The organism is Pseudomonas sp. GV105 (assembly GCF_003058185.1).
In the GTDB taxonomy this organism is placed as follows: Bacteria; Pseudomonadota; Gammaproteobacteria; order Pseudomonadales; family Pseudomonadaceae; genus Aquipseudomonas; species Aquipseudomonas veronii.
Genome location: NZ_QBUF01000006.1, coordinates 341,357 through 399,027, shown reverse-complemented (window position 1 = coordinate 399,027; position 57,671 = coordinate 341,357). Strand labels below are relative to the sequence as shown.

At 63.7% G+C, this 57,671-nt stretch carries 46 protein-coding genes and 1 pseudogene (1 of these 47 cut by a window edge); 12 read left to right on the top strand and 35 right to left on the bottom strand.

Annotated features, from left to right (window positions below):
• Positions 1-1,055 carry the 3' portion of a cytochrome D1 domain-containing protein gene (locus tag C8K66_RS14520; protein ID WP_057004357.1) on the top strand. 400 nt of this gene lie to the left of the window's left edge, so 1,055 of the gene's 1,455 nt are visible here — the last part of the coding sequence; the start codon falls outside the window, past its left edge; its stop codon occupies positions 1,053-1,055.
• A gap of 809 nt (positions 1,056-1,864) precedes the next feature.
• Here the strand turns inward: C8K66_RS14520 and C8K66_RS14515 are convergent.
• Positions 1,865-2,638, bottom strand: a complete 774-nt coding sequence (locus C8K66_RS14515; protein WP_108525171.1) for an L-iditol 2-dehydrogenase — start codon at positions 2,636-2,638, stop codon at positions 1,865-1,867.
• Positions 2,639-2,906: 268 nt separating this feature from the next.
• On the opposite strand from C8K66_RS14515, the gene C8K66_RS14510 reads away from it, so the two are divergent.
• From C8K66_RS14510 to C8K66_RS14500, 3 genes are all read left to right on the top strand, one after another.
• On the top strand, positions 2,907-3,845 hold the full coding sequence (locus tag C8K66_RS14510) for an AraC family transcriptional regulator (protein WP_108525169.1): 939 nt from the start codon (positions 2,907-2,909) through the stop codon (positions 3,843-3,845).
• Between the two features lie 155 nt (positions 3,846-4,000).
• Positions 4,001-4,948: a nucleoside-specific channel-forming protein Tsx gene (locus C8K66_RS14505; protein WP_057004359.1), complete on the top strand. Its 948-nt coding sequence runs from the start codon at positions 4,001-4,003 to the stop codon at positions 4,946-4,948.
• A 14-nt stretch (positions 4,949-4,962) separates the two neighbouring features.
• Entirely contained in the window at positions 4,963-5,991 is a 1,029-nt protein-coding gene (locus C8K66_RS14500) for a purine nucleoside permease (protein WP_108525167.1), read from the top strand.
• 48 nt (positions 5,992-6,039) lie between these two features.
• On the opposite strand, the gene C8K66_RS14495 is transcribed toward C8K66_RS14500, so the two are convergent.
• The 5 genes and pseudogenes from C8K66_RS14495 to C8K66_RS14475 all read right to left on the bottom strand — a co-directional run.
• The gene (locus C8K66_RS14495) at positions 6,040-6,999 is read right to left on the bottom strand and encodes a zinc-binding alcohol dehydrogenase family protein (protein ID WP_108525165.1); all 960 of its coding nucleotides are present in this window, start codon (positions 6,997-6,999) and stop codon (positions 6,040-6,042) included.
• Between the two features lie 30 nt (positions 7,000-7,029).
• Positions 7,030-7,203, bottom strand: coding sequence for a DUF1427 family protein (locus C8K66_RS14490; RefSeq protein ID WP_017849167.1), 174 nt, complete (start codon positions 7,201-7,203; stop codon positions 7,030-7,032).
• Between the two features lie 90 nt (positions 7,204-7,293).
• Entirely contained in the window at positions 7,294-8,058 is a 765-nt protein-coding gene (locus tag C8K66_RS14485; protein ID WP_104902994.1) for a helix-turn-helix transcriptional regulator, read from the bottom strand.
• Between the two features lie 76 nt (positions 8,059-8,134).
• Positions 8,135-8,305 (bottom strand): metallothionein, encoded by a 171-nt coding sequence (locus C8K66_RS14480; protein WP_079444133.1) that lies wholly within the window; start codon positions 8,303-8,305, stop codon positions 8,135-8,137.
• A gap of 89 nt (positions 8,306-8,394) precedes the next feature.
• A pseudogene (locus tag C8K66_RS14475) lies at positions 8,395-8,529 on the bottom strand (DMT family transporter); the annotation flags it as partial.
• A gap of 111 nt (positions 8,530-8,640) precedes the next feature.
• On the opposite strand from C8K66_RS14475, the gene C8K66_RS14470 reads away from it, so the two are divergent.
• Positions 8,641-9,000, top strand: a complete 360-nt coding sequence (locus C8K66_RS14470) for a type II toxin-antitoxin system Phd/YefM family antitoxin (protein ID WP_227778671.1) — start codon at positions 8,641-8,643, stop codon at positions 8,998-9,000.
• A complete protein-coding gene (locus tag C8K66_RS14465) occupies positions 8,997-9,374 on the top strand; it encodes a type II toxin-antitoxin system VapC family toxin (protein WP_026140307.1) in 378 nt (125 codons plus the stop codon). Before C8K66_RS14470 ends, C8K66_RS14465 begins: the two co-directional genes overlap by 4 nt.
• Before the next feature lie 26 nt (positions 9,375-9,400).
• Here the strand turns inward: C8K66_RS14465 and C8K66_RS14460 are convergent, their stop codons facing one another.
• From C8K66_RS14460 to C8K66_RS14450, 3 genes are all read right to left on the bottom strand, one after another.
• Complete coding sequence (locus C8K66_RS14460; RefSeq protein ID WP_046383062.1) at positions 9,401-10,720, bottom strand: Nramp family divalent metal transporter; 1,320 nt, start codon at positions 10,718-10,720, stop codon at positions 9,401-9,403.
• Positions 10,721-10,761: 41 nt separating this feature from the next.
• Entirely contained in the window at positions 10,762-12,315 is a 1,554-nt protein-coding gene (locus tag C8K66_RS14455; protein WP_057004362.1) for a DUF726 domain-containing protein, read from the bottom strand.
• A 94-nt stretch (positions 12,316-12,409) separates the two neighbouring features.
• On the bottom strand, positions 12,410-13,192 hold the full coding sequence (locus C8K66_RS14450; protein ID WP_079444134.1) for a helix-turn-helix domain-containing protein: 783 nt from the start codon (positions 13,190-13,192) through the stop codon (positions 12,410-12,412).
• Positions 13,193-13,295: 103 nt separating this feature from the next.
• Between C8K66_RS14450 and C8K66_RS14445 the strand changes: the two genes are divergently transcribed.
• The 3 genes from C8K66_RS14445 to C8K66_RS14435 all read left to right on the top strand — a co-directional run bounded on the left by C8K66_RS14445 (position 13,296) and on the right by C8K66_RS14435 (position 16,763).
• Complete coding sequence (locus tag C8K66_RS14445) at positions 13,296-14,180, top strand: EamA family transporter (protein ID WP_079444135.1); 885 nt, start codon at positions 13,296-13,298, stop codon at positions 14,178-14,180.
• 143 nt (positions 14,181-14,323) lie between these two features.
• Positions 14,324-16,132, top strand: coding sequence for a monovalent cation:proton antiporter-2 (CPA2) family protein (locus C8K66_RS14440; RefSeq protein ID WP_046383058.1), 1,809 nt, complete (start codon positions 14,324-14,326; stop codon positions 16,130-16,132).
• 76 nt (positions 16,133-16,208) lie between these two features.
• A complete protein-coding gene (locus C8K66_RS14435) occupies positions 16,209-16,763 on the top strand; it encodes a hypothetical protein (protein WP_017849157.1) in 555 nt (184 codons plus the stop codon).
• A 130-nt stretch (positions 16,764-16,893) separates the two neighbouring features.
• Here the strand turns inward: C8K66_RS14435 and C8K66_RS14430 are convergent, their stop codons facing one another.
• The 22 genes from C8K66_RS14430 to gspG form a co-directional block, all read right to left on the bottom strand.
• Positions 16,894-17,613, bottom strand: coding sequence for an alpha/beta hydrolase (locus tag C8K66_RS14430; protein ID WP_108525163.1), 720 nt, complete (start codon positions 17,611-17,613; stop codon positions 16,894-16,896).
• Positions 17,614-17,624: 11 nt separating this feature from the next.
• Positions 17,625-18,380 carry a precorrin-6A synthase (deacetylating) gene (gene cobF, locus C8K66_RS14425; RefSeq protein ID WP_108525161.1) on the bottom strand — a complete coding sequence of 252 codons (756 nt, stop codon included), beginning with the start codon at positions 18,378-18,380 and terminating at the stop codon, positions 17,625-17,627.
• 45 nt (positions 18,381-18,425) lie between these two features.
• The gene (locus C8K66_RS14420) at positions 18,426-18,980 is read right to left on the bottom strand and encodes a histidine phosphatase family protein (RefSeq protein ID WP_046383055.1); all 555 of its coding nucleotides are present in this window, start codon (positions 18,978-18,980) and stop codon (positions 18,426-18,428) included.
• Positions 18,981-19,065: 85 nt separating this feature from the next.
• A complete protein-coding gene (locus C8K66_RS14415; protein WP_046383054.1) occupies positions 19,066-20,043 on the bottom strand; it encodes a LysR family transcriptional regulator in 978 nt (325 codons plus the stop codon).
• Positions 20,044-20,094: 51 nt separating this feature from the next.
• The gene (locus C8K66_RS14410) at positions 20,095-21,045 is read right to left on the bottom strand and encodes a peptidylprolyl isomerase (protein WP_108525159.1); all 951 of its coding nucleotides are present in this window, start codon (positions 21,043-21,045) and stop codon (positions 20,095-20,097) included.
• Positions 21,042-21,515: a YbjN domain-containing protein gene (locus C8K66_RS14405; protein ID WP_046383052.1), complete on the bottom strand. Its 474-nt coding sequence runs from the start codon at positions 21,513-21,515 to the stop codon at positions 21,042-21,044. The genes C8K66_RS14410 and C8K66_RS14405 overlap by 4 nt, the downstream gene beginning before the upstream one ends.
• 20 nt (positions 21,516-21,535) lie before the next feature.
• Complete coding sequence (locus C8K66_RS14400) at positions 21,536-22,162, bottom strand: hypothetical protein (RefSeq protein WP_017849150.1); 627 nt, start codon at positions 22,160-22,162, stop codon at positions 21,536-21,538.
• Positions 22,163-22,180: 18 nt separating this feature from the next.
• The gene (locus C8K66_RS14395) at positions 22,181-23,881 is read right to left on the bottom strand and encodes a putative porin (RefSeq protein WP_057004369.1); all 1,701 of its coding nucleotides are present in this window, start codon (positions 23,879-23,881) and stop codon (positions 22,181-22,183) included.
• A 42-nt stretch (positions 23,882-23,923) separates the two neighbouring features.
• Positions 23,924-24,628, bottom strand: coding sequence for an energy transducer TonB (locus tag C8K66_RS14390; RefSeq protein WP_057004370.1), 705 nt, complete (start codon positions 24,626-24,628; stop codon positions 23,924-23,926).
• A gap of 3 nt (positions 24,629-24,631) precedes the next feature.
• Positions 24,632-25,057, bottom strand: a complete 426-nt coding sequence (locus C8K66_RS14385; RefSeq protein ID WP_017849147.1) for a biopolymer transporter ExbD — start codon at positions 25,055-25,057, stop codon at positions 24,632-24,634.
• 11 nt (positions 25,058-25,068) lie between these two features.
• Positions 25,069-26,868 (bottom strand): DUF2341 domain-containing protein, encoded by a 1,800-nt coding sequence (locus C8K66_RS14380; protein ID WP_057004371.1) that lies wholly within the window; start codon positions 26,866-26,868, stop codon positions 25,069-25,071.
• Positions 26,869-26,892: 24 nt separating this feature from the next.
• On the bottom strand, positions 26,893-28,479 hold the full coding sequence (locus C8K66_RS14375) for a ShlB/FhaC/HecB family hemolysin secretion/activation protein (protein WP_108525157.1): 1,587 nt from the start codon (positions 28,477-28,479) through the stop codon (positions 26,893-26,895).
• A gap of 59 nt (positions 28,480-28,538) precedes the next feature.
• Positions 28,539-29,132 (bottom strand): transposase, encoded by a 594-nt coding sequence (locus tag C8K66_RS14370; RefSeq protein ID WP_017849144.1) that lies wholly within the window; start codon positions 29,130-29,132, stop codon positions 28,539-28,541.
• Between the two features lie 451 nt (positions 29,133-29,583).
• The gene (locus tag C8K66_RS14365) at positions 29,584-42,204 is read right to left on the bottom strand and encodes a filamentous haemagglutinin family protein (RefSeq protein ID WP_108525155.1); all 12,621 of its coding nucleotides are present in this window, start codon (positions 42,202-42,204) and stop codon (positions 29,584-29,586) included.
• 228 nt (positions 42,205-42,432) lie between these two features.
• Positions 42,433-43,605 carry a substrate-binding domain-containing protein gene (locus tag C8K66_RS14360; RefSeq protein WP_046383046.1) on the bottom strand — a complete coding sequence of 391 codons (1,173 nt, stop codon included), beginning with the start codon at positions 43,603-43,605 and terminating at the stop codon, positions 42,433-42,435.
• 459 nt (positions 43,606-44,064) lie between these two features.
• A complete protein-coding gene (gene gspF / locus C8K66_RS14355; RefSeq protein ID WP_017849141.1) occupies positions 44,065-45,276 on the bottom strand; it encodes a type II secretion system inner membrane protein GspF in 1,212 nt (403 codons plus the stop codon).
• Positions 45,276-46,694: a type II secretion system ATPase GspE gene (gene gspE / locus C8K66_RS14350; RefSeq protein WP_108525153.1), complete on the bottom strand. Its 1,419-nt coding sequence runs from the start codon at positions 46,692-46,694 to the stop codon at positions 45,276-45,278. Before gspE ends, gspF begins: the two co-directional genes overlap by 1 nt.
• Positions 46,695-47,195: 501 nt before the next feature.
• The gene (gene gspD, locus C8K66_RS14345) at positions 47,196-49,499 is read right to left on the bottom strand and encodes a type II secretion system secretin GspD (RefSeq protein ID WP_108525151.1); all 2,304 of its coding nucleotides are present in this window, start codon (positions 49,497-49,499) and stop codon (positions 47,196-47,198) included.
• Positions 49,496-50,008 (bottom strand): type II secretion system protein GspM, encoded by a 513-nt coding sequence (gspM, locus tag C8K66_RS14340; protein WP_017849138.1) that lies wholly within the window; start codon positions 50,006-50,008, stop codon positions 49,496-49,498. The genes gspD and gspM overlap by 4 nt, the downstream gene beginning before the upstream one ends.
• Entirely contained in the window at positions 50,001-51,083 is a 1,083-nt protein-coding gene (gene gspL / locus C8K66_RS14335; protein WP_046383042.1) for a type II secretion system protein GspL, read from the bottom strand. The genes gspM and gspL overlap by 8 nt, the downstream gene beginning before the upstream one ends.
• On the bottom strand, positions 51,080-51,970 hold the full coding sequence (gene gspK / locus C8K66_RS14330) for a type II secretion system minor pseudopilin GspK (protein WP_017849136.1): 891 nt from the start codon (positions 51,968-51,970) through the stop codon (positions 51,080-51,082). Before gspK ends, gspL begins: the two co-directional genes overlap by 4 nt.
• Before the next feature lie 8 nt (positions 51,971-51,978).
• Positions 51,979-52,428 (bottom strand): type II secretion system major pseudopilin GspG, encoded by a 450-nt coding sequence (gspG, locus tag C8K66_RS14325; protein WP_108525149.1) that lies wholly within the window; start codon positions 52,426-52,428, stop codon positions 51,979-51,981.
• A 148-nt stretch (positions 52,429-52,576) separates the two neighbouring features.
• Here gspG and gspI point away from each other — a divergent pair, with 148 nt between their 5' ends.
• A complete protein-coding gene (gene gspI / locus C8K66_RS14320; protein WP_017849134.1) occupies positions 52,577-52,963 on the top strand; it encodes a type II secretion system minor pseudopilin GspI in 387 nt (128 codons plus the stop codon).
• On the opposite strand, the gene C8K66_RS14315 is transcribed toward gspI, so the two are convergent.
• Complete coding sequence (locus tag C8K66_RS14315; RefSeq protein WP_108525147.1) at positions 52,950-53,381, bottom strand: type II secretion system protein N; 432 nt, start codon at positions 53,379-53,381, stop codon at positions 52,950-52,952. The genes gspI and C8K66_RS14315 overlap by 14 nt on opposite strands.
• A 92-nt stretch (positions 53,382-53,473) precedes the next feature.
• On the opposite strand from C8K66_RS14315, the gene gspH reads away from it, so the two are divergent.
• Both gspH and C8K66_RS14305 read left to right on the top strand, forming a co-directional pair.
• Entirely contained in the window at positions 53,474-53,926 is a 453-nt protein-coding gene (gene gspH, locus C8K66_RS14310; RefSeq protein WP_046383040.1) for a type II secretion system minor pseudopilin GspH, read from the top strand.
• Positions 53,923-54,534, top strand: a complete 612-nt coding sequence (locus C8K66_RS14305) for a type II secretion system protein GspJ (RefSeq protein ID WP_046383039.1) — start codon at positions 53,923-53,925, stop codon at positions 54,532-54,534. Before gspH ends, C8K66_RS14305 begins: the two co-directional genes overlap by 4 nt.
• A 945-nt stretch (positions 54,535-55,479) precedes the next feature.
• On the opposite strand, the gene C8K66_RS14300 is transcribed toward C8K66_RS14305, so the two are convergent.
• From C8K66_RS14300 to C8K66_RS14290, 3 genes are read right to left on the bottom strand one after another with little or no spacing between them, the layout of a single operon-like run.
• Positions 55,480-56,406 (bottom strand): FecR domain-containing protein, encoded by a 927-nt coding sequence (locus C8K66_RS14300; protein ID WP_017846681.1) that lies wholly within the window; start codon positions 56,404-56,406, stop codon positions 55,480-55,482.
• 37 nt (positions 56,407-56,443) lie between these two features.
• Positions 56,444-56,989, bottom strand: coding sequence for an RNA polymerase sigma factor (locus C8K66_RS14295; RefSeq protein ID WP_017846682.1), 546 nt, complete (start codon positions 56,987-56,989; stop codon positions 56,444-56,446).
• Positions 56,986-57,630 (bottom strand): secretin and TonB N-terminal domain-containing protein, encoded by a 645-nt coding sequence (locus C8K66_RS14290; protein WP_046385246.1) that lies wholly within the window; start codon positions 57,628-57,630, stop codon positions 56,986-56,988. Before C8K66_RS14290 ends, C8K66_RS14295 begins: the two co-directional genes overlap by 4 nt.
• Between the last annotated feature and the right edge of the window lie 41 nt (positions 57,631-57,671).

Here is a 57,671-nt window from a genome sequence, read left to right as displayed (position 1 = left end):
AGTCCGGCGACCATCACATCGACATTCTCGACGGTGACACCTTTGCCGTGCTGGACCGCTTCCCGACCCATTTCGCGGTCCACGGCGGGCCGAAATTTTCCCCCGATGGGCGCTTTGTGTACTTCGCCTCGCGCGACGGCTGGATCAGCCTGTACGACCTGCACAACCTCAAGCTGATCGCCGAAACCCGCGTGGCGCTCAACACCCGCAACCTCGCGGTGAGCAAGGACGGGCGCTGGGTGCTGGTGGGCAATTACCTGCCGGGCAACCTGGTGGTGCTGGATGCCCGCGACCTGTCGCTGGTCAAGACCCTCGACACCGCGTCGCGGGTCAGCGCGGTGTACACCGCTCCGCCGCGCAACAGCTTTATCGTGGCACTCAAGGACGTGAATGAAGTCTGGGAACTGTCCTATGCCGCCGCCCGGCCCAGCTTCGAACCCCGGCGCATCCAGGCCCAGGACGTGCTCGATGACTTTTCGTTTTCCCCGGATTATCGCCAACTGGTCGCCACCTCACGCAAGGCCGGCGGCGGCCAGGTAATCGATCTGGACACCGGCCACGTGGTCACCGACATCCCACTGTCCGGCATGCCGCACCTGGGCTCGGGGACGTATTGGCAGCGCAACGGTGAGTGGGTGTTTGCCACGCCCAATATCAGCAAGGGGCAAATCTCGGTGATCGACCTCAAGACCTGGAAGCTGATCAAGCAGATCCCCACCCTCGGCCCGGGCTTTTTCATGCGCAGCCATGCCAATTCGCGCTATGTGTGGAGCGATGTGTTTTTCGGGCCGGACAACGATGCGATTCACCTGATCGACAAACAGACCCTGGAAATCGCCCACACCCTACGCCCAATGCCGGGCAAGACCGCCGCCCACGTGGAATTCACCCGCGACGGCCGCTACCTGTTGCTGAGCATCTGGGCCAACGATGGGGCGTTGATCGTCTATGACAGCCAGACACTCAAGGAGATCAAGCGCATCCCGATGAACAAACCGTCGGGCAAGTACAACGTGGGCAACAAAGTCGAATTTGCCGAAGGCACATCACACTGAACCTCGCGCCGGGCACCTGCTCGCCAGCGAGGAAACCCCGGCATGGGTTGAAATGGAAATCGACAACTCCCACAAAGAGACCGCGCTGCGGGCGGACATGGCGATCTACTGTGGGAGGTGTCGAGCCCCGGCGAGGCTGCGATGGGGCCGGTACTGCTGACAGTTTTGCTGCCTGACAGCCCGCTATCGCAGCCTCGCTGAAGCTCGACAGCTCCCACAAGGAGACCGCGCTGCGGGCGGACATGGCGATCTACTGTGGGAGGTGTCGAGCCCCGGCGAGGCTGCGACGGGGCCGGTACTGCTGACTTTTTTGCTGCCTGACAGCCCGCTATCGCAGCCTCGCTGAAGCTCGACAGCTCCCACAAGGAGACCGCGGTGCGGGCGGACATGGCGATCTACTGTGGGAGGTGTCGAGCCCTGGCGAGGCTGCGATGGGGCCGGTACTGCTGACAGTTTTGCTGCCTGACCGTCCGCTATCGCAGCCTCGCTGAAGCTCGACAGCTCCCACAAGGAGACCGCGCTGCGGGCTGACATGGCGATCTACTGTGGGAGGTGTCGAGCCCTGGCGAGGCTGCGACGGGGCCGGTACTGCTGACATTTTTGGCGCCTGACCGTCCGCTATCGCAGCCTCGCTGAAGCTCGACAGCTCCCACAAGGAGACCGCGCTGCGGGCGGACATGGCGATCTACTGTGGGAGGTGTCGAGCCCCGGCGAGGCTGCGACGGGGCCGGTACTGCTGACAGTTTTGCTGGCTGACAGCCCGCTATCGCAGCCTCATGCTCGTTCCCACATGTTGATCGGTGTATGACCTAACTCATCCAGTTCCCGCCATCGACGTTGTAGGTCTGGGCGACGACATAGTCGGCGTCCTTCGACGCGAGGAAGATCGCCATACCGGTGAGGTCTTCAGCGGTGCCCATGCGTCCGAACGGCACCTCGTCGCCTACTCGCTGCTTCTTCTCGCCCGGCGCCAGGCCTTCGTGCTTGGCGAACAGTGCGTCCACCCCGTCCCAATGCTCGCCGTCGACCACGCCCGGGGCGATGGCGTTGACGTTGATGCCCTGCTTGATCAGGTTCAGCCCCGCCGATTGGGTGAGGCTGATCACCGCCGCCTTGCTCGCGCAGTACACCGCGACCAGCGGCTCGCCACGCCGCCCCGCCTGGCTGGCCATGTTGATGATCTTGCCGCCGTGGCCCTGGCGGATCATCTGCCGGGCCGCGGCCTGCAGGGTGAACAGGGTGCCGGCGACGTTGATCGAGAACAGCCGCTCGACACTCTCGCGGGTGATGTCGACAATCGGCGCCAGATCGAACAGCGCCGCGTTGTTGATCAGAATATCCAGCTGGCCGGCATGGGCCACCACGGCGGCAATCGCGGCGTCGATCGACGCCTGGTCGGTGACGTCCATTGCCACCGCGTAAGCCTGCGGGCCCAGTTCGGCTGCTGTGGCCTGGGCCCGCTGCAGGTCGATATCGGCGATGGCAACCGTGGCGCCTTCATGGATATAGGCCAGGGCAAAGGCGCGACCGATGCCTCGCGCCGATCCGGTGATCAGCGCGCTCTTACCTTCCAGTCGTTTCATGGGGTGCGTGTCCCTCGGGCATTGATGGGGGATAACCGGCGCGTTTGATCTCGTGCTCGGCGGTGTCCACCGCTTGTTTTTATGGTCGAGGGCCGATTACAGCAGCTTGGCCGGGCCCTCACAAACCCGTGGCGAATGCCCGACCGATACTTTTTTAACCGCAGGCCCGGAATCAAAAAAGTATCAGTACCGGGCGAAAGCTTCGGTAGCGCGGCTGTCGCCAACACGCGTATTTTGGCGCAATTCCCCAAGTACAAGAGGCATCACCATGCCCATCAGCCGCGCCGAGTTGTTCGAACACCGCCCCGCCGAACTCGAAGTGATCCTGCCCGAGCCGGAACACTGTTTTCGCTGGTTCGAACATGACTACCCCTACGAACTGGCGCGCTGGAATCACCACCCGGAATTCGAGATCCACCTGATCCGCCAAGGCAGCGGCAAGTTGGTGGCGGGCGATTACATCGGCGCATTCGGTGCCGGGCATGTTGCGCTGATCGGCCCGGACCTGCCCCACGACTGGATCGGCGACCTGGCCCCCGGCGAACACCTGAACGGCCGCGATGTGGTGCTGCAATTCGATGGCAGCGCCCTCCTCGCCCTGCGCAAGACCCTGCCGGAACTCGGCGACGTGCAGCCGTTGTTCGAACAGGCCCGGCGCGGCCTGGCATTCAGCGGCGAAACCGCTGTGCAAGCGGCCCGCCTGCTGGAAGACATCGGCAGCGCCCACGGCCTGCAACGCCTGATCCTGTTCCTGCAACTGCTCGACACCCTCAAGAACGCCCCGCCGCCGCAGGTGCAGGCCCTGGCCAGCCCGTGCTATGCGCCGACCCTGGACGCGCGCAGCGCCGAGCGCATCAACAAGGCGTTCGACTACCTGATGCGCGAATTGACCGGCGATGTGCGCCTGTCGGTAATCGCCCGGCAACTGGAGATGAGCGAAGCGGGCTTCTCACGCTTCTTCAAGCGCAACACCGGTCACGGTTTTATCGACCTGATGCGCAAGTTCCGCATACAGCGGGCGTGCCGGCTGTTGCTGCAAAGCGAGCTGTCCGTGGCGGCGATCTGCTTTGAAGTGGGCTACGCCAACCTGTCCAATTTCAACCGGCACTTTCGCATCGAAATGCACCAGACGCCCAGCGAATATCGGCGCGAAACGGCCATGCACCTGTTCCAGCGCAGCGAAAAAATGACACCGCGTCAATACTGACCAAATGGTCGATTAATTAGGATTTTTCCCAAGCTATTCAGCCCATTGAGTAAAGTTGGTACAGCTTGTGCAAACGTTTGCGGAACGAACTTGGCCGCCAAGTTCACCTCAACCCGAAGAATCGGGTCTAAACCGCAACTGAATAGGGATTTTCAATGCACTCCACCTCAAGGCATTCCGCTTCCTTTGGTGTTTCCCTGCTATTGAGCGCCGTTACGGGAGTACTCAGCCCGCCCATTCTGGCGCAGGAACAACCCGTCGATGACTCAGCACAGGGCGAAACCCTGAGCCCTGAAGCCAGCCCGGCGAAAAAAGGCGTGTACCTGTCGGACTGGTTCAACCAGGACCTGACATTGATCGGCAGCAAAGACATCAGCTTCGGCCCCAAGCCGGCCGATGACGTCTACCTGGAATACGAGTACTTCGGCCGCAAGGGTCCCTTCGAGCTGTACGGTTATATCGACGTGCCGAAGATTCTCGGCATCGGTAACAGTAATGACAAAGGCGCATGGGATCATGGCTCGCCGCTGTTCATGGAGCACGAGCCACGGATCTCCATCGACTACCTGGCGGGGCGCAGCCTGGCCATCGGCCCGTTCAAGGAATGGTACGTGGCCTTTGACTGGATCTACGACCACGGCAGTAACACCGCCAACCGTGCCAACACGCTATACAGCGGCCTCGGCACCGACATCGACACCCACTCGCGGGTCAACCTGTCGGCGAACTTTTATGGGCGTTACCAATGGGAAAACTATGGCGCCAGCAATGAATACGCATGGGACGGCTACCGCGCGCAGATGAAGTACATTGTGCCCATCGACACGTTCGACAACGGCGCCTCGCTGACCTATATCGGCTTCACCAACTACGATTTCGGCTCGGACCTGCACAAGGACAACCCGGCGCGCACCGCCAACGCGCTGGTGGCGACCAACGTGCTGCTGTACTCGTTCACCCACCTGCGCTTCACTCTGGTCGGTCGTTACTTTCACAACGGCGGTAACTGGGAGGATGGCAGCGAGCTGAATTTCGGCGACGGTAACTTCCGCGCCCGCTCCAACGGCTGGGGATACTACGCCGGCGTAGGCTACCAATTCTGATCAAGGAGTTTTAGATGAGTCTGTTTACCCGTGTCTCGCTGGCCGTCGGCCTGGCGCTGCTGCCCCACCTGGTACTGGCGCAGCCGCCTGCGCCGATCAAGCCCAAGGTGATGCTGATCACCATGTTCGCCCCCGAGGCGCAAACCTGGATCGATCGCCTGGCGCTCAAGCAGGAAGTCCGCGTGCCGGGCTTGTCTGCCGAATACCCGGTGATTCGTTGCAATACCGAAGACGTCTGCCTGCTGGTGACCGGCATGGGCCAGACCAACGCCGCCGCCTCCACCCTGGCGTTGGCGCTGTCACCCAAATTCGACTTGCGCCAGAGCTACTTTCTGATCGCCGGGATTGCTGGCATCAGCCCCAAGCACGGCACCCTCGGCACCACCGCCTGGGCGCATTACCTGGTGGAGTTCGGCACCCAGTGGGAAATCGATTCGCGGGACGCGCCCAAAGACTGGCCGACCGGCTACATCGGTATCAACACCAAGGGTCCGAACGAAAAACCGCCGCTGGACTACAAGACCGAAGTGTTCGAGCTGAACCCGAAACTGCAGGCCAAGGCGTTTGCCCTGTCGCAGAAGGTTGAGCTGACGGAAAGCCCGGAATCCAGCGCCTGGCGCAAACACTACCCTGCGGCACCGGCCAACCAACCGCCGCAAGTCACCCGCTGCGACACGCTGGCGGGCAACACCTGGTTCTCCGGCACGCGCCTGAGCGAGCGCGCCGAAGTCTGGACGCGGTTGCTCACCGACAACCAAGGCGAATACTGCACCACCCAGCAGGAAGACAACTCCACCTATGAAGCCCTGCTGCGCGCCAGTCGCGAAGGGCTGGTGGATATCCAGCGCCTGGCGGTGGTGCGCGCCGGGTCGGATTTCGACCGACCTTATCCGGGCTACAGCGAGGTGGATAACCTGCTCAAATATGCGGACCAGGGCGGCTTCGTGCCGGCGCTGGAGAACCTGTACCGCACGGGCAACCCGTTGGTCCAGGCGATCCTGAAGCACTGGTCGGCGTGGGAAAAAGGCGTGCCCGACGCCTAGTCAAAAACCACCGGTGGGAGCGGGTTTGCTCCCACCTGTTCAAGCGCGTCAGGGCAGCAAGACGATCTTATCGGCGCTGCCCACATTCACCTCCTCGAAGCATTTCACACCCTCGGCCAACGCCACTTCGCGCAGGCCGCTCGGCAGCGGCAGCAACCCTTCGTCAAAGAAGTGCCCGAACTGCTCCAGCATCACCGCACATTGTTCGCAGTTGTAGAGCAACGAATTGATCCCCACCACCGAACCGCCCTTGCGATACAGGGCCAGGGCAGGCAGTTGCACCTGACCGTCGACCGGCGCGGCGATGATCGCGATGCGCCCGAACGGCGCCAGCCCCGCCACGGCGGCTGGCAACCAGAACCCCGTGGTGTCGAAGATCACATCGGCGCCGCCCTTGAACACGGCATTGACCTGCGCGCCCAAATCCTCCGGCTGGCCCAGGGTAATCGCGGCGATACCTTGCGCCTGCAACACTTCGGCCTGCTCAGGGCGTCGCACCGCCGCCAGTACCTGCGCCCCAAGGATTTTCGCCAAGGCCAACGCCGCACTGCCGACGGCCCCGTTCGCACCGATGACCAGCACCCGCGTGCCCTCGCCGACCGCGCTGCGCTGCAGGGCGTCCCACGCGGTGGTGTACGGCACACCGAGGCTGGCGGCCTGGGCAAAACTCAGGTGGTTGGGTTTGTGCGCCACGCCCTTGGCCGACACAGTGAGGTACTGGGCGTGGGAACCGTCGGCGAAGAAACCGAGGTCACGTCCGGTGCCCCAGACCGCCTGCCCGACCCATTCCTGCGGGCCTTCGACCACCACGCCGGCGAAGTCGCGACCGGGAATGCGCGGCAGCGTGGTGTAGGGAAAGCGACCGAGCACATTCTTCACGTCGCTGGGGTTGAGACCGGCAGCCTTGATCTGTACCAGCACGTCCCCGGCGGCGGGCACCGGGGTGGCGACGTCGACGAAACGCAGGGTGGAGAGGTCGCCGGTGGCGGAAAATTGCAGCGCTTTCATGAGCGGCATCCATCAAAGGGGAAAGGACATTCAGGACAACCAACCACTGACCAACTGACGCCCCATCGGCCACAGTTTTTCGCCGAGCAACATGCCCATCAGGCCTACCAGCGCGATGGCCGGCGGCGCGGGCGAGCGGAAATCCAGCGCACCGTAGATCACGCCGACGAAGAGGCCAATGGCAAGGGAGATCAAGTAACTCATGGGGGCAGCGCCTGGTGGTTGGATGGCGCTTAGTGTAGGAAGCCGCCGCCCACCTCATCGGCCAAGTGCTTCAGGATTTCGGCCAAACCTTCAACCGCGGTACTGCGACGGTGCCACACCGAGTTCACGACGGAACATGTCGCTGAAACTGCTGGGCGAGTAACCCAGGGACCGTGCGATCGCGCTGACTGACTGGCCTTGGATCAACTCAGCCACCGCCGTGGCCAGTTGCACCTGGCGGCGCCATTCGGCGAAGCCCATGCCAAGGTGGTTCTGGAACAGCCGCGCCAAGGTCCGCACACTGGCACCGGCGGCCTCGGCGTGATGCTCGAAGGGAATCGCCAGGGATGGCGCCGCCATCACCGCCTGGCAGGCATTGACCAGGCGGCGGTCGGCCTCCGGCGGCATGGCGATGCGGATTGACGCGCGGCGTGCGCGCTGCAGCTCCAGCAGGGCCAGGCCGACCACCGCGTCGTAATAGCCGGCATCGCCACTGTCGCCCTGCTCCACCAGGGTGACGATCAACTCGCGCAGCAGCCCGCCGACTTCAATCACCTGCACCTGGCTGTCCAGCGTCGCGGCCAACGCCGGGCGCAGGTAGATATTGCGCATCTGCAAATCCGAGACCACGCGTATCCCGTGTTCCACGCCCGGCGGCAGCCAGACGGCGCGCTGGGGCGGCACCACCAGCGCTTCGCGTGGCGTCTCGACCCACATCACCCCGCTCATGGCATAGAGCAACTGGCCCCAGTCATGCCGATGGGGCTCTACATACCAACCACGCGGGTAGGTCCGCGCCAGCGGTTGCACGGGCACGGCGTGATCACTGAGGTCGGGGGGCGTGGCCAGGGCCATGGGGAACACATCCGGCAAGGGTGAGCGGCCATGGTAATGACCAGCGCCCGACAAGCCGAGCGAATTTTTACCGCGCTCAGCCTTTAGCCGACTTGGCGCATTCGCAGCCCGTCGGCGCCACACACGGCTCACCATGGGCATGGTGTTCGGCACAGCCCTGGCAGCAATAGCCCTTACCGTCTTTCATCACCGCCTCCACTCCCAGCACACATTTGCAGTGTGGGCAGGCACAGGTTGTATCTGGCATGGTCAGACTCCTTCGTTATGGTCGTCCCGGTGCGGCGGGCGCCGACACCTTTAGCAGTGACTGCGGGCCGGCGCGGATGGTTCCTCCCATCAGTCGGTGCGGGCGTTGCTGCGGTACATGAACACCAGCGCTAGCGCCAGGCAGGCCATTGCCACGATCCGGCTGCCCGACAGCTCGATGTCCGGGTGGCCCAGCCAGCCGAAATGGTCGATCAGCACGCTCATGGGGAAAACGCCTCGCGGTTAAAGTAGGTCCATTCCGATTTTTCGGGCCACTATTCCTAAGCCCGGCACGCTGCGACAGACTTCGACGAAATCCTTGTTTGGAGCAATGCCATGGATGTCATATACCGCAACCCGTCGCGCTCAAAACGGTTGGCGTCAACCAGCGGTCAGGCTGTCTTTGATAGCGCCAGCAGTTCTGGCTATATTTGGCCAAAATATGCGGAGAGCCCCATGATTACAGTGCCGTTGGGCGAAGCCAAAAACACGCTGTCAAAACTGGTTGATGAGGCAGCTGCCGGCAAAATCATCACCATCGCCAAGCATGGGCGAGCGATGGCGCAGCTTGTCCCTGTTGGAAAATCCAAAGGCCGGCGAATTGGCGCCATGCAAGGCAAGCTGGTGATTCCGGATGACTTCGACGCGCCTTTGTCCGACGACCTCATCGCGGCGTTCCAGGGCACTCATTCATGAGAGTGCTGCTGGATACCCACATCCTATTGTGGACGTTGAACGATGACCCCAAGCTCTCCAGCAAAGCCCGAAAGCTGATTGAACATGCCGCAGAGATCTATGTCAGTGCCGCCACATTCTGGGAACTGGCGATCAAGGTCGGCCTGGGGAAACTCACTGTCGATCTGGATGAAGTCCGTGAGTGCTGCCTGCAAAGCGGTTTCGTCGAACTCCCCATCACGTCAGAACACGCCATTGCGGTCAAGGATCTCAAGCCTCATCACAAAGACCCTTTCGATCGGCTCATCGCTGCAACCGCCCTGAGCGAACCGATGAAGCTATTGACGGCCGATCCGCAGGTTGCCCAATACACATCGCTGGCGGTCCTGGTGTAGAGCGCCCCAGCACCGCGGGCCTTGGATCAAAACAACCACTGCCCGATCAACCACGCATTCGCGCCACTGATCAGCGCAAACAGAAACCACGCGAGCAAGCGCGTCGGCAGGCGATTGACGAACGGGCCCATCAGTCGCGCGTCGCCGGTCATGCGAATCAGCGGATACAACGCAAACGGCAACTGCAGGCTGAGCACCACCTGGCTGAGAATCAGCAATTTGCCAATGGCCGCGTCGCCCATCAGCCACACGCCCACGAACGCCGGGATCAGCGCCAGCCCACGGGTGATCAGGCGTCGCTGCCAGCAAGGAATGCGCAGGTCGAGGTAGCCCTCCATGATCACTTGCCCGGCGATGGTGCCGGTGAACGTGGAACTCTGCCCGGAAGCCAGCAAGGCGATGCCGAACAGGATGCTGGCGAAGGCGCCGCCGACCAGAGGATCGAGCAAATGGTAGGCGTCCTGGATCTCGACCACATCCGTATGCCCGGTTTTATGGAACGCAGCGGCGGCAAGTACCAGGATCGCGGCGTTGACCAGCAAGGCCAGGGCCAGGGAGCCGATGGTGTCGATACGCGCCAGCTTGACCGCGTCCTGCTTGCTGGCGAGGTCTTTGCCGATCAGCCGGGTTTGCACGATCGAGCTGTGCAGGTAGAGGTTATGCGGCATCACGGTGGCACCGAGGATACCAATCGCCAGGTACAACGGCGCGGCATCGCTGATGGCCGACAACGACGGCGCAAAGCCGCTGAACACGTCCGGCCAATAGGGCTTGATCAGCACCAGTTCGATGAAGAAACACACGCCGATGGTGGCGACCAGCGCCAGCATGATTGCTTCCAGGCGACGGAAACCACGATTTTGCAGGGCCAGCACCAAGAGCGTGTCAAACGCGGTGATGACAATGCCGGTGGTCAACGAAACACCGAGCAGCAGGTGAAACGCCAGGGCGCAGCCGAGCACTTCGGCGAGGTCGGTGGCGATGATGGAAATTTCCGCCAGCACCCACTGGGTGCGGGCCGAGCGTTGGCTGTAGCGTTCGCGGCACAGTTGCGCCAGGTCCTTGCCGGTGGCGATGCCCAGCCGCGAGCACAGGCACTGCACCACCATGCCCGCCAGGCTGGCCAGCAGCACCACAAACAGCAGGTTGTAGCCGTAGCGCGAGCCGGCCTCGATCGCCGTGGCCCAGTTGCCCGGGTCCATGTAGCCGATGGAAATCAGCAAGCCGGGGCCGGCAAACATCAGCATTCGTTTGAAAAACGACGCCTTGGGGTCGACGATGACAGAGCCAGCCACTTCCGGCGGGCAAAACGGAGCGGTAGCGATTTTCGGCAGGCTGAATTTCACGCAGTATCCCAGGCAAACACTCTAGACAAGCCCGTAGCTTATCAGTCGGATGCAACCGTTCGCATCACCGTGTCCCGCGGCAGGTCAAACGCTTCGACCACTTGCACCACCAGGTCCATTTCCTGGTTCAACGCTTCGCGCTCCATGCGCTGGCGGATCACCCCGATCACCAGTACCGCCAAGGTCGTGATCGAATAAGCCGGGCCGGAAAATGCACGCACCCCGCTCACCAGCAACATCGCCGCCGCCAGCGCCTGGCCCACCAGCGGAATCGCCGTGGCCGCGCCGCGCCGCAGGATGAACCCGGTCAGCCCCGCCAACGCCGTACCGCTCAACGCCGTGGCGGCCGAACGGCCGACATCGATGCGATGGAACAGGCCCTGCTCCTTTTGCGCCGCCGCCTGAAGCTCGGCGTCGAACGCCTGGCGGTCGGCGTGGCTGAGTTTGTCCTTGTATTGTTCGATGAGTTTTTCCGCGACCTGCGCTTCGATGTCCGCCAGCACGACGGTCTCCATCGGTTCATCGAACCTGATCCCCAGCCGCTGCGCCACATCCTCGGCGATCTGGCGATACCCCACGCCGTGCCCCCGGGCGAGGTTCATGAAGCTGTCGCCGCCCATGCGCTGCAACTCGATGGCCAACTTCAGCGGCTCGCGCACCGTGGCATCAATCGAGGCACTGCGCTTTTGCGCGATCAATTCGGCGAGGAACTTCAGCTCGTCCGGGCGCGCCCGCACCAGCACCGGGAACAGTTCGTCATCTTCTTCGGCAAAGCGCACCTCGCTACTGCGCTGGTCGGCGCGGATCATGCCGCGTCGCTCCTGCAGCAGGTCGGTGTACTGCACCACCGTCTGCAACTGCGGCCAATAGGCCGCGTGATCGAAGCTGGCCAGGTGAACGTTGGTCACCTTGGCCTTGAGCGCGGGCGTGATCGGGATGGCGTAGCGACCGATGCAACGCTCGGTATCCGGTTTCATCGCCAGGGCCCAATCCTTACTGGAGTGACAGTTGATCACCCGCCCCGAAAGCGCTGCGCACACTTCATCCCAAGGGCTCGACGTACAGATCGCCCCGCCCATCAACAGCAAATGGTTCAACGGCAGTTCGCGCGCAGTGTCGGGGTTGGCCAACACGCTCTTGACCAGGATGCGCGCGCCGAGGGAATGCCCGATCAGGTTGATGCGCCGCACCTGCAGCGACTCGCCGTGGAGGAATTCGGCCAATTCCGGCAACAGGCTGCGGGCCACTTCATCCACCCGCGCCTCGACACTTTTGTAATGGTCGAGAAAATACCCGATCGCCTTGCCCACCCCTACCGTCGCCGCTCCCAGGCCGCCGCCGCCGAGCATCGCGGTGATCACGTCCTTGAACGGTGCGAACAGGTTTTCCAGAAAATGCCCGGCCGGCCAAAACAGCATCAGGTTGGTCGAACCTTCGATACTTGCCAGTTGCGCCGTGAAGTTGCCCAGTTGCTGCCGGTTGAAGAACGCCGAGTAACCGTGAACATAGAGATTGAGCACGTCCCCCTGAGGCTCGCCGCACAGTACGAACGTAGGCTTGCGGGTACGGTGCATTTCATCCCACTGGTGCTGCATGGGCCGGTGACTCCTGGTGACGAAGGACGCCGATAGTAACAAAGGGCGAGCCGCAGGAAGGTGAATCCTGACGGGCGCGGACGCCACAACCCCCTCAGAACAACGACGCGGCCTTTGATTTAGTCAGATAACGCGCCGGGGTATCGCCCAGGTTGCGCCGAAACAGCGCGGTGAAGGCGCTGGCACTGCTGAAGCCCAACTCAAACGCCACCTCGGTGACGGACACGCCGTGGCTGAGCCGGGCAGTGGCTTCCAGCAGGCAGACTTGCTGGCGCCAGGCGACGAACGTCATGCCCGTGCTCTCAAGGAAATGGCGGGTAAAGGTGCGCCGGCTCATGCTCGACCACGCGGCCATTTCGTCAATCGAAGTGTGTTGCGTAGGGGCCTCCAGAAAACGCTGGCAGGCGCTCGCCAGCCGTGGCTCGCGGGGCAACGGCGCGCTGAGGGGCAACTCGGGCATCGCTCCGATCTCATCGATCAGCAGCGTCAGCACGCAGGCCTGCCTGGCATTGGGTAAGGTCGAGGGCTCGATGGCCAGCGCCGCCTGCAACAAATGCCTGAGCAGGGGCGACACTTCAAACACCTGGCAGCGTGCCTGCAACCCCGCCCGTGCGGCGGCGCCGGCGTCCAGGTAGGTATTGAGCATCACCACATCGCCGCGCATCTGCATTTCATGGGGCACGCCGCCGGGCACCCAGATCGCCCGCTGCGGCGGCACCACCCAGTTGCCCAGGTCGGTAAACATTTTCAGTGCACCGGTGGAAGCGTAGGCGAACTGACCTCGCGGGTGCGTGTGCCGCGCAAACACGGTGCCAGAGGGGTATTCGCGCAGCGTCACCAGCGCGTCGGGGCTGTCGGCATCAAAAGTCGGCATCATGGCCCGATTCTGTCAAAAGTTGACCTGACATAGCAAGCGGGCCACTGCCCTGCCGCCTAACATCGACGCCTTTGAAGCTGCACTCTGCCTAAAAGGAAACCCCATGCAGAAAAAACACCTGGTGCTTGCTGTGCTGGTTACGTTGGTCTGGGGGGTGAACTTCCCCCTGACAAAATTGGGCCTGCGTGCAATCGACCCCTTTGTCCTCACCGGCATACGCTTTGCCCTCGCCGCCCTGCCGCTGGTGTTTTTCATCAAGCGCCCCGCCGTGGGCTTCCACTATGTGGCGGCTTACGGGCTTATCTTCGGGCTGGGGATGTGGGGCGTGATCAACTACGGCATTCAGGTCGGCGTCAGCCCGGGAATCGCCTCGCTGATCATCCAACTCAGCGTGTTTTTCAGCATGGGTTGGGGCTATGTGCTGTTCCAGGAAAAAATCCGCAGGGCCCAAGTGCTCGGCGCCGTGCTCGCGGTGACCGGCCTGGCGGGGATTATCGCGACGCAACACGGCGACCACGCGCTGCTGGGTATTCTGTTGATCGTCTTCAGCGCGCTGGCCTGGAGTGTCGGCAACGTGATCATCAAGCAATCGGGCGTGAAAGAGATCTTCTCGTTCATGGTGTGGGCCAGTCTGTTCCCACCGATTCCGCTGTGGCTCATGGCCTGGTGGCTGCACGGCAGCGCAGCGTTCGCCAACGTGGGCGCCAACCTCGACCTGACGGCGGCGGGTTCCATCCTGTTCCAGGTCTACCTGGCCACGCACTTTGCCTACTGGGGCTGGAACTCACTGCTCAAGGCATACCCGGTATCCACCGTAGCGCCGCTGTCCCTGCTGATTCCGGTGTTCGGCATGACCAGTTCGATGCTGATCATCGGCGAGCGCATATCCACGCCCAACCTGCTCTCGATTGCGCTCATCATCACCGGGCTGGCCGTGGGGTTGTACCGCGCGCCCGCCAGTGCGCCTGGAAAAACACTCAGCCAGTGAAAGACACGCCCGCGAGAACGCGGTCGCCCAGCAAAAAAACACCTGCCCAGCACGATCCCACACTGCAAAAACACAATTATCGACATGTAAAAAGCGCTCTAATAGCCGCCTGTTGATTGGCTTTAAAGATTTTGGAGTTCGCAATGCCCCATGAAGGCAACCTGTTACAAGCAGCCGTGGTGTTCCTGCTCGCCGCCGTGCTGACCGTGCCCCTGGCCAAGCGCTTGCAGTTGGGCGCGGTGCTGGGCTATCTGTTCGCCGGTGTGATCATCGGCCCGTCGGTGCTGGGCCTGATCGGCAACCCGCAAAGCGTCGCGCAGTTCTCGGAGTTGGGCGTGGTGCTGCTGCTGTTCATCATCGGCCTGGAGCTGTCGCCGAAACGTTTATGGGTGATGCGCAAGGCGGTATTCGGTGTCGGCCTGGCCCAGGTGCTGCTCACCGGCCTGGTGATGGGCGGGGTCGCGCTGTGGCTGTTCGGCCAGTCGTGGAACAGCGCAATCGTGCTGGGCCTGGGCCTGGCGCTGTCGTCCACCGCCTTTGGCCTGCAAAGCCTGGCCGAGCGCAAGGAGCTGAACCAGCCCCACGGGCGCCTGGCTTTTGCGATTCTGCTGTTCCAGGACATTGCGGCGATCCCGCTGATTGCCATGGTGCCGTTGCTGGCCGGGGGCGATCACCCAAGCACCCAGGCCCAGGGCGTGCAGCACGTGTTGCAGATCCTCGGCAGCATCGCCGTGGTGATCATCGGCGGGCGCTATCTGTTGCGCCCGGTGTTTCGCGTCGTCGCCAAGACCGGCCTGCGCGAAGTGTCCACGGCCACCGCGTTGCTGGTAGTGATCGGCACCGCCTGGCTGATGGAGTTGGTCGGCGTGTCCATGGCCCTGGGCGCGTTCCTCGCCGGCCTGCTGCTGGCGGACTCGGAATACCGCCACGAACTGGAATCCCAGATCGAACCGTTCAAGGGCCTGCTGCTCGGCCTGTTTTTCATCAGCGTGGGCATGGGCGCCAACCTCAGCCTGCTGCTCAGCTCGCCGCTGGTGGTGATCGGCCTGACCCTGCTGTTGATCGGTTTGAAACTGCCGCTGCTGTATGCCGTCGGCCGGCTGGTGGGCGATCTCAACCGCGAGAGCGCCTTGCGCCTGGGCGTGGTGCTGGCGGCAGGCGGTGAATTCGCCTTCGTGGTGTTCAAGATCGGCCGCGACCAAGGCCTGTTCGAACCGCACCTGTACGACATCCTGGTGCTGACCATCACCCTGTCGATGGCCGTGACGCCGCTGCTGTTGCTGGTCTGCCCGAAGCTGTTCAAGCCCAAGGTCAAACCCGTGGAAGTCCCCGAGGAATACCGCACCATCGAAAGCGATGCGCCGCGCGTGGTCATCGCCGGCATGGGCCGCATGGGGCAGATCGTTGCGCGAATCCTGCGCGCGCAGAACATTTCGTTTATCGCCCTGGACACCTCGGTCGAAACCATCGAGCTGACCCGCAGTTTCGGCGGCATGCCGGTGTTCTACGGCGACCCGCAACGTCCGGAGATCCTGCACGCGGCCAAGGTCGACCGGGCGGAGTTCTTCGTCATCGCGATGGATGACCCGGAGATCAACATCAAAACCGCCGAACTGGTGCGCAGCCTCTATCCGCACATGAAGATCATCGCCCGCGCCCGTAACCGCCAGCACGTCCACCGTTTGGTGGACCTCGACGCGTCACCGGTGCGCGAAACCTTCTATTCCAGCCTGGAAATGAGCCGCCGCACCCTGGTGGGTCTCGGCCTGAGCCAAGCCCAGGCCGACGCGCGCATCACCCGGTTCAAGAACCACGACCTGCAGGTCCTCGCCGCCCAGCACGCGGTGTACGACGACGCGGCCAAGGTCATGCAGACCGCCCAGGAAGCCCGTGCGGAACTGGCGCGGTTGTTTGAAATGGACCGTCTTGAGGAAGAGTCCGACAAGGTGTGATGGTGCGGATGAACGATCTTGCGAATTTTCTGACAGAATACGGCGCAATTTCGTTCATCTACCGGAGCGTTTCTTCATGGCCACTTTCACCAAGACCGCCGTCCTGCTGGCCCTGGCGCTTAGCGCCGGCAGCGTATTCGCCGCGGCCAAGCCGGCGGATCAGACCATCTCCACCTTGGGCGGCAAGTTCAGCTTCGACCTGCCCAAGGCCTATGTCGCCGACACCCTGCCAGCCGGCAAGGCAGCAGACGGCACCGGGGATACCCAAGGTACGATGTACGCGAACCAAACCACGAAAAGTGTGGTCATCGTCGCCGAAACCGTGCGCAACGACGGGGTGACCATTAAAGATAATGACCCGCAGTTTCTCGACGGCGCAGTCGCCGGCTTCGTCAAGGACCAGAGCGCCGCCCTGCCCGACTTCAAGAAACAGAACGAAAAGAAACTGACCTTCAAAGGCCTCGGCCTGCGCCAGGTGGACAGCACGGCCACCCAAGGCGGCGGCAAAACCTTGAACTCCACCTTCCTCGGCGGTTCCGGCAATCACTTACTGGTGATCCAGGCGATTTCGCGGGCGGATGATGTGAAGGGGCATGCGCAGTTGGTGAAACTGATCACCGGCGGCAAGTAAACCGACCGTTAAAACCACACCGATCAACTGTGGGAGGGGGCTTGCTCCCGATGGCGGTGCATCAGTCATGCATGTGTTGGCTGACACACTGCTATCGGGAGCAAGCTCCCTCCCACATTTTTAGCGGTGTTCACTTCACATTGGTTTCCAGCCAGGCCTTCAAGTCCTGCACTTCCGCTGCGCTGATGGTGTGGTTCATGCCCGGATAAGTATGAAACTGCGGCTTGAGCCCCACCCCCGACAACACCTCGTTCGCCCGCGTCGCCGAGGCATACGGCAGCGCTTGGTCCAACGTGCCGTGGCCGATGAAAATCGCCAGCTGGCCCAATCGCTCATCCGGCTTGAGCTGCGCCTTGAGCACCGGCAACACGCTGCCACTGAGCGCCGCAATCCCGCGCACCAACTCAGGGTCACGTAACGCCACCTCGTAAGACATGATCGCGCCCTGGCTGAACCCCACCAGGAACACCCGGTCAGGCTGGGTGTGGTATTTGACGGTAGCCTTGGCGACAAACGCCTTGATCAGCGTGGCGCTGCTCTGCAGGTCGTCGGTCATCCCATCGTAATCGCCGTCACCCGGCGTCTTGGTGAACCAGCGGAACCCTTGGGCGTCCACCGGCATCGGCGCGCGCGCCGACAGGTAGGTCCAGGTGGACGGCAGCGCATCCTTGATGCCGAACAGGTCTTCCTCGTTGCTACCAAAACCGTGCAGGAAAATCACCAGCGGCTGGTTGCGCGCATCGCTCTGGGTCTGTTCCAGGTACAACAACGGCAAGTCGGTGTGCAGGTCGGAATCGGCGTGGGCGGCACCGGCCACCAGGGTCAGCACCAGCGCGAACAGTTTGAACATGGAGATCGACCTCAGGGTTTGCGCAGCAAATAAGTGTCCATGATCCAGCCGTTGGCCAGACGCGCAGCCTTGCGCACCCGTTGGATGTCTTCAGCGACTTCACTCACCTTGCCGCTGATGAGGATTTCATCCGGCGTGCCGAGGTAGGCCCCCCAATAAATGTCCAGATCCTGATCGGCCACGGTGCGGTAGGAGTCTTCGGCGTCGAGCATCACCACCAGGGTGTCGGCATCGCTCGCCTGCCCCGCCGCCAAGCGGCGCCCGGTGGTGATCTCGATGGAGCGGCCGATGCGGTTCAGCGGCACTTTGTGCTGGGCCGCCAGGGCCTGCACGCTGGTGATGCCGGGGATCACTTCGAATTCAAAGACGCAGCGGCCACTGGCCAGGATCGCCTGCAGAATGCGGATGGTGCTGTCGTACAACGCCGGATCGCCCCAAGCCAGAAAAGCCCCCACTTCGCCGTCGGCCATTTCTTCGTTGATCATGCGCTCGAAGGTCTGCTGCTTATCGCGGTTGAGGTCCTGCACGGCGCGGGTGTAGTCGATGTCCCCGCGCACCCGCTCGGGGCAATCGGCCTCGACGAAGCGGTAGCCGGGCTCGGTGATGTAGGTCGCGCAGATCTCACGGCGCAGGTCGATCAGTTTGTCTTTGCTCTGGCCCTTGTCCATCAGGAAAAACACGTCGGTGCGGTTCAGCGCCTTCACGGCCTGCATCGTGATGTAGTCAGGGTTGCCGGCGCCAATGCCGATGATCAGGATGCGTTTCATGGGTTGCTCTCATTGCGGGGCGTGGATTTTGCCATGTTCACGCACTCAGGCGTGAGTTTCCAGGCGCAGGCGCCAGACGCCGTTGAAACGCAGCTCAGTGCAAGACAGCGGCTCCACATCGATGCGATAAAACATCGCGACGGGAAACTGCATGACGTAGAGCAACGCGGCGCGGATGACAAACGGGTGGGTGATGGCCACGACATGGCCGGATTCGGTTTGCAGCGACTGCATCCACTGCGCGACGCGCGCGCAGAGCCGATCCACCGACTCGCCACCGTGGGGTGCGCTCGCGCTGTCGGTGAGCCAGGTCGTCAGTTCGGCGCTGTCGAGCGCGGCGATGTCCTGGCCTTTCCAGTGCCCGACATCGCCATCGCGCAAGGCCTCTTCGATCTGCGCCCGATCGCCGAACAAGCTCGCTGTCTGACGGGTTCGCGCCTCGGGCCCACAGCGCAGCCGCACGTTTTTCTTGAAGCGACCGGCCAGGGATAACGCCGCGTTTTGCCAATCCATCACCAACGATTCGTCATCGGCAAAGCAGCCGCGCTTTTGCAACGGCGTGACGGCATGGCAGATCAGAGTCAAACGGGTGGCTTGCATCGCGGATCGCAACTACAGGAAGGATGAGGCCGCCAAGACTGGCGCAGTTGGGGCGATCACGCAACGTCCGGGGCCGGATCCTGCACTAATCAAACCACTCCCGCCGCCCCTCGAACGTACTGGTGATCAACTCGACGATCATCTGCACCGCCTCGGCATGCTGCACCTGCGCTTTCACCGCCAGCCACACCTGGCGCTGCATGGGCTCGGCGAGCAATCCCGGCAAGGCCACCAGGCCACGGTCGAAGCTGCCCATGTAGCGCGGCAGCAAACCGATGCAGGCGCCGCAGCGGATCATCTCGAGCATCAACGAATAGGCATGCACCTGCACGACCGCGGCCAGGCGCTGTGCCACCACCGTGTTCCATGGCTGTAAGGCGTTCACCTGCCCATCCGGCTGCCACTGCACCAGCATGTAGTCATCCAGGTCTTCGACACTGTCGGGGCGGGTTGTCAGCCGCGAGTAACGCTTGGCGATGTGCGGCAGGTACTCCAAGCGCGCCAGCACTTGAGGCGGCGCAGTGGGGAAACTCGGGCCGGGCGTGGGGCCATCGGCGTCGGAGAGCCACAGCACCACGTCAACGTCCACCGCTTGCAGGGACAATTGGCTGTCGATGGAGATGATTTCCAGGCGCACGCTGGCGTTGCGGCGCAGCAAGGCGATCAGGTCGCGCCCGAGGATGTCGTGCAGGATCGGCTCGGCCACGGCCAGGCGAATCAGCGGTTGCTCCACCACCGGCAGGCGCCGCGCATGGGCCAGGGCAATCAATTGCGCCTGCAGCAGTTGACCATCGCGGCTGAGTACCAGGCCGTTGCCCTGAAAACTGAACAACACATGGCGCAACTGTTCCTCCAGTTGCGCCAGGCGTTTGCGCAGCAGCGTCGCCTTGATATTCAGGCTGCGCGCCGCCTGCATGAAACAGCCGCAGCGCGCACTCACCAGAAAGTAGCGCGCGACCTCCGGCTCGATGTCGTTGGCCAGGGCCAACCAGGCGCTGCGGGACTGACTCGGCTCGCGATAGGGTGCAGGCCCCTGGGGGCCAGACGGTTCTAGAAATGCCATGGGAGACTCCCTGTCTTGTAGGTCTTGTGCATCCAATGCGGTTGACGCGGGTTACTCCAGCACCTGGTTCAACTGCGCGCCGTCGATGCTCAAGGTCGCGGTATTGAGCATGCCTTCCAGATACGCCTTGGCGATCTGTTCCTGGCGTTGCGCGCGCAGGGCCTGGGTCAGGCGCTCGCGCAGTTCGTCGAGGGTCGCGGTGCGCGCCGGTTGCTGGGCGGTGAGTTTGAGCACATGGAACCCCGCCGGGCTTTGCACCACCTCCGAGACCGCACCGACCTTGAGCCGCGACACCGCTTCGCGCACCGCTGGCACCAGTTGCTGCAACGGCTGCAAGCCCGAGTCGCCACCGCGCTGGGCGGTGTCCGGGTCTTGCGAGTATTGCGTGGCCAGGGCGGCAAAATCCCCCGGCGCGGCCTGGGCCTTGCGGCTCAGTTCCTGGGCCTGGCGACGTACCGCGTCGACACCTTGCGGGTCATTCAGCGCCAGGAAGATCTGGCTGACCCGGTACATCGGCGGCGTCATCCATTGTGCTTTGCCAGCGTCGTAGGCCTGCTGCAATTCAGCGGCGCTGGGGTAGTCGGCCGGCACCTGGCTGACCGAGAGCATGTAGTCGCGAAACACGATCTGTTCGGTGGCGGCGCGGGTCTGTTGCTCCACCTCCGGGCGTTGGCGCCAGCCCTGGGCGTCGGCCTGTTCGAGCACGGCCTTTTGCGCCAGGCGCGAACGCAGCCAGCTCTCCAGGGCGCCACGGTTGCCGCGCAGTTGCTCACGGGATTCGGCCGGCAGGCTCGCCAGCACGCTTTTCAGTTCAGGCACGTCGATCTGCTGGTTGCCCAGGCGTGCCACCGCCGGCGCGCCACGCTCGTTGGGCGAGGACGTGACGACAGGCGCCGGTTGCTGAGCGGCGACCGGGTCGCTGCCCGGTCGCAAGCTCAACCCCACCGCCACCACCAGCAACGTCAGCGCCCCCGCGCCGACAACCACGGTTCGCTTCTTCACAGCACCGGTACCTCTTCAGCCACAGGTTCAGCCGCCGCCTGGGCCTGCAACTGCGCGGCGTGCTGGCTGTACTCACGCAGGTAGACGATAAATTCCTGCAGCAGGCGGTCCCACAGTTCCAACTGGCTGCGCAGGTGCGTGGCGCCGACACCGGCCACCACCACGTCCATTTCCATCAGCAGAAATTCACCCTGCACCGACAGCCGCGCAAAACGGCGCGAGGCGTTCCACACCTGGGCCAGGCCTTCGGGCAGGTCGCCCTGCACGCGCAGCGCGCAGCTGTAGGTGAAATCCACGTAGCTGCCCGGCTCCGTCGCCGGGTTGCCGAAACGCACGGCAAAGCCAATGCCCTGGCTCGCGCTGAGCAGTTGCACGATGCCGTTCTGCTCGCTCTGGTTGACCCGGTAGCCGGCCTCTTGCAGCAACTCGGTGAGGCTCTGGGCGGTGACGCTGGTGATCAATTCGTTCATGGTCTGCTCTTCCTTGTGGATCAATGATTGACGCCCGCCTGGGGCGCATCGAAGCGGGTCTTGTACAGATCGTCGCCAAACCCCTGGGCCAGTTCCTCGAACTTGACCCGCGCACCGCTGGCGAAGGGTTGGCGAATACTCATCACCTCGGCCACGTCGATTTTTTCGTAGGCCGCAAGCAACTGCTGAGCCACGCCGTACATCTGCTGATTCTTGGCTGAACATTGCTGCACTTGTGTGTCACGTTCGCTCAGTTGCGCCTGCAGGCGTGCGCGCTCGGTTTCTTTGCCCTTGGCCAACACCAGCAGTTCGTCATAAGCCTTCTTGAACTTGCCGATCTGCTCGTTGCTCGCCGCCGCCTGGGCTTGCGCCTGGCTGTGCAGGTTCTGTTGCTGGCCGGCGAGTTGCTCGGCCACGCCACGGGCCTTTTCCAGCTCGGCGGTCAATTGCTTGATTTGCGCCTGGGCCTGCTTGGCCTGGTTTTCCGCCGCCAGGCGCGCGGCACTGGCCTGGGCCTGCTCGCTTTGCAGCGCCTGCAACTGCTGGGTGGTGCTGCGCAGTTGCGTGCGCAGGCGCTCTTCCATGCCTTCGGCCGAAGCACCGGTGGTAACCAGCAGCAACAGCAGCGCGCATATTCGCGTGTTCATGGGGCATCTCCCTGCGCATCAGAAGCGCGTGTTGAGTTCCAGTTGCATCACATCGACTTCGAACGGCGCGCCATACACTTCCGACGCGCTCAACCAACGCGCACTGGCGTAGATGTTCTTGTCGATGCCGTAGTTGCCGCCAATGAAGTAGCCCTTGGCGTTGGTGCCGCCGAGGTGATACGAGGAGTCGTTGAAACCGTCGGGCAAGGCGTCAGGCTGGATGTACTTGTAGCCGGCCAGCACGTTCCAATCGCCACGTTTGCGCATCTCCAGCGCACTGCCGAGGGTGAACTGCACCATCATGGCGTTGCCGCCACTTTCAAACTGGCCCTTGCTATTGATGTTGTTGACGATCTGGCCTTCGCTGCGCTTGAGCATTTCGCCTTTGTCGTAGGCCAGGTTGCGGATGTAGTTGCCTTGGGTGCGCAACTTGAAGTCGCTGGGCAGTTCGCTGTCCCAGACCAGGTTGAGGTCCAGCACGTCGAACTTGGACGCCAGGCCTACGTACTGCGGGTCTGGCGTTCTGACAGGGTCCGCCGGGTTGGTGGTGTTGTTACGCAGCAGGAACACACTGTTGCCTTTTTGCATAAAGGCCACACGCGTGCCGTCGGTGTCGCAACCGGGGGCGCCGGCCCACGGCGAACAAGGGCTGGAGCGCTCGCCCTGGATGTCCTGGAACTGGTAGTAGGCCGCGGCGAGCTTAAGGCTGTTGCCGCGGTTGATCTTCCAATCGGCGCCGATTTGCCCGCCGAACAGCCATTTGGTCTGACTGTCTTCCTTGTCCTTGCCGTTGCTGCTGGCGGCATCCGCGGTGTATTCGACCGGGAATGCACCGAGGGTGCCGAACAGACCCCACTCGTTGTTGAGCTTGTGGTTGAAGATCGCAGCCACGCCGTCGAAATTGAGCTCGTTGGAATACATCATGTCGGTGGCGTAGAACGGATTGGCGATTCGCCCGCCGGTCAAGGTCATGTAGTCGGTGGTCTTCCACCTCAGGTAACCCTGGTCGAGCCAGATGTCCTTCTTGCCGAAGCCACCGCCCAGGGTCTGGGTAGTGGACACCGGGTTATTGTCAGAGCCGGTGCCCAGGCGAATGCCGGCGGTCCATTCCGGCGAAATCACCGCTTTCATGCCCAGGCGCGCACGCAGGCGGAACAGGCTTTCGCGGTCTTCACGGGTGTTGAGCAGCGGCGGCAACTTGGTGTTGGAGTTGCGGTTGACGTCGTAAGGCCCGTTCTCATTGAGCTTGGCGTAATCGAGGATTTCATTGCTGTTGTTACCCGAGAAATAGCGCGACTCGTCACGCAGGCGGATATCGCCATCAAAGCTGATGCGCGAGACCCAATCCGGGAAGGTATTGGGCTGGGCCCAGTTTTCCTGCTTGGCGGTGGCCATGACTTCGGCCTTGACCTGATCGCGGATCTGGTCGCGCACCGCTTGCGGCACGTACTGCACGCGCACGTCGCCAGGCGCCGCCGTCGGGCCGCTGGCGACCACCGGCGCGGCATTGGCCTGGCGTGCCTGTTGGGCTTCTTTTTCTGCCTGGGCGATCAACCCATTGGCGGTGTCCTGGGTGAGCACACCTTGCTGTACCAGCAGGCGGATCAGGTTGATCGTGACGTTTTCCGAAGGGGCGACCGGGGCGGCCGTCGCCTGGCCGACCAGGGTCGCGATGACCATGCCGACCGCCAGGGTCAGGCGATTCACGGGGGAAATCATTCGTAAGCAACTCCTGTAAAAAACTGCAAAAAATGGGTTCGATCAATCCGGACGCCGACCCTTGAGGGACAGGCGCACCGGCATGCTCACCGAGGCTGGAACGCGTTGCGCGGCATGCGGTACACGCAACGCCGCCAGCACCTGGGCGTCGGTCTCGCGGTCGCCGCTGGACTTGGCCAGCTCCACACGCGTGACCTGGCCCTCGGCGCTCAACCACACATCCGCCTGTACCGCGTAGGCCTTTTTGCGTAACTCCGGGTCTTCCCTCAGCAGGCGTTGAAACACCCCCGCCAGGTATTGCTTGTACGTGCCGGTACCCAGGCCACCACCGCCGGAACCGGCCATGCCGCCGCCCTTGCCCGCGCCGATGTTGAAGCCGTCGTTACCGGACTGCGCATCGCCATCGATCTGCATCGGGTTGGCCAAGTCGTCGGCCGGCGAAGGCGGTGCTTCTTCCGCCGGTTTCACCTCTTCGGGCTCCGGCGTGGGCACCGGTTCGGGTACTTTTTCTTCCACCTGGGGCTCGGGTTCCTTGGGTTTTTCCGGCGGCGGTGGCGGCGGTGGCGGCAACGGGATAATGGTCGGCACCTTGGGTGCTTCGCGGCGTACCCCACTCATGTCATTGGCCCATTGCCAGAGAAACCAGGCGGCCACGGCGCCCAGCAGCAGGCCGGCGCCCCACTTCAGCGGGCGCAGCGGCGGCTTGTTCTTCACGGGCAACGGCGGCATCGGGATCTGTGCGGTCATGACTCAGCCCTGGCTCGGTTTGCCGGTGACCAGCCCGACCTGGGACAGCTCCAACCGCCGCAGCAGGTCGAGCACCTCGATCACCTTCTGGTACTGCACCGTGGCGTCGCCGCGCACGATCACCGGGAAATCCGGGTTCAGCGCTTTCTCGATGCGCAGGCGCTCCTCCAGCTCGCCGAGGGTGACCGGGTAGGCATCGAGGAACACCTGGCCGCCGTCGTTGACGGAGATGGCCTTGGTCTTGGCCTCCGACAGCGACACCGAGGCGCTGGCCTTGGGCAGATGAATCTGGATGCCCGAGACCTGGGCGGTGGCGGTGAGGATGAACATCACCAGCACCACCATCAGCACGTCCACCAGGGGCGTGATGTTGATGCTGTCGACGGCGGCATCGTCGTCATCGTCGTGGGAGGCATTTACGGAAGCCATGGCGATTCTCCTCAGGCCGAAACCGGCGCGTGGTGCGGCACGCGGTGCGCCGTTTCACTGAACTGGCTCTCGCCGTGCATCTCCGCCAGGCGTGTGATGAACTCGTCGACGAACACGCGCATGTCGGCGCTGACTTCCTTGTTGCGCGTGATCAGGCGGTTGTAGCCGAACAGCGCGGGGATCGCGACGAACAGGCCCATGGCCGTGGCCAGCAAGGCCGCCGCCATGCCCGGGGCGATCGCATTGATGTTCACGTCGCCGGCCATGGCCGTGCCGAGGAACACCACCATGATGCCCAGCACCGTACCCAGCAGGCCGATGTACGGGCCGCCGGCGATGGCGTTGGACAGCGTCGACAGTTTGGAACTGAGCGCCTGGTTTTCGCGGGTACGCACGCCGTCCATGGAGCAACGGATGGCTTCGATGGTGGCCGCCGACACCGACGAGGTGTCGGCGCCCTGGGCGCGGCGGGTGCGGATCTCCTTGACCGCCACGCAGTACAGGCGCCACAGCGAAGAGTGGGTCAGGCGTTCGGCGAGTACGTTGTCGTCGTAGAACATTTCCAGGCGGGTGCCGATCTGCGCGAACTGCTCGCGAAACGCCTCGTTGGCACTGCTCACACGGCTGACCATACGGTTCTTGCGAATCATGATGACCCACGACTGGAACATCATCGCCACTAGCACCAGGATGATCACCCAGGCATCCATCGGCACCGCGTTGAGCAGAAAGCCCAGGCTGCCGAAACCGTAGCCCGACTGTTCTTCATCCACGCCGTAAGCGACCAGTTTCGACTCGGCGCCCTGGGCACTCGCATCGGCCAGCAACACGGTCGCCGGGCGGGCCACCTTGGACAGGCGCAGCTCATCCATCGCCCCGGCAAACGGCAAGTGCGGGCCGGCTGCTTCCGGCAGATCGGCGCCGATCGCCAGTTGTGTATTGAACGCCGGCATCGCCACCGCCAGGCTCGCGGTTTCGCGGCCGTTGACATACAGCGTGACTTTTTCACCCTCGGCGGTGAACGCCAGGTGCTGCCATTGACCGGGGTTCAGCGGCTGGGTCGAGACGGCGCGCTGGCCGTCGATTTCCACGAACGGCATGCCTTGGTTCAACCCGAGCAACAGGCTATGCGGAGCCTCACGCCGGGCGAGGACGATCTGTTCGCCGCTGGCCTGGTCCAGGCGCAGCCAGGCGCTGAACGTGAAGGCACCACCGGCGGCATGTTGCAGCGACGGGCTGGCCGGCAACAGCAAGGGCTGGCCACTGAACTGCAAGGCCCGCCCGACCACACCGTCGATGCTGCTGCCGGTGGCATTCAGCGCGGTGTTGGCGTAGGCGGTGGTGTCCCGTGGCGGTGTGCCGCTGGCCCCGTCAAAGTGATACAGCGCGGTGTAATTCGGGTCGAAGGTCAGCTGGCCGTTGGCGGTGGCCGGGGCCTTCTGGTTGCCGTAGTACATCCACAGGTCCTGGCGCTGAGCGCCTTCGACCTTGGGCACATCGACCCAGATCAGCGCCATGCCCATCAGCGGGTCGAAGCTTTCGATCTGGTGGTTGAACACGGTCTTGTCATCGGCACCGACAAAGCGCAGGTCGCTGCCATCATCCTTGACCCCGTCAAAGGTGAAGTTGCCGGTGTGCAGGCGCACCAGCAGCGCGGTGCGGCCCAGGGCCTGGTTGATCGCGGCGCCTTGGGCGGTGGTGTCCACGCTGATCTGTTTGCGATAGTGCCAATCGTCCTGCCACCAGGCATGGGCGGTGGCCGGGAGCGCGAAGCCCAGGCAGATCAACAGGCTCAGGAATAGGCGTTGCATGGGAAGAATCTCCGGGAAAAAGGGTCAGAAGGTCGCCTGCACACTGAAGTGCAGTCGCGAGTCCTGTTTCTGGGTGTTTGGTCCGTCGAGCAGCGGGTAGCCCCAATCCAGGCTGCCGGACAACCATTTGCTCAAACTGGCGCGGGTGCCAAGGCCGACACTGGCCAGGCTGTATTCGTCTTCCTGCTCGGGCAGCGGGTCGTGCAGACGCAGGCGCGCGCCTTCGGCGAACGCGTAGAAGCGCCACTCCTGCACATAACTGCCGAGGAACTTGGCCAAAGACGGTGTGCGCAGCTCCTGGGAGAGCAGCAACCCCTCATCCCCCGTGCGCTCCGCCGCCAGGTAACCGCGCACCGAGGTGGCGCCGCCAGCGGAATACTGCTCGTTGGACACCAGCGGTCCCGAGGCCAACTGGAAGCCGGCCTTGGACGCCGACTGCCAGTCGTTGGCGAAGGTGTAGGTGTAATTGGCATCGCCCTTGAGCACGGCGAAACTCGGGCTGGAGTCCCAGCGCTTGGCACGGAATTCTTCGGCGTCGCTGCCATAGCCAAAGAATGCGCGGGTGCCGACGACCAGGTTCAAGCCCAGGCCCAGCTGGGATTTTTCGCTGTAGCGGTAGCCGTTGTAGCCAAAGGTGAACGGGGCATACTTGAGCGGCACCTGGTCGCTGCTGGCGCCGAATTTCAGCTGTTCGTCGAAGTCCTTGAAGTCGATGCCGAAGGAGAATGAGTTGGCCCAGTTCCCGTTCAGCGGCAGGTTGTAGATCGCCGACACCCCGTAGGAATGGCCCTTGCCCAACACGTTGCTGCCGCCGATAGTGGCGATGTTGCTGTCGGACTGATAACCGGAAAACTGCAAGGTCCAGCGCTCATCCAGCGGCGCGCTGTAGGAACCCGACCAGACCTTGGCATTCGAGCTGTCCTGGGGCGCGGTGAAATACGTCAGCGAGATGCTGTGGCCCAGTTGCCAGAGGTTGTCGTAGCCCAGGGTCGCGACCGAGCGCAGCTTCTCGGTGTCGGCGCTGTAGTCGTTGTTCAGGCCGATACTGGCGTGCCATGGGTTCTGGTCCTCCACCTGCAAGTCGACGTCCATCGTGCCGGGGCGCTGGCCCTCGCGGACCAGCGGCGTGACCTGGCGCCCGGCACTGCGGTTGAGCCCGGCCAGCTGGGTTTGCACGCTGGCGAAATCCGGCACGGCACCTTCCTTGAGCGCCGGTACTTCCTCGCGGATTTCCACCGGCGAATAATGCTTGGCCCCCACCACCCGCACGCGGCCGACCTTGGTTTCGCTGACTTGCAGGTAGACGATGCCGTCATCGACCTTCTGCTCCGGCAGCTCCACAAACACCGACTGGTAGCCACGCGCCTGGTAGATCTTCTGCAGCGCGTCGCGGGCGCCTTCGATATCGTTCAGGGTCTTTTGCGGGCCGAGAAACGGGTACACCGCCTCTTCGATCGTTGCCGCGTCGAGCACGGTATTGCCGCGCACGAAGTACTCGTTGACGTCCACCCGGCGCGCCGGGGCATCGCCCTCTTCGGCCAGCGCCGGCTGCACCAAGGTGCCCAGCGCCAGGCAACACAGCGCCAGCGTTGACTTGAACAGATGCTCCACACAGCCCCCTAAATATCTAAAATGTTGCGCCCTCGCCAATTGCACGGCGTTTGGCCTGCTCAATTGCGGGTTGTCGAAAGTTGGCTGTGCCGTGCCAGCCAGGTGTGCAACAAGGCGAAGTTCAACGAGAACTCCGGCATGTGCAGCAAGGCACCACAAAACACTTCACCGATGACGGTCTGGATCAATTGCACCGCCCGCGGGTTGCTCAACAGGGTGGCGATATCGCGCTGCAGCACCTGGATGCCCCACACCTTCTGGTGCAGGTCGAGGCCGACGAACCAGCGGAACAGCAGGTTGTAATTGAGTTGTTCGTGCAGTTGCTGTTCGCTGGGCACGGAGTACAGCAATTGCAGCAGCAGGATCTGCAACACGGTGCGCGGCGCGATCTGCATCCCGGGTGCGGGCTGCAGCAGGTCGTGGTGCCGGTCGAACACCGCATCGATCTGCGGGCGCAACAACACCAGCGAATGGCCGGCGGGGATGTAGCTGGAGACTTCCTTCAAAGCGCCCTGCCAATCGTCCTGCGAAACGATCCACACCCAGGGCGCGCCGTAGCGGTACACCGAAACCGGCTTCTTGCGCGCGGCTTCGACGATCTTCGACAGGCGCTGATCGAGCTCCTGCATGCCGACTTTCGAGTAACGTTCCATAGTTCCCATGTGCCCCACTCCTGGCGTCCTGCTGACGGCTGGGGAGACGACTTGTGGCCGCCTCCAGCGCGTTACATAGGCAAGACGGGCGTGGCCGGGCACTACCGAACTTTTGTCACGAAAGCTTCATTTTGGATTGAGTGGGGGGCATTTTTTGGGGAGGGGGGTGATCGGCTACATGTCCGGTTCTTTGGGTTCTGATCCATGGAGATATCTGATCTATGGAGATCAAAATGTGGGAGGGGCGGTGCGACGATTCGACTTGCCCCCGATGGCAGTGTGTCAGTCACTACATGCATGACTGATCCACCGCCATCGGGGGCAAGCCCCCTCCCACCTTCCAGCCGAGTTAGCCATGAAACACCAGCCTGCTATTAGGCCGCCGCGCCAACAGCAAAAAAAACGGGGCAATCACTGATTGCCCCAAACGTACATCGAGAGGTCCTTCCACCTACAACGTGATCTGCTTGCGCTCCTCATCCGTCAACCGCGCACGCGCCTGTTCGCTCAACGGCCCCGCGCCCAGTACCTGCACCGGGCTGTTGGGGTTGTACTCCGAGGTCTTCGGCTGTTCCTGCGGCTCGCGCTGCACCGGCTCGGAGCCAAAGCTCAACACTTCCACCGTCACGATCGACGCCCTGCCCTGCTTGGCCGCCGCCTGCTGGCTGCGCGCCGCGTCTTCCGCCGCCTGGGACGCCGCCGCCCCCGCGGCGCTGGCCGAGGTCATGGCGCCGGTGTTGACGGTGGCCGTCACCGGCACCCCGGACGACTTGCCCTGGGTCTGGATGTTCGCCGCGTTGACCACATGCAAGGCGGCGATGTTGACGTTGCCCGAGACCCGAATGCCCGCCTCGCCCGCGTCGATGGTGCCGGCCGGAGCCAGCAGGTCGATGTCACCGGCCGGCACTTCGGCAATCGGTGCCAGGGTGGCAATACCGGCACCGGCGCTTGGCACACTGGGTGACAAGGTCACGTTGCCCCAGGTGTCATAGAGCCGCTTGGGCGGTGTGTACAGCACGGTGGTTTTCGAGCCACGGCCGGCGTTGATGTCGCCTTCGTTGGACCAGGCGAGAATCGCCCCGCCAAAGGTGGTCATGATCCGGCTCTGGCCTAGCAGGATGCTGCCCCGGGAATACAATTGAATATCCCCGGCACCCTGCGTGAGGACCCCGGCACTGGCTGGCGGCACGTTGCCTTCAATCCCGAACACCTGCTGCCCGCCAGGGCTGAGCATCTGGATATTGCCGCCAAACAGGGTATGCACCCCGGCACCGCCGTACAGGGTGATGTCGCCGTTGTACACGATCGGGTTACCCGCCACGTCCTTGCTCGGCAACAGTGCGTTGATGGCCGCGCGGCTGCGGACAAAGCTACCGGAACGCGGGCCAGCGGCCAGGTTGTATTCGCGACCACCTTCGCGCACTTCGGCGAAGTACACCGAACGGGCGAAGATGCGTTGCTGCTCGGGGCCCAAGCCTGCAAAGTACGCCCGCGCCTGCTCAGCATCGCCGCTGAAGGCGTAGCGCTCGTTGAGCCATTGCAACAGTTCGGCCTCGTAGGTTTTCGCCACCTTGCCGGCTTGCGCGGCCAGCGCGACACCCTCGACCGCCTGATTGGCGCGGTCCAGGTAGGGCGTGACGAACTTCAGGTAATCCAGGCCGTTGAGCCCGACCCCGGCTTCCAGCACGATGGATGCCCCCGGACGGGAGTCGCCCACCGCCACCGGTCCCAGGCTGGTGATGGATGCTTTGTCGGCCATCAACAGGTTGCGCCCGGCACTGACTTCCAGGGTGCCGGGGCCGGCGACGTTGAAGCTGCTGTAGAGAATGTCGCGCCCGGCGGAAACCACTGACACGTCCTCAGGGCGGCTGTGAACGAACAGGTTGCCGCGGCTTTCACCCAAGTAATCGCCGTTGTAACCCAACAGTTTAGGAAGCACCGTCGACGAGCCCATATCGGTACCTGAACTGACAATGTCGCGCCCCGCCCGCATCCAGACCGGGCCTGCGGACTCATAGCGGACCTGGCCTTGACGCGGGCTGCCGAATGTCAGGATCTCACCGCTGCGCAACCCTACGATGTCGCCCTGCTGGGCATAAAACCTGGCCGGTTCTGCCTGGGAAGCCGGACGCGCAAGATCAGTCGCGCTGCGGAAGGCGAACAAGGAAAGGTCGTCCTGTATCGCGTCACTGCCCAGGTTGTTGACGACCAGGCTGAACCCATTCCTGCCGACAAAGGCTGGCGCGAACGGCGTCGGTATAGCACCCTGGCTGTCACCCGACTGGTTGACCGCATAACCGCTGGCGTAAATTGAGTCCCCGGCCAACATGGCCAATCGTCCTTTGCTCGACGGCGCCAATAACAGCGAATAAGCGGGATTGTTAGGCAGCGGGCCAGCACCCAGCGCGGATGCGCCGAGATAAATACTGCCATTGGCTGCTACCACGCCGAGCTTGGAGGGGAAGATGAAACGCCCGTCCGAACTGGAGTAGTTTTGCTCGGGCAGAGGATTCAGCTGGCCATTGGCGCTCAGCGACATGCTCTGCACGCTAGGCGTCAAACTGCCACCTGCGGAGAACAAGTCGATGGCGGTACGCTCGGTCCATAATGAGAACCATGTGGTGCCATTGCCATAAGCGCTACCGTTGTAACTGAACGCTTGGGTATTTTCGGTAGAGACGCGTCCAGGGTCGCCGGTCCCCGCCAACACCAGGTCACCTCGCGTCGACAGCGTGGCCGTGGCGTCGCCCAGCATCAAAGTGATCCCGCCCGTGGCCGTGCCCAGGCTTGCGGTGTACGGCGAGTAGGCTCGGCTTTCCTTGACATCCTGATCGTTACGCATACTGCCGTAGTTCAAGGCAATGCCCCCCAGGCTGCCTGCCTGCAGGTTCAAGGCGCCACGCAGGTTGGTCAGCACGCCATTGAGGCTGAGTGTTTGTGCCTTATAGTCGACTGATTGCAAGCTGGCGGTATTACTGCGGGTCGCACGAGCGTCCAGCCCAGGGTTCAAATCGCCTCCCATGCGTACATCCAGGTCGCCGCCCCCCGTCAACAGCAATTGACCGTCCACCACCCGCCCGGTACTCCCCACTGCCAACACCAGGCCTTCACTGCGCGGTGCTCTCAAGCCATCCACGGAGCCACGGCGCGTCTGCATGCCACCATCGCTGCCCAGGTCCAGGGTCAGATTGCCGCCGCCCAGCGTGCCGACACCGGTGAACCCCACCAGGCGTGGCAGCTGGTCTATCTGCGCAGCGTCGTCAAAATACCGGTTGGCAGTGCCGCTTTTGCCCTTTATATAAGTGCCAAAGTTGATCCACCAACTGGTCGGTATCGGGGTGACACCCGCCGTGCTGCCTGTGCCTTGGCGCCACAACCAGTTGCCCAGGTTCGCACTGTTGAGTTGGCTGCGACCGTCATTGTCCATTGGCCTATCTTGCATCGACGTCCAGACAGCGCCCGTCAGGCTACCGCCGGTGCGCAGCAACACGTTGCCGCCGCCGTCGGGGTACCAGGCGGCGTAAGGGCTGGCGCTGCTTTCATCGACCAAGGCTTCATACGCCTTGGCCGCGCTGCCCAGCACCGTCCCATCCTCAGCGGTGACGCGAGCCTGGTTGAAGTCGGCGGCGGCACCACCTGCGCGAGACGCGCTGGACGCCCCTGCGGTGTACACGCCGTAGGGCGATTGCATTGAGACGTTGCCCGCAGCGATCAGATCCAGATCACCGGTGCCGGTGCGCAGCACACTGAAATGCTGACTCACGGGTGAAACCAGTTTGACCGGACCGACGATCACCTGTTCAGGGATTGCTGGAGTGGGTTCGCCCAAGGAAACGCACAGATCTGCGTCGCACATACTTTCGTTTTCGGGTGACACCGGCGCCCCGGGAGTAAAGCCAAACAACTCGGCTAAGTCGCTCCACACGTAGTTGACGCGCACGCACAAGTCCGGGCAAGAAGCCCACTCGGACTCCGGCACCGGAGTACCCGCCGTGACGCCGAACAGCTCGGCGGCAAAGTCACTCCAGTACCAGGCGCCGCCTGGCCGGGCCGGTTGCCCCGGGATGATGGTTTTACTGTGAGTCTCGTAAATGCCGTAGTGCGTGTCCGCCAGGGTCAGGTCGCCGGCAAAGGCCGGCTGGATAGAACGCGTGTCGGCCGCCTGGGTATCAGCACCGGACACCAGACGCAACGACCACGACTGCGAGCCTTCGGCCAACATCGGCGCCACAGCCCAGTTCTGGCGTGCCGTGGCGCCGGTCACGGTATGCAACGGCACCGATATCGCGCCGTTCGGCAGTTTGACGTCCGTGCCATAAGGAATCAGCGCGCCAACCTTGAGAGCCAGGTTCACAGCCAGCAAAACACCGTCGGTCGCACTGCCGATCAGCACCCCTCGGCTGGGTAACGGCACGCCGGCCGGCCAGGTCATCGCGCGCAGGGCGGCAGCGCCCGCCAATACGGTGCCGGCGTCCAGTCGTGTACCGGCAGCGAGCACCACAGGTTGTTGCAACAACGTGCCGGCGGCATACAGCAGGTTGCCGGCGCTGTCGCGCACCGCCGCGCTCAACACGGTATTGGCCGGCAGGGTCAGTGGCGCATCGAGGATGCCCTGCGTCGGCAGCACAGTGCCTTGCGCCAGCGTGGTGGCCTGGATCGGTAACGAGTAGTTGAGGGTCTTGCCAGTGGGGAATGCACTGCCCTCTGCCAGCACCACACCAGGGCCGGGCACGATCACATCGCTGCCGAACCCTTGCAGGCCGGGGGTCAGCACCCAGCCGTTGTCGTCCGGGGTGGGCGGCGGCGGGGCAAAACCGTCGTTGATGCTGCCGTAGACGTCCAGGTTGCCACCGGCACGCACCACCAGGCTGCCGACCTCGCCAGAACCATACACCAACGTCTTCGGCGTATTGCGGTTGAGGCTGGCATAGCGCATGCCCGACAGGTCCAGGTCGCCACTGACCACCAGATCGCCTTCGGCGACGATTTCCACGCCTGGGCGCAGGTGGAAGGCGTCGGCGTAGCGGCTGTTGTTCAAGCCCGCCAGCTTGCCTTGCGTCAACCCGAGGTTGTTCAAGGCATTGTTGATAAAGGTTTCACTGAGCGCGTGTTTTTTATTCAGATAATCCTGATCGATCACCTGATACGGCCGGCCACTGGCCGACGGCTCAACGCCGGGCGGCGCATCGGTGTAACGGGCAACGGCGTTCAGCGCGATGGAGCGAGCGCCAAGGATATCGACGCGCCCGCGCGCATCGATGGCCACATCATTGGCATTCAGCCGGGGGGCATTCAGTTCCAGGGTGCCACGGGCCAGGCCGTCGTATTGCCCCGGGCCACGGCCCAGGACCGCAGCCGTGCCGTGGCGCACGTCGATACGCGCGCCATCGGCCAAGGTCAATTGACCGTCACCGCTGTTGAGTTCAACCATCGCCCGGTTCGGCGCATCGATGATTTTGCCGTAGCTGTCGACCCGCAACGCCGTACCGTGGGCATCCAGCACCGCACTGCCGGCGAGGGTCAGACCCTGCTTGCCGGCCAGGCGGATACTGCCGACCCGCTCACCACTGGCGTCGATAGTGCCCACCACCGTCAAACTGCCGTTATCCACCGAGACGTTGACTTGATTGGCCTTGAGTTCATCGCCGATAACCAGGTTGCCCTGCTTGAGCTGGAAGCTGCGCGAACCCCACACCTGTCCCTGGTTCAAGCGTTGGTTCAACGCGGCGAAATCCCCCATCTGCTGCGCACGAATGTCCACCCCGCCCGCCTGGTACGGTACCAGGGTGCCACCGGCATCGTAATAGCCGCTGCTACCGGCGCGGATCTGCCCTTGCAAGTCGACCTGCCCTGCTCCGGCGTCCACCGCCACGGCTTTGAGCAGGCCACCTTGGTTGTATCGGGCTGACAGGTCGACGAGCGCACCTGCGGCCTGATAAATGTTGCCGTGGCGGCTTTCCAGGCTGACGTCACCGCCCCAGCTGTATTTGCTCACGTCGTTGTTCCGCACGGTGCGACCACTGAGGTCCAGACGCGAAGAGGCGCCCAGGGTCAGCGCTTCATCGGCGCTGAGGGTCAGCTTGCCGCTGGGCAACACCACCGCCGTATCGACCGCCACGCTGCGCCCGGACAGCAATAACTCGGCGCCCAACGCGTCGATGGCCGTCGCATCCGCCGGGGCCGCACCGTTGGCCGGGGCCACTACGGTCACTGCGCCACCGGCGGTGATCCGGTTGACCGAACCGGCTTCACCGGTCAACAGCGGCGCGGTGATGGTCAAGTTGCCGCCACTGTAGGCAAAGCCCTTGCCCGCTTCATAAGCGCCCTGGGACTGATGCACCGCCAGGCTGCCTTTGTGGTTGGCCGTAATGCGTTCGTCGGCGTTGAGGTGGACATTGGCAAAGCCCAGGGTCATGCGGCCATTCTCGGTCAGGCCATCGGGCTGGGCATTGCGGCCATAGCCAAATTCGATGCGCCGAGCCTGCAGCTCCAGGGTGCCGCTGCCGGTGCCCGCACCTTGGTTGATCACGGCCGGCGGCGCACTGGTATCGCCTCCCCACACCAAGGTGCCGGTCTGGATCAACGCCACATCCGCCGCGTTGCCATAGCCATAGATCGCCGGAGTCGTCAGTAACAGTTCATCCAGCAGTGACTTACCCGAGCTGTCGAGGGTGCTCAGGGTGGCGCTGCCATAGAAGTTCAAGGATTGCCCAGCTGTCAGTGCCAGGCTTTTCAGGGCCGGTGCGCCGCGTGAGGTATCGCCGCGCAACAGGCGATCCATCACTTGCTGATTGAGGGTCAAGCCCGACGGCAACACGCCGCGCGCGGCGGCCTCAGCCAACGCCTCCGGGCTGCCGACATTGATCCCACCCACCGCCAGCGCCAGATGACGGGTGCCGTAGCGCACACCGTCACCCAAGGCAAAGCGGTTGGTGGTGGCAAAGGCAATCGAGCCCTCGGAATACAGTGACGTTTCACCGCTGCAAGCCCCTGGATTGCACTGGCCGATCAGGATGCTGCCTGGTCCTCTATTATTGTCGCCAGCGGTTGGGGCCAGCATCTGCAAGCGCCCATTGGACACTGCCAGGACACTATGAGCGCCTGGTCGATAGATAAAACCATCATCCGAATCATAGGCAGCCTTGCCGAGCCCCAGGGTGTTGATCGACGCACCTTGTTCGATCTCAATGGCGCCCGAGGACGTACCCGTCATCAAGAACACTTCCGGCGCCGCCAAGCTCGCACCTTGACGCACAACCACCGAGTTCGCGCTGGATCCTGTGTCGAACCCGACAAAATTACCACCCTGGCCGTACATCACCGTCGTCAAGCCGCCCACCACCAAACGGGCGGCCCCCAAGGCATTCAAATCGCTGGCGCGTACCGCCACTGTCGACGGCGTGGTACTGGCTTGGGCAGTGTCAGAAATCACCTCGATAGCGTCGCCCTGCACCGTTACAGTGGCACCGAATCCACCCTCCGCGGGTTTAAAACGCCCCTCGCCATCAAAGGTGAACCCCACGTCTTTTTGACCGGCGATCAGTTGCAACTTCAGGGTTTTGGCGTCGGCTTCAAGGGCCGCACGCGGGACGCCCAGGCGCGCAGCGTCAGCGCGCACGAAGTCTGCGTAACGGGTTTCGTTGTACTGGGAATACCGGCGCAATACCGCCGCCGGCGTGACGATCACCTGGCTCGACAGGCTGTCGCGAATGCCGGTGTGGGCAATCGACAGGAAGCCCTCGGTTGACCAGGAACCGTTATTCATGGCCGAAGCGTTCGGCATCGAACCTGCGGCAAACGCCGTTGCCAAGCCGTTGATCTCGACCCGAAACGCCCCCGGCAACAAGGCGTAACTAGACGGCAGCAAGGTGTAGGTCCCCGCCGGCAAGCCTGGAACCCCGGCACCGATACTGATTTGTTGCCCCACCAGCGGCTGGGTCGCACCCGGCTCGCCACCGCTGGGCGCGACTCCCGGCTGGGCGCCGGGAACAATCGCATAGATCGGGTTGGTGGCCAGCCCCGGCAAGGTAAAGCGCCCGTCCGCACCGATTTGCACCAACGGGTTGTAGCGCGCATCGGTGGAGCCGCCGCGCCCGGAGACAAACGCCGCGCCGAGCAACTCACCGCCACCGGCAAGGTCCAGCACCGCGCCCTGCTGCACATTCAGCGAGCGCCCGACCAATTGCATACCAACGGCCAGACTGCCCGTGTTATAGGTGCCGCCGACGCCCAGCAACTCCACCTGTTTGCCGTTGTACTGCCAGGTCACGCCGTCGACTGTCCCGCCATACGGCAGCACCAGGCCACCGGCGCTGACGGAGGTCAGGCTGCCAGGCAACAGGCTGATCACTTTGGTGGAACGGACGATGCCGCCATCCATGCCCAGGGTCAGCACGCCCATGGGCGCCCGTAACACGCCGCCTTGTTCGATGGTCGAGGCACTCAGCAGTAAGCTGCCAAACACTGAATAAGGTTGCGCCGGGGCCTCACTGCCGACCCGGCCGATGCGCAAGGTGCGTGTCGGGTCAAAGTCGCTGTTAGGCCCCGTGTAGCCGGCCGTGACCTCGGCAACGGCCCCCGTAGCCGGGTAAATCTGCGCCGCCGTCAGGCTCAAGTCGGCCTGGGTGGTCAAGGCGGTTTTAGTATTGTTCGCGCTGCGGGCCAGAAAGCGCATATCCCCCAGGCTGACCAACTGGGCCTGATCGAAGGCGCGTCGGTCAATGCCGTTGGCCAACGCCTTGGAGCGCTCGGCATGGGCACCGAAGTTGAGGCTATCACGCACATCCAGCACGTTTGCCGCTTCAACCCTCAAGAGCCCGGCTGTACCCTGCGTGGAAACGCCACCCTGGACCGTCGGACGAACGGCGCCGTCGCTGCCCTGGCTGTTGTTGCCAACCCCGGCCAGGCGTACATAAGGCGCCGCCAGGAGCACCTGGGACTGTCGGGGCGCGCCATCCGTCAACGCCATGGCCCCGGAATACAGGCTCAGGCTCTGCCCCAGACGCAGGGACACGTCACCGTCGAAGCTGATCAGACCATTGCTCAACAGCGACAGGTTATCGAAGCCGCCGGCGTCGACCTGGCTGACCGTGAGCCGGCCATGACCGTAGACCAGGCTGCCCGCGGCCGATTCGGGGGTGCTGCCGGCGGGCAACGGCACGCCCGGATCGGCGGCACTGACAATCAATTCACGGGCTTGCCGCACGCGAGCGGCGGCCGATTCGGCGTACAGCGGCGTTTCCAAGGCCAGGCTCAGGGAACCACCCGCCGCACCGGCACCACCGCTGCCGGCCTTGAGCGTACCGTCGAGGTACACGCCGGTGTTGGATGCCAGGGAGATGTTGCCGCCACGGCTGGCGATCACGCTCGGGCCGGCACCGTCCAGGTCCAGCACCGCCTGGCTGCCGGAAGCGTCAAGGCGCGCGCCTTCGCGCACCACCACAAACAAGTTGGCGGCGGAGGCGATCCCGGTGGCCGGGTCGATCACCCCGCCAATCACGATAGTGCCGCCCTGGCCGACCGTACCGTAGCGCCGGCCGAGACTGTCCACTGCGGTGAACGCCCGCCCGGCCACGTCCAGTACTGCGTGTTCACCGATCCAGATCGAACGGCCATGACCCTGGTTTTCAACGCCATCGGCCACGTTGGGTTGCACGCTGACAGCGCCCAGCGTGATGCTGCCACCCCAGGCATTCAGGCTGCCATCCACGGTCAACTGGCCGATGCTGCGTAGACTGATCGCTTGACCCGGATCAACCTCAATCCGCGCGCCCTGGCCGATGCGCAGTTGCGCCGACGCCATCTGCGCCGCTGTCGACAACAACGTACCGGCTTGCAAGCTCACACTCGCGCCTTTGCGGGGGGTCAACAGGCCCTTGGTGGGGTTTTCCTGATACTGCGGCGGAGTCCAGATCTCCAGCGCAGTGCGTGGCGCTGCACCGCTCGCCACGCTTTGTGCGTTGTCATTGAGGCGGTACACCGGGGTTGTCACGGCAAGCTGGGTGCCATCGGCGACCACCAGACCTTCATTGCCCGTGATGTCATAGGCGCCAAAGCCCTTATTGAAGAACCCACTGCCGAGCTGCAACGTCCCGGTACCTGGGGCAACCGCCGAATCGCTGATCAGCACCTGGCCGGCCTGCACACTCAGGCGCCCGCCGCCATTGACCCCATACCCGAGCAACTCACCGTCGAGGGCCAGGCTGCCTCGGCTGTCGCCACTATTGGCGTTGGCCGCGAGCGTCAGGTCACCACCCTTGCCGCCAGTGAGCTGGCCCTTGGCATCCAGGGCTGCGCCGGATGACACGTCGACCTGGCTACCTGCCGTCAGGGTCATATCACCGCTACTGCGCAACGCCACGCTGCCGCCGTTGAGATAGGGCAAACGGCTGCCATCGCCGGTGCCCAGCCGCTGATTGCTCCACAAGCCGCTGGCATCCAGGGACACGCCGTTGTTCACCGTCAGGCTGCCACGCCCGCCGAGGGTCACATCGACTTTGCCGGCGGGGGTGATCTGCGTTTGTACGTTACCCAGTTGCAGGCTGCCGGAATGCGCGGTCAGGTTGGCATTGACCTCGATTTTCGGAGCAAACAGGGTGATGTCGCCGGCTGCGGCCACCTCCAGCGCACTGTTGACCAGAATCGAACCGGTGCTGGCGATTTTGATCGCGCCCAGCTCCGTCGCGTTCAAGGCATCGGTGTCCAGATAGAGCGTGGACACCCGATCAGCCGGCAGTGCGGTGGTCAAGTCCAGACCTGCGGCGATAGCCGCCGCCCGCTGCCCGAGCACGACGTTTTTCACGGTGCCGGCATCCGCCCCCAGGGCGTACTGCAACGTGGCGCTGTCCTTGACGTAATACGGCACGTAACTACCGACCACGAATTGGGCACCGCGGGCCACGGCTTTTTGCGATTGCAAATAACCGTCCAGGCCTTTTTGCGCGGCCTGGGTCTGGCGTTCGCCCTGATAGGTGTCACCCACAACCTGGCCCTCCAGAACCGCACTGGCGGTACTGACGACCAAGCGTCCGGCATCGCGCCCCACGGTGTAGGCACCTTCTGAACGCTCACGCGGGGCGATCAAAGGGTTGTAGTAATACTCGGTCACGCCCCAGCGCTGGCTGTGGTCCTCATAGCCTTTGTAAATCCCGCTGTAGAGCAAGTCCCCCGGCGCGGTGGACAGTTCATACAAACGCCCGTCCGGCCCTTTGAGCCAGGTTTGCTGGACCTTGCCCGCCTGCACATCGAGGGTGCCGCCGGACAGGTTGATCTGCGAACCCTGTTGGGTCACCACGTCCTTACCGCTGAAGGTCACCGTACCGCCCTGGGCCATCCACTCGCCAATGCCGTGGTTACGGGTGCCCAAATAACCGCCCACTTCCAGCAGGCCGCCTGCGGTGTACCAGCGGTCGGTGGCATAGCCATTGGTCCCGGCCGCGACAAAAATCAAGTCGCGGACATCCACCCACACATCGTTGTTATTCAGGGACTTGTCGTCGCGATTGACCGCCGCATCGCGCTGCTCGTTGCCTTGGATATTGACCTTGACGCTATTGGACGCCATCGACACCTTGACCCCGGTGGCGCCGGACACGTCGATCACCGCGCCGTCGCGCACCAGGGTGCGCTGCGCAGCCTTGATACCGACTTGGCCGCCAGTGGCCAGGGTCACGGAACCGCTGCGAAAATCCACCGTGCCGTCGCTGGTGATTTCCACCAGGGACTGGTCACGGCGGTAGGTATCGGCCGGCACAATGTTGCCGTTCTGATCGAGCGACGGCGTCATCAGCCCGGCGCGCTGGCTGTCGAGGGCGCTGCTGCTGTCGAGCAAAATCGCGCTGAGGCTGCCCTCGCCCAGGGTCACGCTAGCGTTGTTGCCCGTGCCCTTTACATGCAGGGTACCCCGGGCTTCCACCGACGAACTGGCGAGTAACACACCGTTTTGCAACACCTGCTGGCCGGCCAGGGTGATGTCACCGGTAGAGGCCTGAATCAGCCCGCTGTTGCTGACCTTGCCGTTGCCGGTGACGCTGACTTCATTGCCCCGCGTGGTGGACGCAACATTGCCATCGGTGCTGTAGCCCTTCTTGATCACAAAGCTGTCGCCCGCCGCCAGGGTGGTCTGGCCTCGCGCGGTGGAAATGGTCCCGGCGTTCTCCACCTCTTTGCCGAGCAACAGCACATAACCGCCGCCCGCAGTGGAGGTGGCGGGCACCTGGGTCTGGATCTGCGCACCACGCTCGACCGTCACCTTGCCGGCGGCCTGGGTGAAACCGGGCGCGCTGTTGCTTGAACTGTACAGCCCCTTGGCGGTGAATTGCTCATCGCTGAAGCCCGTGGCGGCAGCCACCAGGTTGCGCACGTTGACCTGGCTGCTGCCGCTGAACACGACGCCGTTGCTGTTGAGGATCAGCACCGTGCCGTCAGCCTTGAGAGCCCCTTGGATCTGGCTCGGCGCCGTGCTGTTGTTGACCTTGTTGAGCGCGGCCCAATCGCTGTTCTGTTGGAACTGCACGGTGGTGTTGCGACCGATGTTGAAGGTGTCCCAATTGAGGATCGCCTTATCGGCCGTTTGCTTGATCGAGACCAGCGTCTTGCCGTTAGCATCGGTTTGCACCGGCCCCTCGGCGTTGACGAACAGCGGCTTGCCATCCGCGCCGATCACCACATTCAAGCCGTTGCCGCCCAGACCGTTATGGATCGTCTCCGGCCCCGCGCTGGCGTTATTGCGGGCAGCGGCCTGCGCCGCCTGTTGCGCGGCAATTGCGGCGACGCTGGTGTTGAGGGTCTGAAAGGAGCGTTGCAACTGCTGACCAAGCACCTGTTGCTGGGCCAACGGCGGCGGCGTTCCCGGTGACGTCGCGCCAGGGCGTGCGCCGCCATCGGCCTGCGTCACGCCCTTGGCGGCAAACCAACCCGAACTGAACGCCTGGGGCTGCGCCGCGTGGGCACCGCCGGTAAATACCAGCAGTGCGATCACATGGGCCAGGGGTTTAAGGCGCAACACCGGTTGACCGGCAGTGGCAGGCACGTTGGCAGCGCGGTTGGCAGGCAGCTTCAGACGGGAACGCATCACTTACAGGTCCTTTTGACGGGGCAGGCGAACGACGGGCGCGCGAACACTGCGCGGGCACGTGTTGTGGTTATTGCTTAAGGCGGTTGCCGAGGGGTGCGACCGAACTGATGTCACACAATGTTCATACAACGCGGTTCAACTGGCGGGTCGCGATGCACAACGACAAAACCGGCAATGACGCGAAGTCATTGCCGGTTGTGGGGCCAACCCTGTCGAGACGGGGTGTTACAGCGGACGACCGATACCGTTGCAGGTGTTGGTGTCGCCGATGCGCAGCGAGCTGGTGGTGGCAACGAAGTTGTCGTAGACCGCTTTCTGCCAGGTGGTGGACAACGGAATGAACGAGTGGCTGCTGATAGCCGCGTTGTTCACGCCAGTGTAGTGACGTTTCAGGAAAGTCTGGATGCGGGTGTTGTCAGCGGTGTCTTTGTAGCACTGGCTGAAGACCAGGTTGGTGTAGCCGACGATGGGGTAGCCCGCAGTCGGGTTGGCAAACGTGGGGACCCAGTTCAACGGGTCGGTGGCGGCGGCGGAACCGACGGTCGGTGGCGCAATAGTATCGAGAGAAGCTTGAACGTTCACTTCAGTCGGCAGGAAGCCATTGACCGAGGCAACGGCGGCGGCGCTGTTGAACGCTGCGTAGTCAGGGCTGACGTAACCGATGGCACCGTTGTTATTGGTGATCGCGGTGGCGACACCTTGGCTGCCGGTTACAGCGAGGTAGCTTGAACCGACCGGAGCGCTGGTGGCTGGGTCAAAGCCGATGGCGGTGACGAAGCTGTTGCTGACATTCGGTACCGACGCGGGTTTTACCGCTTTGAGGTGGTTGGTAAAAATCTCGGTGGTCCCGCTGGTTTCCTGACGGTAGACCACTTTGATCTGCAGGTCTGGACCGGCAGCCCCGTTGAATTGCACGTTTTTCCAGTTAGTGATCTTGCCGGCGAAGATATCAGCCAACTGAGCACTGGTGAGCTGCAGCGAGGTTTTACCGTCGATGTGGTAAGGCACTGTCACCGAAGTGGCTTCAGCCGGGACTTGAACCAGCGGGCCATAGGCGGCGCGGCCTTTAACGGTATCAGCGTTGTAAGCAGCCAGTTCCGCGGCGCTCACCACCGAATCGCTACCGGCATAGTCAACGGTGATACCCGAGGCCAATTTCAGCTTGGTCGAATCGTTACCGAAGAACGCCTTCTTGCCGTCGCCGCTGCCTACACCGATGTAGGGGCTAAAACCTGGAATGCTGGCAGAGAGGATGCCGGTAGCCGTCGTCGATGTGGCAGTGCTGCCGTAGAGTTTTTCCGGCAAGGTGGCCCCGCCACCGACCACTGCGGCCATGGATTGGGCCGAAGCCAGTGCTGCAACTGCCAAAGAGGCCGCGATCATAGTGCGCTTAAACATGAAGAATCTCCTTTCGTCGTGTTTGTACGTTTGAGGTAGATGGCTCTTGCATGACGCCATGGCTTCGGTCCCAAGCCGTGTTCCGGGGGTGGCTGGGGGTGAGGCCATGGCTAGAGAATTTCGCAGCTTCCGATGACAGCTAAGGGAAAAAACCTCGGGAGGAAGGGCTTGATTTTTAAAAAGATTCTCGGGTGTTTTGGTCATGGTTTTGAGCGGTTTGGAGGCAGGTGACAGCGCGGTTTCAGTGGGGGTTTCGTCAAGGCGGCGTAGGCTGCGGCGAGGGGCTTGGCTGTGACGAAACGATGAACCCGAGGTTGCGGGCTGGCGGTATCGGCCCACCCCAAAATCAACTGAACAGGTAGGGTCCAATGTGGGAGGGGGCTTGCCCCCGATGAGGGAGTGTCAGCCAAAGATGCATAGATTGACCCATCGCAATCGGGGGCAAGCCCCCTCCCACATTCAGGTCACCAGTTGGTTGATCTCGATGATCGGCAACAGCACCGCCATCACGATCACCAGCACCACGGCGCCCATCACTACGATCATCAGTGGCTCGAGCAGCGCGGTCATGCCCATGGCGCGGCGTTCGATGTCCCGCGACAGGGTCTGCGCCGCGCGTTCGAGCATGGGCGGCAGTGAGCCGGTTTTTTCACCGCTGGCGATCAGGTGGATCAGCACCGGTGGGAACACCTTCTCCACCGCCAGCGCCGGAGCGAGGTTGACGCCCTCGCGCACTTTGGCGGTGGCGTCGTTGACGCACTGGCTCAGGCGCTCGTTGGACAGGGTCTGGCGCGCGGCTTCGAGGGCGCGCAACAGCGGCACGCCAGCACCGCCGAGGATCGCCAGGGTCGAGGCAAATCGGGCGGTGTTCAGGCCCAGCACAAAGCGCCCGATCAGCGGCAAGCGCAGCACGCGGCTGTGCCAGTTCAAGCGCGCCACCGGGTCGCGCAGGTACAGGCGCCAGCCCCAGAAGCTGCCGACGATCCCGGCAAAACACAGCCACCCCCAGGCGCGGATGAAGTCGCTGGCGTTGAGCATCGCCAGGGTCAGCCCCGGCAGGTCCTGGCGCGCCTGGGAGAACGCGCTGACCACCTGGGGCACTACGTAGCTGAGCAGGAAAATCACAATGCCGATGGACACCAGCCCCACCACGCCGGGGTAGATGAATGCGGTGAGGATCTTGCCGCGCAGGTTGTTGCGCTCCTCGATGTAGTCGGCCAGGCGCTCCATCACCTGAGCCAGGTCGCCGGACTCCTCCCCCGCCGCGATCAGCGCACGGTAGATCGACGGAAAGTCCCGTGGCCGTGCCGCCAGGGCATCGGCCAGGCGCATGCCGCCGCGCACATCGGCGCGCACAGCGGCCAGGGTCTGGGCGATGTGTTTTTTCTCGGCCTGTTCCACCGTCGCGCTCAGCGCCGCTTCCAACGGCAGGCTGGCGCCGAGCAGGCTCGCCAGTTGCCGCGTGGCCCAGGCCAGGTCGTTGTCCGACAGCTTGGCGCTGAACAGGCTGCTGCCGCCCGCGGCCTGTTGATTGCCTTCGACCTGCACCAGAAGCGCGGTCAGGCCACGGCTGCGCAACGCGGCAAACGCCGCGCTCTGGCTGTCCGCCTCCAGGTGCCCGGCCTCGACCTTGCCGCTGGCGTCGGCGGCTTCATAGCGATAGCGATTCATCAGGCGTCCCGTGTTACGCGCAGGATTTCTTCGGCCGCGGTGGTGCCGCTGCGCACCCAGCGCTCGCCGTCTTCACGCATGCTGAACATGCCGGCGCGGCGTGCCGTCAGACGCAGCTCCTGCTCGCCGGCGCCCTGGTGGATCAGGCTGCGCACCTCGTCGTCGACGCAGAACAATTCATGGATACCGGTACGCCCGCTGTAGCCGATCTGGTTGCACTGCGCGCAGCCCACCGGGCGCCAGGTGCCCGGCACGGCCGGGTCCGTCTGCTTGCAGTGCGGGCACAGGCGCCGCACCAGGCGCTGGGCCAACACGCCCAACAGTGAAGACGCCAGCAGGAACGGTTCGACGCCCATATCGATCAGGCGGTTGACCGCCGACACCGCGTCGTTGGTGTGCAGGGTGGCGAGCACCAGGTGGCCGGTGAGCGAGGCTTGCACGGCGATCTGGGCGGTCTCCAGGTCGCGGATTTCGCCGATCATGATGATGTCCGGGTCCTGGCGCAGGATCGCACGCAAAGCCAGGCCGAAGGTCATGTCGATCTTGGCGTTGACCTGGATCTGGCTGATGCCCGGCAAGTCGTACTCCACCGGGTCTTCGACAGTGAGGATATTGCTGGTGCTCGCATCCAGCCGCGCCAGCGCGGCGTAGAGGCTGGTGGTCTTGCCGCTGCCGGTGGGCCCGGTGACCAACACGATGCCGTGGGGCTGGCGGATCAGCGTGTCGAGGCGCGCCAGCAGTTGCGGCTCCATGCCCAGGGTCTCCAGTTGCAGGCGCCCGGCCTGCTTGTCCAGCAAGCGCATCACTACGCGCTCGCCATGCCCGGTGGGCACTGTCGACACGCGGATATCAATCGGCCGCCCGGCCACGCGCAGGGCGATGCGGCCGTCCTGGGGCAGGCGTTTTTCGGCGATGTCGAGCTGGGCCATGATCTTGATCCGCGACACCAGCGCGCCATGCAGCGCCTTGCGCGGCGAGACCACGTCGCGCAGGGTGCCGTCGACGCGGTAGCGCACCACGGAGTGGGTTTCGTAGGGTTCGATATGGATGTCACTGGCCTCATCGCGGGCGGCCTGGGTCAGCAAGGCGTTGATCATGCGGATCACCGGCGCGCCGTCCTGGGTGTCGAGCAGGTCGGTGATCTCGGGCATGTCCTGCATCAGGCGGTCGAGGTCGACTTCGTTTTCGGCGGCACCGACCACCGCAGCGGCGCTGCCGGTGTCGGCATAAGCGCTGGCGAGCAGGCCGTCGAGTTCGTCGTCGCGCACCTGTTCAAGGCGGCTCTGGCCGAACTGACGTTGCACTTCGCTGATCGACCAGCCGGGGGTCGACGGGCAGACCGTCAGCAGCAGGCCGGCCTCGCCGGGACGCAGGAGGATGCGTTGGGATTTGGCCCAGGCGTAGGGGAGCAGGCTCATGGGGTTGACCCTTTTGGATTGAGTACATATCCGTTGCTGCGGTAACGGCGGCTTATGGTTCCGCCCTCACGGCGGGCCGCCGCGCACTGTAAATGTGGGAGGGGGCTTGCCCCCGATAGCGGTGTGTCAGTCAATTCATCTGTAACTGAACCACCGCTATCGGGGGCAAGCCCCCTCCCACATTTTGAAGTGGTGAGTGCCCAGGAATTCTCAGTCAAATCCGACTGCACCCGTCTGGGCACTGCATTGATTGCAGCGGGGTTGTGGCACAAATCCAGGCCATGAAAAAACACCGCCCCCCCGCGTAAACACGATGCGAAGCGAGCCGCTTTTGATCTTAAACCACGCAAGCCTGCGTTCGGGCACACCGAGCCCAAGCGAGGTGCCAAGTGGTGGGGCAAGGGCCCTTGGGTTACTTTGGGGCTTTTCCAAAGTGACCCGCCGTAAGGGCGGAACCATAAGCCGCCGTTACCGAAGCCCCGGATATGCACTCGCTCAACATCAATCACGAGCCGGCACCGCCCTGATCACCGCCCTCGGCCCAGCCCCCGGAATCGCCTTCTCCACCGACGGCAACTGCGGTGCCTGCACATCCGGCATTGCCCAACTGCGCTCCGGCTGCAAGCCTCCCTGGGCGCGGCGCATGAACTCATAGCGGTTCAACGTGATACTGCGCCCCGCGCCACTGTCGCGAATGATGTAGGGGCGCAAAAACACCATCAGGTTGGTCTTGTTCACACTGCGCTTTTCATTGCGAAACAGCGCGCCCAACCCCGGGATATCCGACAGCCACGGCACCGCGTCATTGCTCTGGCTGTAGCCGTCCTGCAACAACCCACCGAGCACCATGATCTGCCCGTCGTCCAACAGGATGCTGGTATCGATCGCCCGCTTGTTGGTCACCGTGCCCGCGTCCACCGACGCCCGCGCGTCCACGCTGCTGACTTCCTGGTAGATATCCAGCTTCACCGTGCCGCCTTCGGAAATCTGCGGGCGCACGTTGAGCTTGAGCCCCACTTCTTCGCGCTGCACGGTCTGGAACGGGTTGTTGCTGGTGCCGCCGCCGCCCGTCACATAGCTGCCGGTGACGAACGGAATGGTCTGCCCGACAAAAATGCTCGCGGCTTCGTTGTCCAGGGTCAACAGGTTCGGTGTCGACAGCACGTTGGTGCCGCCCTTGCTCTTCAAGGCGCGGGCCAGCACTTTGAGGTCGAGCACCTTGCCGATCCCGGGGATGTCGACGCTGCCATCGACCAGGCCGATATTCAGGCCCTTGGGCAGCACATCGATGCTGGTCTTGCTGGTCGACGTGCCATTCACCCCGCTGCCCCCCAGGTTCACCCCGCCAAAACCGCCCTTGCCGCCGAGGTTGCCGGCCTGCCACTGCACGCCGAACTCGCTGGCGTCGTCTTCGTTGACTTCGACGATCAGGCTTTCGATCACCACCTGGGCGCGGCGCTGGTCAAGCATGTCGATCACTTCGCGCAGGTTGCGGTACAGCGGGTCCGGCGCGGAGATCAGCAAGGTGTTGGTGGTGGCGTCGGCCTGGATCGTCACGCCGCCGGCGCTGAACGCGGTGTTCTGATCGCTGGGGCTGCTGCCGGTCGCCGGTTTGTCCTGGCCATACCCGGCCTGCACGCCGCTGCCGGTGGGCGTGCCGCTGCTGTTCTGCGCGGTGCTGTTGCCCTGGGTGCTCTGGGCATTGCCGCCCATGGCACTGAGCTTGCCCCGCGCCTCGTCGCTGACGCCAGACTCGCTCTCGCCGGTGAGCAAGCCGCGCAGCGACTGCGCCAGCTTGCCGGCCTGGGCGTTGCGCAGGTAGACCACGTGCATGTTGCTCGGGTTGCTCTGGGCATTGTCGAGTTTGTAGATCAGGTTGCGCGCCAGCTCGGTGCGCTCGGGGCTGCCGGAACGGACGATGATCGAGTTGGAGCGCGGGTCACCGATCACGTTGATCTTCTGGGTCTGGTCGGCGCCCTGGGTTTCCAGGAGTTCGCTGACCATGGCGGCGATGTCCACGGCGATGCCGTTCTGCACCATCACCACGTCGGTGTCGATGGCGCTGGGGGTGTCGATGCCGTCGATGATCTGCGCCACTCGCGCAAGGTTTTCCGCGTAATCGGTGATGACGATGCTGTTGTTGCCCGGGTAGGCGTTGATCGGGTTGTTCGGCGACACGATCGGGCGCAGCACCGGGATCAGGTTCACCGCGTTTTCGTATTGCAGGCGAAAGGTGCGGGTCTGCATGCCGCTGCTGCCGGCGCTGTAGATCGGCCCGCCGAGCAACTTCGCATCGGCCTCCGGCACCACCTGGGCCACGCCGCCGACGTCGACCACGCTGAAGCCCTGCATGCGCAGCGCCGCCAGCAGCATGTCGTAGGCTTGATGCGCCGGCACCTGGCCTTCGCTGACCAGGGTCAGGTTGCCTTTGACTCGAGGGTCGACCAGAAACTGCTGGCCGGTGGCACGGGACAGCGCGCGCACCACCGCCTGGATATCGGCATCGACAAAATTCAACTGCACCGGCTGATCGCCCAGCGGGTTGCGCGTCTTGACCGCAGCCGGCGCGTGGCCACGGGCGCTGTTGGTCAGCGGGTGCTGGACGCGGGGCTTGGGCGCCGGCTCGCGCTGGCGCTCCAGCACGCTCTCGCTGCTGCGCCGGGTGTCGGCCAGGGGCTGGCCGAGTTCGCTGTCCACCTGCAACGGCTTGGTCGGCGACGGGGTGTTGCTGCACGCGCTCAAGGCCAGTAACAGCAGCGGCGCGATCTTGCGAAAAGGCGCAGGGTTGGGGACTGACCACTTCATGAAGCTTCCTTAGCGCCAAGCGCCTGATCCATGCGAACGGTCCCGGACACAGTGCCGGCCGAGTTGTCGATAGCGTCCGCGCTACGCTGCAAGCGCGCCTCGGACACCTCCAGGGAAAACGAACGGGGATTGCCCAGTAACCAGTCCATCACCGCATCGGCCGGCGCGTTGTCGAAGCTCAGGCGCCAGGCGCCGGCATCCAGCGCCTGCAACTGGTAGCGACCTTGCAGGCCGGCGCTGTCCAGGGCCTGTTGCAGCGTGGCGGCATCGGCGGGCCGCGGCGCCGCGACGCCCTGCAACAGCGCGTGCAAGGTGGCGGCCTGGGTGCGCAACTTGGGGGTTTCGGCCTGCCAATACGCGATCGTCTTCAAGGGCGGCTGAATCAGCACCAGCCAGGTCAACAGACCTGCCAGCACCAGGCCGGCGCCGCTGAGCATGCGTTGTTCGCGCAGGGCCAGGCCGCTCCAGAACGCCTGGGCCTGGCTGCGTAGACGGCGCCACTTATTCATCGACGGCTCCCGGTTTTTCGGCGGTTTCCACCGGACCCAACGTCCAGCCATGCTCATCGCGGGTCGCGCTAAACCCGGCCTGGGCCAGCGCCGCTTGCCCATCGCCCGGCGCCGTCGGGCTACGGCTGTCGGCCAGCAAGCCCACGTGCAAGCGGCCCTGTTCGAAGCTCAGGTTGTCGACGTTGCCGACCATGAACGGCAGGCTGCTGCCGGCTACTTGCAGCAGGCTGCCAAAGCGCTGGGCGGGGTCGGCGGCGGCGCCGGTTTGGCGGGCGGCCAACTGTTGGCGGGCCTGCTGCAAGGGGTTGAGGATCACCGGTAATTCGGGGAAGGCCTGACGCACCTGCTGGCTCAGCAGCGCCTTGAGCTGCTGGCCTTCGCCCGCCTGGCGCGCGGCGTACAGGTTCAGGCCCAGGGTCCAGACGGCAGTGGCCAGGGCGACAGCGGCCAGCGCCCTGCCCCAGCCACCGCTCGCCGGTGGGTTGAGGCGGCCGTGCAAGCCCCAGCCAGGCACGGCGCCACTCCAGCGTTGCGCCTCCGGCGCCAGCGGCACCTCCAGCCCTTGATCCAACACCTGTTGCCCGAGCGGATGCACCGCCGTTTGGTGCAGGCTATGGCGTGTCAGCAAATAACCGTCGTGCATGGCCGCGGTGCCGAGCGGCAAGGCATACGGCGCCGGGTACAGGCCGCGCAACCTGAACTGGCCCTGCACCAACACCTGGCCCAGGCGCTCCAACCCGGCCTTGGACACCCAGGCCACCTGCACGCGCCCATCGCTGTCGCGCGGGCCGTGGGCCACCTGCATCTGCTCCACCGGCCCGAGGATCAACGCCTGTGCGGCACAGGCCACGGCGGCGGCGGTTTTGGTGGCGGCCAGCGGCGGCAGCTCGAGGCTGGTCGACAGGCTGTCGGCGGGGTGCAGAAAGCACTCCACCGACGGCTTGGACCGGCCCAACTGCAACAGGCTTTCGCAACCCTCGCTCACCACGGCGCCACGCTCCAGCCAGGCAAATTGCACCTGGCTGTCGACCGTCAGTTGATCGAGTGGCGGCAAGCCGATCCGCAGGCGTTTCATGCGCCCACCCGCGACCAGATCACCTGGGGCCGGCGGTCTTCGGGGCGATGCAACAACGCGTCGATCGTTACCCGGCGCTGTTCACGGCGTACCTGGCCCTGCAGGCGAAACCACTCGCTGGTAATGCCCACCTGCACGCTGTCCACCGCCACTTGGGGCAGGTGCAGGCGGTTGACGAAATCGCCACGGTTGATAAACCAGCGCCCGCTGTCGCGCTCGGCCACCAATGCCTGGGCCTGGGCCAGGCTGAGTTCCGGCACCACCGCGCTGAGCACTTCGGCGCTGGCGGTGTTGCCGTTGACCCAGGTATTGCCGGGCAGCACGCCGACGAAGGTCTGCAGGCGTCGCAGCAGCAGCGGGTCGAGCCCTTCGATACCGCTCAGGTCATCCAGGCTGCGCAGCATCGGGTAGCGCGCCGGCAGCAGCGTCTTGTCGGTACGTTGATCATAGGAGGCGATCACTCGCCGGCTGATACGTCGGCTCACGGCCGGGTCGATGTCGATCAGGCGGCACAGGCGCTCGAAAGCTTGCAGTTGTTCGGCGTCCAGCCGCTGGCGATTGACCAGGTTGCGCAGGTTGAACTTGCCCTGCTCGTCCTCCAGGCGCCCTTCAAACGCCCCGCCCTGGGGCCGCGCCCACGGCTGATCGAGGCGCGTCAGCACGTCCTTCTGGCGCGCCTCCCACAGCAACAGGCGGCTGTGTTCCAGGCGACCTTGCAACAGCCACTGACCCTGAATGCGCAATTGCTCGGCCTCCACGCTGCGGGTGAATACGCTCTGGCGCGTGAGCATGGCGCCGGCGATCACCGCCACCACCGCCGCGATCAGCAACGCGCTGATAATCGCCATGCCGCGCTGCTTCGCCGCTGCGGGCGAATCCCGTTTCATCGCGCGCCTTACAGCTGCCAGGAGCCGATATCGGCATTCACGCCGTCGCCATCCGGTTGGCCGTCGGCGCCCAGGGAGAACACATCGACCTCGCCGTTGGCGCCTGGGTTGAGATAGTGATAAGGACGGCCCCACGGGTCATTGGGCAGACGGTCGAGGTAGGCGCGCCAGTTGCTGTTTTTCGCATCCGCCGGGCGTTCCACCAGCACTTTGAGGCCCTGGTTCATCGTCGGGTAACTGCCGTGGTCGAGGCGATAGAGTTTCAGCGCCTGCATCAACCCGCCGATGTCCTGTTTCGCCGCGGTGGCCCGCGCCTGGTCCGGACGGTCGAGTACCTTGGGCACCACCATCGCCGCCAGAATCCCGAGAATGACCACCACCACCATGATCTCGATCAGAGTGAAGCCACGCTGGCCGCGAGGGCCTGGCAGTGGGGATGTTAGGCGTGCGATATCCATCTCGACATTCCTTGGCTTGAGTGCATTTCGGGGCGCAGTGTTGCAAGAACACATGTCAGTCGTATTGAAAATCCTCGGGAGTTTCGGTCGCCAATCGGTCAACTGCCAGCGCTAGGCTGCGCACCTGTTTCCAGGCTTTGAGAACGCCATGCGCAGGCACCGCAACGAGCGAGGTTTTACCCTGATTGAAGTGCTGGTGGCGCTGGCGATCATCGCGGTGGCCATGGCCGCGGCCGTGCGCGTGGCCGGGTTGATGACCCAGAGCAACGGCCTGTTGCGCGACAAGTCGATGGCGATGCTGGCGGCGCAAAGCCGGCTGGCGGAGTTGCAGTTGGAGGGGCGTTTGAGCAGCGGTAAGAAGACCTTCGCGTGCGATCAGGGCCGCTTGAAACTGCGTTGCGAGCAGACCCTCAGCAACAGCCCCGACAGTCAGTTGGTGCAGGTCGATGTGCAGGTGCGGGACGCCAGCCGCGAGGCGCCGCCGTTGGCGCGCCTGGCGACGACCCTGGCCAGGCCGCAGGTCAAGGCCGAGTGAGGCGTGGCAATGCGGGCGCCTGCAGCAACGTGTCGAGCTGCACGCGCACCTTCTCGCCGCCGCGCTCGATCTCGACACCGTCGCCCGCGATGGCCGTCAAGCGCACGCCGGGGCTGAGTCGCTCGCCGAGCAGAAAACTGCGCGGCGGGCCATCGTTGAGGCTGAGGATCGCCACCGCACCCCGCGCTCCGGCCAAGACCCCCGAGACCTTGACCTGCAATGCCGTCGGCGCCGTGGAAAACCACTGCAACGCCGGGTTATCGCTGCGCGCCGCCAACACCTCGGCGGCCGCCGGCGGCGTGTGGGATTCGGCGGAAGTGAGCAGCAACGGCGTCCAGACCGCCACGCCGGCCAACGCGGCAACCACGGCCAGTGCCTGCACGCCGAGGGCGGGAGAAAAACGAAGGGCAAGTGCCATGGGTGGACCTCCTGTTTGTCCGTGGCATCAGCCTACAGGCCAATTCGCACGTTTTTATTTCATAACCTCGCCAGCTTTCCAGGTGCCGCCCCATGAAACAGCAAGGTTTCACCCTGATCGAACTGATGGTGGTGCTGGTGATCATCGGCATTGCCAGCGCCGCCATCAGCCTGACCATCAAGCCCGACCCGCTGCACCTGCTGCGCAAAGATGCCGAGCGTTTGAGTCAATTGCTGCAAGTGGCCCAGGCCGAAGCCCGCGCCGATGGGCGGCCGATCACCTGGCGCGCGGACGCCAAGGGTTTCCGCTTCAACCGTCGCAGTGATGACGGCCTCGGCGTGGAGTCATTCCAGGGCGACACCCAACTGCGCCCGCGCCTATGGGAGAGCACGCCGATGCAGGTCACGATCGAGCCCCGGCAAACCTTGGTGCTCGACGCCGAATGGATCAACCCGCCGGTGCGGGTCGAGCTGTCCGACGGGCAACACCGCCTCAGCCTGCAACGTGATGCCGCCGGTTTGATGCGCGTGGTGAGCCAGCCATGAGTGCCTCGCAGAAAGGCTTCACGCTGATTGAGGTGATGGTGGCGATCATGCTGATGGCGCTGGTCAGCCTCATCGCCTGGCGCGGCCTCGACAGCGTGACCCGCGCGGATCAGCACTTGCAGGCCAGCACGGAACAGACCGAGGCGTTGTTGCGGGCGCTGAACCAGTTGCAGCGCGATCTCAACATGCGCGCCAGCGTGGAGCTGAGCGTGCCGGCTTCTCTGCAAGCCGATAAAACCAAGCCCAGCGGGTTGGCGGCGGTGACGGTGCGCAGTTCCGACAGCAAGGGCTTTCGCCTGGACGTGATCCGCAGCGCGCCGGTCGCGGCGGATGGGCTGCAACGGGTGCGGTGGTGGCTCAAGGGCGACAGCCTGTACCGCGCAGCCGCACCGGCGCGGGATCGCTTTCCGTTGCCGGCGGCTAAGGATGGGGTGGTGGTGTTGACCGGGGTCAGTGATCTGCAGGTGCGGGTTTGGGAGGCGGACAAGGGCTGGCGGCAGTTGAGCGGGAATCGGCGGGAAGATCCGCTGGGGCTGGAGGTGAGCCTGGTGCGGCAGACGGCGCAGGGGGTGGAGCGGTATCGGCAGGTGGTGGGGCCGCTTTGGTAGGGTTGGGTGATGGGGGCATATTCGTTTTTTCGGTAATGGCGGCTTGGGGTTTTGATGGGGGACATATCCGTTTTTTTGGTAACGGCCGCTTAGGGTTCCGCTCTTACAGCGGGTCACTTTGGAAAAGCCCCAAAGTAACCAAAGGGCTCTTGCCCCACCACTCGGCACCTCGCCTAGGCTCGGTGTGCCCGAACGCAGGCATTACTCCGCGGGCCGCCGTCACGGGCCATCCATGGCCCGGGACGGCTAAACCGGCATCCCTGCCGGTTTACCCGCTGCGTAACACCTGCGTTCGGCCAGCGTGGTTTTACGGGGCGCCTAAGATCAAGATCAAGATCAAGAGCAGATCAAGAGCAGAGCAAGGTCTATCTGATCTATGGAGATCCAAATGTGGGAGGGGGCTTGCCCCCGATAGCGGTGGGTCAGTCATGCATGTAGTGGCTGACATATTGCTATCGGGGGCAAGCCCCCTCCCACATTTTTGACCCGGTTCGGCTTCCAGGATCAGGTCAGCTATAAGGCCGCCTCGCTTTGGCTTTTGATCTTAGGCGAGGCACCGAGTGGTTTTACGGGGCGCCTAAGATCAAGATCAAGATCAAGAGCAGATCAAGAGCAGAGCAAGGTCTATCTGATCTATGGAGATCCAAATGTGGGAGGGGGCTTGCCCCCGATAGCGGTGGGTCAGTCATGCATGTAGTGGCTGACATATTGCTATCGGGGGCAAGCCCCCTCCCACATTTTTGACCCGGTTCGGCTTCCAGGATCAGGTCGGCTATAAGGCCGCCTCGCTTTGGCTTTTGATCTTAGGCGAGGCACCAAGTGGTGGGGCAAGAGCCCTTTGGTTACTTTGGGGCTTTTTGTACGGACCGGAACCATAAGCCGCCGTAACCTAAATAACGGATATGTACTCAATCCAACCCAATCCAAAAAAAATGCCCGGTCAACCTAACTCAACAACACCACCCCCCCCGGCAATTCCGTACACTTCGCCCCATACGCATCACGAATCAACAACGCCACCCCCGCCAACTGCTGCAAACTGAACCGCGCCTGCACCCGGCGCTGGCCCAGTTGTTTGTTCAATAACACCAGCATCCCCGGCCGGTAGCGATTGATCTCGTCCACCACCGTCGCCAGCGTCGCGTTGTTGAACACCAGCACCTGCTCGCGCCAAGCCACCACCGCCTGGGCGTCCACCGTCTCCACCGCGCCGATCCCGGCGGCGCCATAGGTGAGTTGCCGGCCACTCTCCATGTGTACAGTGCGTCCGGCGACATCCACCGACAGCCACCCTTCGATACAGGTGACGCACACGTTGCGATCGGTATGCCGCACATTGAACCGCGCCTGTGCCGCACTGACCCAGCCAGCGCCGGCCTGGACCTTGAGCGGCTGGGCCACATGGGCGAGCACTTCGACTTCGCCTTCGAGCAATTCGATCCCCTGCCCCACCCGGCTGATGCGCGTCTGGGTATTGAGTTCCAGGCTCACGCCGTCGCTCAACAGTACCTGGCGCTGCTCGCCGACCGCAGTGCGATAGTCCGCGGTCAAGCCGGCCAGCCCACCTGGGGCGCCGACGCCCACCATCACCAACGCCGCCGACGCCGCTATCGCGCCGCCGAGGAAGGCTCGCCGGCCAAAATGGCGCGGGGGCTGCGCCTGTTCAACCGCCGTGCCCACTTGCCGCCATAACGTCTTGGCCTGCTCGAACGCCTGGGCATGCTCCGGGCTCTGGGCGCACCACGCTTTCAGGGCCTTGGCATCGGCTACGGTGGCGCGGCCCGAGGTCAGCAGAAGCAGCCAGTCGCGGGCTTCATCGTGCAATGGGCTGGCGGGGGTTGCCCGGGCGGTGGAGAGGCTAAAAATGTTCAAGCGCGCAAATACTCACGGATTTATCAGGGACTCAACACTAAGACGGTTTTCCGGCCCCGGGACCGAACCGCTGGATCACTTTTCTTTCCAGGCGCTTGGCACAGTGGCCCAGGGCGGCCTTGATTTCCTTTTCGACCATGCGCGTGGAAATGCCGAAACGTTGGGAGATTTCCAGGTGCGGCGCTTCTTCCAGGCGCGCGGCGATGAGGATCTTGCGACGGCGCGCCGGCAGTTCGTAGAGCGCCTTGACCAGGGACTGGATTTCTTTCTGCCCGCCCACTACCCGCGAGGGGTCCTGGGCTTCGTCGGCGCTTTGCAGCAGCTCTTCGACTTCGCTGCCGGTCAACAGCCGGGCGTCGGCTTCGCGGCGATCGGCGGCGATGTTCAAGGCCATGCGGTACAGGTAGGCATTGGGCTGCGCCAGGTTCGGCGGCATGTCCATGCGATCGACGCGCAGGTAGGTTTCGTGCAGCACATCGTTGGCCAGGTCCTCTGAGCCCAGGCGCTTGCGCAGACGCACCTTGAACTCCTCGTAGGACGCCAGGAACAGGCTGACCATCGTGCTGTGCCCGGAATCTTTCATCCGCCCCAGGCTCCTTTCCCTGCTGTGCATTCCATGCGCGTTCCTGTTGTGTCGGGCATCAAAAGTAAAGTCACCGGCTGGCGCAGCGAGCTCGGCGCCGGGCGTTCGACCCGGGCAGCGCCCAGGCTGCGCACCAGGGCTTCATCGCGTTGTTCATCGCCGGTGGAACTGACCAACCGGCTGTATTCGATCAGCCCTTGAGGGCTGACCCAGACCTGCACCAGCGCTCTGAAGCTGCCGGGGTGGGTCAACGGCGAACGGCACAGGCTGGTTTCGATCGCCTGTTGCAACGCCGCGGCATAGCTGTTGTTGATCCGTGCTGCGTTGCGTGCCGATGCACCACGGGTGGCAGGGGGTTGGCTGACCTCGGGCAGTTGCAAGGTGAACGCGTCACTGCGTGCATAGCGCGCCATCAGGCCACTCCCCGTCAGCAACATCGCCAAAGCCTCCTGCGCCGTGAAGCGCCCGCGCACGCTGATGGAGCGCCGGCCCCGCGTCAGTTCACGGTCGACCAGCACCGCCATGCCAGTGGCGCGGCTGTACGCTTGCAGTGCGTGTTCCAGATCTTGTGCCGGCAGGTCCAGTATCAACAGCGGCGGCTCTGCCCTCGCCGGGGTACCCAGCGCCAGCAGCAACAGCAAGGCCAGGGCACCGATGGCGCGCCGCAAGCCCCACTGTTCAC

Coding starts and splice junctions, on each gene's coding strand:
- C8K66_RS14515 (WP_108525171.1), bottom strand. CDS start 2,638: ATGAAACGACTGGAAGGTAAGAGCGCGCTGATCACCGGATCGGCGCGA.
- C8K66_RS14510 (WP_108525169.1), top strand. CDS start 2,907: ATGCCCATCAGCCGCGCCGAGTTGTTCGAACACCGCCCCGCCGAACTC.
- C8K66_RS14505 (WP_057004359.1), top strand. CDS start 4,001: ATGCACTCCACCTCAAGGCATTCCGCTTCCTTTGGTGTTTCCCTGCTA.
- C8K66_RS14500 (WP_108525167.1), top strand. CDS start 4,963: ATGAGTCTGTTTACCCGTGTCTCGCTGGCCGTCGGCCTGGCGCTGCTG.
- C8K66_RS14495 (WP_108525165.1), bottom strand. CDS start 6,999: ATGAAAGCGCTGCAATTTTCCGCCACCGGCGACCTCTCCACCCTGCGT.
- C8K66_RS14490 (WP_017849167.1), bottom strand. CDS start 7,203: ATGAGTTACTTGATCTCCCTTGCCATTGGCCTCTTCGTCGGCGTGATC.
- C8K66_RS14485 (WP_104902994.1), bottom strand. CDS start 8,058: ATGGCCCTGGCCACGCCCCCCGACCTCAGTGATCACGCCGTGCCCGTG.
- C8K66_RS14480 (WP_079444133.1), bottom strand. CDS start 8,305: ATGCCAGATACAACCTGTGCCTGCCCACACTGCAAATGTGTGCTGGGA.
- C8K66_RS14470 (WP_227778671.1), top strand. CDS start 8,641: ATGGATGTCATATACCGCAACCCGTCGCGCTCAAAACGGTTGGCGTCA.
- C8K66_RS14465 (WP_026140307.1), top strand. CDS start 8,997: ATGAGAGTGCTGCTGGATACCCACATCCTATTGTGGACGTTGAACGAT.
- C8K66_RS14455 (WP_057004362.1), bottom strand. CDS start 12,315: ATGCAGCACCAGTGGGATGAAATGCACCGTACCCGCAAGCCTACGTTC.
- C8K66_RS14450 (WP_079444134.1), bottom strand. CDS start 13,192: ATGATGCCGACTTTTGATGCCGACAGCCCCGACGCGCTGGTGACGCTG.
- C8K66_RS14445 (WP_079444135.1), top strand. CDS start 13,296: ATGCAGAAAAAACACCTGGTGCTTGCTGTGCTGGTTACGTTGGTCTGG.
- C8K66_RS14440 (WP_046383058.1), top strand. CDS start 14,324: ATGCCCCATGAAGGCAACCTGTTACAAGCAGCCGTGGTGTTCCTGCTC.
- C8K66_RS14435 (WP_017849157.1), top strand. CDS start 16,209: ATGGCCACTTTCACCAAGACCGCCGTCCTGCTGGCCCTGGCGCTTAGC.
- C8K66_RS14430 (WP_108525163.1), bottom strand. CDS start 17,613: ATGTTCAAACTGTTCGCGCTGGTGCTGACCCTGGTGGCCGGTGCCGCC.
- cobF (WP_108525161.1), bottom strand. CDS start 18,380: ATGAAACGCATCCTGATCATCGGCATTGGCGCCGGCAACCCTGACTAC.
- C8K66_RS14420 (WP_046383055.1), bottom strand. CDS start 18,980: ATGCAAGCCACCCGTTTGACTCTGATCTGCCATGCCGTCACGCCGTTG.
- C8K66_RS14415 (WP_046383054.1), bottom strand. CDS start 20,043: ATGGCATTTCTAGAACCGTCTGGCCCCCAGGGGCCTGCACCCTATCGC.
- C8K66_RS14405 (WP_046383052.1), bottom strand. CDS start 21,515: ATGAACGAATTGATCACCAGCGTCACCGCCCAGAGCCTCACCGAGTTG.
- C8K66_RS14400 (WP_017849150.1), bottom strand. CDS start 22,162: ATGAACACGCGAATATGCGCGCTGCTGTTGCTGCTGGTTACCACCGGT.
- C8K66_RS14395 (WP_057004369.1), bottom strand. CDS start 23,881: ATGATTTCCCCCGTGAATCGCCTGACCCTGGCGGTCGGCATGGTCATC.
- C8K66_RS14390 (WP_057004370.1), bottom strand. CDS start 24,628: ATGACCGCACAGATCCCGATGCCGCCGTTGCCCGTGAAGAACAAGCCG.
- C8K66_RS14385 (WP_017849147.1), bottom strand. CDS start 25,057: ATGGCTTCCGTAAATGCCTCCCACGACGATGACGACGATGCCGCCGTC.
- C8K66_RS14380 (WP_057004371.1), bottom strand. CDS start 26,868: ATGCAACGCCTATTCCTGAGCCTGTTGATCTGCCTGGGCTTCGCGCTC.
- C8K66_RS14370 (WP_017849144.1), bottom strand. CDS start 29,132: ATGGAACGTTACTCGAAAGTCGGCATGCAGGAGCTCGATCAGCGCCTG.
- C8K66_RS14365 (WP_108525155.1), bottom strand. CDS start 42,204: ATGCGTTCCCGTCTGAAGCTGCCTGCCAACCGCGCTGCCAACGTGCCT.
- C8K66_RS14360 (WP_046383046.1), bottom strand. CDS start 43,605: ATGTTTAAGCGCACTATGATCGCGGCCTCTTTGGCAGTTGCAGCACTG.
- gspF (WP_017849141.1), bottom strand. CDS start 45,276: ATGAATCGCTATCGCTATGAAGCCGCCGACGCCAGCGGCAAGGTCGAG.
- gspE (WP_108525153.1), bottom strand. CDS start 46,694: ATGAGCCTGCTCCCCTACGCCTGGGCCAAATCCCAACGCATCCTCCTG.
- gspD (WP_108525151.1), bottom strand. CDS start 49,499: ATGAAGTGGTCAGTCCCCAACCCTGCGCCTTTTCGCAAGATCGCGCCG.
- gspM (WP_017849138.1), bottom strand. CDS start 50,008: ATGAATAAGTGGCGCCGTCTACGCAGCCAGGCCCAGGCGTTCTGGAGC.
- gspL (WP_046383042.1), bottom strand. CDS start 51,083: ATGAAACGCCTGCGGATCGGCTTGCCGCCACTCGATCAACTGACGGTC.
- gspK (WP_017849136.1), bottom strand. CDS start 51,970: ATGAAACGGGATTCGCCCGCAGCGGCGAAGCAGCGCGGCATGGCGATT.
- gspG (WP_108525149.1), bottom strand. CDS start 52,428: ATGGATATCGCACGCCTAACATCCCCACTGCCAGGCCCTCGCGGCCAG.
- gspI (WP_017849134.1), top strand. CDS start 52,577: ATGCGCAGGCACCGCAACGAGCGAGGTTTTACCCTGATTGAAGTGCTG.
- C8K66_RS14315 (WP_108525147.1), bottom strand. CDS start 53,381: ATGGCACTTGCCCTTCGTTTTTCTCCCGCCCTCGGCGTGCAGGCACTG.
- gspH (WP_046383040.1), top strand. CDS start 53,474: ATGAAACAGCAAGGTTTCACCCTGATCGAACTGATGGTGGTGCTGGTG.
- C8K66_RS14305 (WP_046383039.1), top strand. CDS start 53,923: ATGAGTGCCTCGCAGAAAGGCTTCACGCTGATTGAGGTGATGGTGGCG.
- C8K66_RS14295 (WP_017846682.1), bottom strand. CDS start 56,989: ATGAAAGATTCCGGGCACAGCACGATGGTCAGCCTGTTCCTGGCGTCC.